Source organism: Lacinutrix jangbogonensis (assembly GCF_000797445.1).
GTDB lineage: Bacteria > Bacteroidota > Bacteroidia > Flavobacteriales > Flavobacteriaceae > Lacinutrix > Lacinutrix jangbogonensis.
Map to the genome: position 1 here is coordinate 1 of NZ_JSWF01000028.1, position 57,671 is coordinate 57,671.

General features: G+C 33.1%; 54 protein-coding genes and 1 pseudogene (1 of these 55 running past the window's edge). 33 read left to right on the plus strand and 22 right to left on the minus strand.

Annotated features, from left to right (window positions below; translation table 11 throughout):
• Positions 1–117: 117 nt before the first annotated feature.
• Positions 118–1,008: pseudogene (locus RH82_RS09000) on the minus strand (IS256 family transposase, variant Zn-binding type); the annotation flags it as partial.
• 84 nt (positions 1,009–1,092) lie between these two features.
• Here RH82_RS09000 and RH82_RS09005 point away from each other — a divergent pair.
• The 22 genes from RH82_RS09005 (at position 1,093) to RH82_RS09110 (ending at position 22,362) form a co-directional block, all read left to right on the plus strand.
• Entirely contained in the window at positions 1,093–1,404 is a 312-nt protein-coding gene (locus RH82_RS09005; RefSeq protein ID WP_034060041.1) for a hypothetical protein, read from the plus strand.
• A gap of 82 nt (positions 1,405–1,486) precedes the next feature.
• Entirely contained in the window at positions 1,487–2,962 is a 1,476-nt protein-coding gene (locus RH82_RS09010; protein ID WP_034060042.1) for a DUF5687 family protein, read from the plus strand.
• Between the two features lie 6 nt (positions 2,963–2,968).
• Positions 2,969–3,676: an ABC transporter ATP-binding protein gene (locus RH82_RS09015; protein ID WP_034060043.1), complete on the plus strand. Its 708-nt coding sequence runs from the start codon at positions 2,969–2,971 to the stop codon at positions 3,674–3,676.
• Positions 3,677–3,905: 229 nt separating this feature from the next.
• Positions 3,906–6,458 (plus strand): type IX secretion system periplasmic lipoprotein PorW/SprE, encoded by a 2,553-nt coding sequence (porW, locus tag RH82_RS09020; protein ID WP_034060045.1) that lies wholly within the window; start codon positions 3,906–3,908, stop codon positions 6,456–6,458.
• Positions 6,459–6,485: 27 nt separating this feature from the next.
• The gene (locus tag RH82_RS09025) at positions 6,486–6,887 is read left to right on the plus strand and encodes a bactofilin family protein (protein WP_034060047.1); all 402 of its coding nucleotides are present in this window, start codon (positions 6,486–6,488) and stop codon (positions 6,885–6,887) included.
• Positions 6,859–7,080 (plus strand): AtpZ/AtpI family protein, encoded by a 222-nt coding sequence (locus RH82_RS09030; protein ID WP_034060049.1) that lies wholly within the window; start codon positions 6,859–6,861, stop codon positions 7,078–7,080. Before RH82_RS09025 ends, RH82_RS09030 begins: the two co-directional genes overlap by 29 nt.
• Positions 7,073–7,459 (plus strand): DUF6168 family protein, encoded by a 387-nt coding sequence (locus RH82_RS19245; RefSeq protein WP_034060050.1) that lies wholly within the window; start codon positions 7,073–7,075, stop codon positions 7,457–7,459. The genes RH82_RS09030 and RH82_RS19245 overlap by 8 nt, the downstream gene beginning before the upstream one ends.
• 95 nt (positions 7,460–7,554) lie before the next feature.
• Entirely contained in the window at positions 7,555–8,682 is a 1,128-nt protein-coding gene (atpB, locus tag RH82_RS09040) for a F0F1 ATP synthase subunit A (RefSeq protein WP_034060549.1), read from the plus strand.
• A 32-nt stretch (positions 8,683–8,714) separates the two neighbouring features.
• Positions 8,715–8,909 (plus strand): ATP synthase F0 subunit C, encoded by a 195-nt coding sequence (atpE, locus tag RH82_RS09045; RefSeq protein WP_034060051.1) that lies wholly within the window; start codon positions 8,715–8,717, stop codon positions 8,907–8,909.
• 93 nt (positions 8,910–9,002) lie between these two features.
• Complete coding sequence (locus RH82_RS09050; protein ID WP_034060052.1) at positions 9,003–9,503, plus strand: F0F1 ATP synthase subunit B; 501 nt, start codon at positions 9,003–9,005, stop codon at positions 9,501–9,503.
• Between the two features lie 8 nt (positions 9,504–9,511).
• The gene (gene atpH / locus RH82_RS09055) at positions 9,512–10,042 is read left to right on the plus strand and encodes an ATP synthase F1 subunit delta (protein ID WP_034060054.1); all 531 of its coding nucleotides are present in this window, start codon (positions 9,512–9,514) and stop codon (positions 10,040–10,042) included.
• Positions 10,043–10,099: 57 nt separating this feature from the next.
• Positions 10,100–11,680, plus strand: a complete 1,581-nt coding sequence (gene atpA, locus RH82_RS09060; RefSeq protein ID WP_034060056.1) for a F0F1 ATP synthase subunit alpha — start codon at positions 10,100–10,102, stop codon at positions 11,678–11,680.
• A 105-nt stretch (positions 11,681–11,785) separates the two neighbouring features.
• Complete coding sequence (atpG, locus tag RH82_RS09065) at positions 11,786–12,646, plus strand: ATP synthase F1 subunit gamma (RefSeq protein ID WP_034060057.1); 861 nt, start codon at positions 11,786–11,788, stop codon at positions 12,644–12,646.
• Positions 12,647–12,874: 228 nt separating this feature from the next.
• Positions 12,875–13,408, plus strand: coding sequence for a hypothetical protein (locus RH82_RS09070; protein ID WP_034060058.1), 534 nt, complete (start codon positions 12,875–12,877; stop codon positions 13,406–13,408).
• A gap of 183 nt (positions 13,409–13,591) precedes the next feature.
• Entirely contained in the window at positions 13,592–14,086 is a 495-nt protein-coding gene (locus RH82_RS09075) for a hypothetical protein (RefSeq protein ID WP_034060059.1), read from the plus strand.
• 170 nt (positions 14,087–14,256) lie between these two features.
• Positions 14,257–15,717 (plus strand): oligosaccharide flippase family protein, encoded by a 1,461-nt coding sequence (locus RH82_RS09080; RefSeq protein WP_034060062.1) that lies wholly within the window; start codon positions 14,257–14,259, stop codon positions 15,715–15,717.
• Between the two features lie 35 nt (positions 15,718–15,752).
• Entirely contained in the window at positions 15,753–16,187 is a 435-nt protein-coding gene (gene dut / locus RH82_RS09085) for a dUTP diphosphatase (protein WP_034060064.1), read from the plus strand.
• A gap of 83 nt (positions 16,188–16,270) precedes the next feature.
• Positions 16,271–17,290, plus strand: coding sequence for a sugar phosphate nucleotidyltransferase (locus tag RH82_RS09090; RefSeq protein ID WP_034060066.1), 1,020 nt, complete (start codon positions 16,271–16,273; stop codon positions 17,288–17,290).
• Between the two features lie 111 nt (positions 17,291–17,401).
• Positions 17,402–18,766 carry a tetratricopeptide repeat protein gene (locus tag RH82_RS09095; RefSeq protein WP_034060069.1) on the plus strand — a complete coding sequence of 455 codons (1,365 nt, stop codon included), beginning with the start codon at positions 17,402–17,404 and terminating at the stop codon, positions 18,764–18,766.
• On the plus strand, positions 18,767–19,549 hold the full coding sequence (locus tag RH82_RS09100) for a DUF4292 domain-containing protein (protein WP_034060072.1): 783 nt from the start codon (positions 18,767–18,769) through the stop codon (positions 19,547–19,549). It abuts the gene before it with no gap.
• Positions 19,549–20,781 carry a murein hydrolase activator EnvC family protein gene (locus RH82_RS09105; protein ID WP_034060074.1) on the plus strand — a complete coding sequence of 411 codons (1,233 nt, stop codon included), beginning with the start codon at positions 19,549–19,551 and terminating at the stop codon, positions 20,779–20,781. Before RH82_RS09100 ends, RH82_RS09105 begins: the two co-directional genes overlap by 1 nt.
• Before the next feature lie 105 nt (positions 20,782–20,886).
• On the plus strand, positions 20,887–22,362 hold the full coding sequence (locus RH82_RS09110; RefSeq protein ID WP_034060077.1) for a DUF5011 domain-containing protein: 1,476 nt from the start codon (positions 20,887–20,889) through the stop codon (positions 22,360–22,362).
• A gap of 16 nt (positions 22,363–22,378) precedes the next feature.
• On the opposite strand, the gene RH82_RS09115 is transcribed toward RH82_RS09110, so the two are convergent.
• Positions 22,379–22,888, minus strand: coding sequence for an acyl-CoA thioesterase (locus RH82_RS09115; RefSeq protein WP_034060080.1), 510 nt, complete (start codon positions 22,886–22,888; stop codon positions 22,379–22,381).
• Between the two features lie 159 nt (positions 22,889–23,047).
• Entirely contained in the window at positions 23,048–23,986 is a 939-nt protein-coding gene (locus tag RH82_RS09120) for an HU domain-containing protein (RefSeq protein WP_034060081.1), read from the minus strand.
• Between the two features lie 104 nt (positions 23,987–24,090).
• On the opposite strand from RH82_RS09120, the gene dprA reads away from it, so the two are divergent.
• The gene (gene dprA, locus RH82_RS09125; RefSeq protein WP_034060082.1) at positions 24,091–25,194 is read left to right on the plus strand and encodes a DNA-processing protein DprA; all 1,104 of its coding nucleotides are present in this window, start codon (positions 24,091–24,093) and stop codon (positions 25,192–25,194) included.
• Positions 25,195–25,221: 27 nt separating this feature from the next.
• Here the strand turns inward: dprA and trpS are convergent, their stop codons facing one another.
• On the minus strand, positions 25,222–26,190 hold the full coding sequence (trpS, locus tag RH82_RS09130) for a tryptophan--tRNA ligase (RefSeq protein WP_034060084.1): 969 nt from the start codon (positions 26,188–26,190) through the stop codon (positions 25,222–25,224).
• A 171-nt stretch (positions 26,191–26,361) separates the two neighbouring features.
• Here trpS and RH82_RS09135 point away from each other — a divergent pair, with 171 nt between their 5' ends.
• Entirely contained in the window at positions 26,362–27,102 is a 741-nt protein-coding gene (locus RH82_RS09135; protein WP_034060551.1) for a lysophospholipid acyltransferase family protein, read from the plus strand.
• A gap of 153 nt (positions 27,103–27,255) precedes the next feature.
• Here RH82_RS09135 and RH82_RS09140 read toward each other — a convergent pair whose 3' ends face one another.
• The 4 genes from RH82_RS09140 to recA all read right to left on the minus strand — a co-directional run bounded on the left by RH82_RS09140 (position 27,256) and on the right by recA (position 31,174).
• Complete coding sequence (locus tag RH82_RS09140; RefSeq protein ID WP_034060086.1) at positions 27,256–29,073, minus strand: outer membrane beta-barrel protein; 1,818 nt, start codon at positions 29,071–29,073, stop codon at positions 27,256–27,258.
• The gene (locus tag RH82_RS09145; RefSeq protein ID WP_034060089.1) at positions 29,074–29,619 is read right to left on the minus strand and encodes an RNA polymerase sigma factor; all 546 of its coding nucleotides are present in this window, start codon (positions 29,617–29,619) and stop codon (positions 29,074–29,076) included.
• A gap of 25 nt (positions 29,620–29,644) precedes the next feature.
• The gene (locus RH82_RS09150; RefSeq protein ID WP_034060091.1) at positions 29,645–30,052 is read right to left on the minus strand and encodes a hypothetical protein; all 408 of its coding nucleotides are present in this window, start codon (positions 30,050–30,052) and stop codon (positions 29,645–29,647) included.
• A gap of 117 nt (positions 30,053–30,169) precedes the next feature.
• Complete coding sequence (gene recA, locus RH82_RS09155; RefSeq protein WP_034060094.1) at positions 30,170–31,174, minus strand: recombinase RecA; 1,005 nt, start codon at positions 31,172–31,174, stop codon at positions 30,170–30,172.
• Positions 31,175–31,745: 571 nt separating this feature from the next.
• On the opposite strand from recA, the gene trhO reads away from it, so the two are divergent.
• The 6 genes from trhO to RH82_RS09185 all read left to right on the plus strand — a co-directional run bounded on the left by trhO (position 31,746) and on the right by RH82_RS09185 (position 38,818).
• Positions 31,746–32,810 carry an oxygen-dependent tRNA uridine(34) hydroxylase TrhO gene (gene trhO, locus RH82_RS09160; RefSeq protein WP_034060097.1) on the plus strand — a complete coding sequence of 355 codons (1,065 nt, stop codon included), beginning with the start codon at positions 31,746–31,748 and terminating at the stop codon, positions 32,808–32,810.
• Positions 32,811–33,026: 216 nt separating this feature from the next.
• A complete protein-coding gene (locus RH82_RS09165; protein ID WP_034060099.1) occupies positions 33,027–34,331 on the plus strand; it encodes a PSP1 domain-containing protein in 1,305 nt (434 codons plus the stop codon).
• A complete protein-coding gene (locus tag RH82_RS09170; RefSeq protein WP_034060552.1) occupies positions 34,321–34,806 on the plus strand; it encodes a gliding motility lipoprotein GldH in 486 nt (161 codons plus the stop codon). Before RH82_RS09165 ends, RH82_RS09170 begins: the two co-directional genes overlap by 11 nt.
• A 59-nt stretch (positions 34,807–34,865) precedes the next feature.
• Positions 34,866–37,223 carry a penicillin-binding protein 1A gene (locus RH82_RS09175; protein ID WP_034060102.1) on the plus strand — a complete coding sequence of 786 codons (2,358 nt, stop codon included), beginning with the start codon at positions 34,866–34,868 and terminating at the stop codon, positions 37,221–37,223.
• Between the two features lie 144 nt (positions 37,224–37,367).
• Positions 37,368–38,069, plus strand: coding sequence for a CoA transferase subunit A (locus tag RH82_RS09180; RefSeq protein WP_034060554.1), 702 nt, complete (start codon positions 37,368–37,370; stop codon positions 38,067–38,069).
• 95 nt (positions 38,070–38,164) lie between these two features.
• Complete coding sequence (locus tag RH82_RS09185) at positions 38,165–38,818, plus strand: CoA transferase subunit B (RefSeq protein ID WP_034060105.1); 654 nt, start codon at positions 38,165–38,167, stop codon at positions 38,816–38,818.
• 120 nt (positions 38,819–38,938) lie between these two features.
• On the opposite strand, the gene RH82_RS09190 is transcribed toward RH82_RS09185, so the two are convergent.
• Positions 38,939–40,624 (minus strand): ABC transporter ATP-binding protein, encoded by a 1,686-nt coding sequence (locus tag RH82_RS09190; RefSeq protein ID WP_034060108.1) that lies wholly within the window; start codon positions 40,622–40,624, stop codon positions 38,939–38,941.
• A gap of 180 nt (positions 40,625–40,804) precedes the next feature.
• Here RH82_RS09190 and RH82_RS18175 point away from each other — a divergent pair, with 180 nt between their 5' ends.
• Entirely contained in the window at positions 40,805–43,684 is a 2,880-nt protein-coding gene (locus RH82_RS18175; RefSeq protein WP_081979230.1) for a M43 family zinc metalloprotease, read from the plus strand.
• Between the two features lie 327 nt (positions 43,685–44,011).
• Here RH82_RS18175 and RH82_RS09205 read toward each other — a convergent pair whose 3' ends face one another.
• The 3 genes from RH82_RS09205 to RH82_RS18570 form a co-directional block, all read right to left on the minus strand.
• The gene (locus tag RH82_RS09205) at positions 44,012–44,695 is read right to left on the minus strand and encodes a DUF4386 domain-containing protein (RefSeq protein ID WP_034060110.1); all 684 of its coding nucleotides are present in this window, start codon (positions 44,693–44,695) and stop codon (positions 44,012–44,014) included.
• A 208-nt stretch (positions 44,696–44,903) separates the two neighbouring features.
• Positions 44,904–45,617 (minus strand): 3'-5' exonuclease, encoded by a 714-nt coding sequence (locus RH82_RS09210; RefSeq protein WP_034060111.1) that lies wholly within the window; start codon positions 45,615–45,617, stop codon positions 44,904–44,906.
• Entirely contained in the window at positions 45,601–45,753 is a 153-nt protein-coding gene (locus RH82_RS18570) for a hypothetical protein (protein ID WP_162182454.1), read from the minus strand. Before RH82_RS18570 ends, RH82_RS09210 begins: the two co-directional genes overlap by 17 nt.
• Before the next feature lie 181 nt (positions 45,754–45,934).
• Between RH82_RS18570 and RH82_RS09215 the strand changes: the two genes are divergently transcribed.
• Positions 45,935–47,032, plus strand: a complete 1,098-nt coding sequence (locus RH82_RS09215) for a hypothetical protein (protein ID WP_034060112.1) — start codon at positions 45,935–45,937, stop codon at positions 47,030–47,032.
• A 57-nt stretch (positions 47,033–47,089) separates the two neighbouring features.
• Complete coding sequence (locus tag RH82_RS17825; protein ID WP_052158284.1) at positions 47,090–50,128, plus strand: FG-GAP-like repeat-containing protein; 3,039 nt, start codon at positions 47,090–47,092, stop codon at positions 50,126–50,128.
• Between the two features lie 183 nt (positions 50,129–50,311).
• Here RH82_RS17825 and RH82_RS09225 read toward each other — a convergent pair whose 3' ends face one another.
• The 10 genes from RH82_RS09225 to hemE form a co-directional block, all read right to left on the minus strand.
• The gene (locus RH82_RS09225; RefSeq protein WP_034060115.1) at positions 50,312–51,457 is read right to left on the minus strand and encodes a serine hydrolase domain-containing protein; all 1,146 of its coding nucleotides are present in this window, start codon (positions 51,455–51,457) and stop codon (positions 50,312–50,314) included.
• A gap of 75 nt (positions 51,458–51,532) precedes the next feature.
• Positions 51,533–52,009, minus strand: a complete 477-nt coding sequence (locus tag RH82_RS09230) for a methylated-DNA--[protein]-cysteine S-methyltransferase (RefSeq protein WP_034060116.1) — start codon at positions 52,007–52,009, stop codon at positions 51,533–51,535.
• Entirely contained in the window at positions 52,009–53,118 is a 1,110-nt protein-coding gene (locus RH82_RS09235; protein WP_034060117.1) for a CNNM domain-containing protein, read from the minus strand. Before RH82_RS09235 ends, RH82_RS09230 begins: the two co-directional genes overlap by 1 nt.
• A gap of 28 nt (positions 53,119–53,146) precedes the next feature.
• The gene (gene hemB, locus RH82_RS09240) at positions 53,147–54,136 is read right to left on the minus strand and encodes a porphobilinogen synthase (protein WP_034060120.1); all 990 of its coding nucleotides are present in this window, start codon (positions 54,134–54,136) and stop codon (positions 53,147–53,149) included.
• Between the two features lie 6 nt (positions 54,137–54,142).
• A complete protein-coding gene (locus tag RH82_RS09245; protein WP_034060123.1) occupies positions 54,143–54,532 on the minus strand; it encodes a YchJ family protein in 390 nt (129 codons plus the stop codon).
• Between the two features lies 1 nt (position 54,533).
• On the minus strand, positions 54,534–55,436 hold the full coding sequence (gene hemF, locus RH82_RS09250; protein ID WP_034060124.1) for an oxygen-dependent coproporphyrinogen oxidase: 903 nt from the start codon (positions 55,434–55,436) through the stop codon (positions 54,534–54,536).
• Between the two features lie 6 nt (positions 55,437–55,442).
• Positions 55,443–55,790 (minus strand): 5-carboxymethyl-2-hydroxymuconate Delta-isomerase, encoded by a 348-nt coding sequence (locus tag RH82_RS09255; protein WP_034060127.1) that lies wholly within the window; start codon positions 55,788–55,790, stop codon positions 55,443–55,445.
• A 6-nt stretch (positions 55,791–55,796) separates the two neighbouring features.
• A complete protein-coding gene (locus RH82_RS09260) occupies positions 55,797–56,330 on the minus strand; it encodes a GNAT family N-acetyltransferase (RefSeq protein WP_034060129.1) in 534 nt (177 codons plus the stop codon).
• A 12-nt stretch (positions 56,331–56,342) separates the two neighbouring features.
• A complete protein-coding gene (locus RH82_RS09265) occupies positions 56,343–57,098 on the minus strand; it encodes an EI24 domain-containing protein (protein ID WP_034060131.1) in 756 nt (251 codons plus the stop codon).
• Between the two features lie 85 nt (positions 57,099–57,183).
• Positions 57,184–57,671: the 3' portion of a uroporphyrinogen decarboxylase gene (gene hemE / locus RH82_RS09270; RefSeq protein WP_034060134.1), read on the minus strand. 544 nt of this gene lie beyond the right edge of the window; 488 of the gene's 1,032 nt are visible here — the last part of the coding sequence; its start codon lies off the right edge, out of view; it ends in the stop codon at positions 57,184–57,186.

The following is a 57,671-nucleotide window of genomic DNA, read 5'->3' on the forward strand; positions in this document are numbered from 1 at the left end:
TAAAACAGAATTAGATTCTAATAAAAACGAACACGTCTGACACCTATTTTAAGCTAGACAAAAACAACAAGTTATGAAGCCTTTTACTGCTTCTTTTTTATGTCGTTTTAAAGTGTATTATCCTTTTAAAAATTCATTTATAAATTTGATTTTCCTGTTTTTAGTCAAGCTATTATGATTCCTCAATTTGTTTTTTAAATCTGAAAAATGACCATCAATCATATTTGTTGTATTAGGTATATTTTGATCGAAATTATCATACCAAGTAAAGAGCCATTTTATATTTGTGTTTAGACTTCTATAAGCACTTCTGAGTCGTTTATGAGTATAGTAACTTTTTCCTGTTTCGAGGTTTGTAGTGCGCTCATTTAGGAAGCATTCCCATTTTGTAAACCATAATCCTAAGCCTCCAGCAAAAGATTCTTTATCGTTCTGTTTTAACAAGCTTACAAGTGCTTTAAGCTCAATTGAAGCAGGCATCTTAGGGTTTTTAGTTATGTATGGTCTTATGGTTGCAACCTGATGAAACTGACAAAGCTGTACAGGTAAATTCTTAAACAATCCTAGAAGTCCCTTTCTTCCATCACAGACAATTGCAACTATAATATAGCCTCTTGATATGAGGTGATTAACACCTTCTAAGTAAAGTGTATTAGTTTCTGAACGGACATAATACCAAAGTAGATTTTCTTTGGTGTAGGCGTCCTTAAATAACATCAAACCAAAGCTTCTACCCCAATAGGTTGTATCCATTAAAACTACAATTTTCCTCGGAATGCGCTCTGGAATTGTAACCTTGTATAAATCCATTTTTCGCTGGATAGTTCTCTTAGAACATCCGTGCTTTCTAGCAAGTTGCTGGTAAGTCTGTTTTCCTTTAGTATAGTCTTCCCAAATGATAGCAGGAATGACTTGTTTTCCTCCTGTAAAAAACGTGCCGCAGGATAAACATTTGTAGCGTTGTTTTTCATTTCTAATCCCATATTTTTTGGTTAGGGAACTCTTACAATAAACACATTTTTTTTATTCAAAGCCTTTGATTTACTACAAACCTAATCAATATAAGGGCTAACAAGATTATCAGCAACCATTTTGTCTATTACATCAACATTTTATACTTTAATAGCAGTTTGGTGTGGTTATAAAAGTTGGAAATTAAATAAGCTATTTAAAAGTAGAAAAGGAGAGTCAAACAAAAAATGGATGCTTGAAGATCTTATTTTTAAGCAAGCTGGAGGAACCACATTAATATTTTTGTCCCAATTACATATGGTGTTTGATATTTCAGAAGAATTCTCGAACAATACCTATGCTGTTTTAGCTTTAGCATCCGTTTTTACAATTTTAGTCTTAGTAAACTATATTAGCCTAGAATTACTTCCAAACAAATCCAAAAACTACTAAAAGAAACTTATCCAGAATTTTCTTTGTAACAAAGTGAAGACTTTAGACACTAACAAATAAACCAAACCAATAAACCAAGCTCATGCTCAAAAATTTTATAAGTCTTGAATGGAAATCATTTTTTAGATCAGCTTCTTTTAAAGTCAATATTGCGCTTAAAATACTCATGATTATTGGAGTGTTTTTTATGCTCTTATATGCATTAGCAATGGGTGTTGGGGCTTACTTTGTTATTGAAAAATATGTAGATCCAGATCCATTAAAAATTATTAACAAGTTTCTAATTTTCTATATTCTAGTAGATCTAGTCATGCGTTATTTTATCCAGAAAATGCCAATAGTAAATATTAAACCACTATTGTATTTACCATTAAAAAAAGATCAAATAGTAAGTTTTGGTATTAACAAAACAATGATTTCGTTTTTTAATATTATCCATGCTTTCTTTTTTATTCCGTTTTCTATTGTTTTAGTGGTTAAAGGTCAACACGACATTGTTAATGTGATAGGTTGGCATTTGGCTATGCTAGGTTTGTTTTATTCTAATAACTTTATAAATATTTTTGTAAATAGTAAAGACATCGTTTTTTACTCTATAATAGTTGTTTTAGCCACTTTTGGCGCACTAACTTATTTTGATATTTTCGACATTACTACATTTACTGCTCCAATTTTTGAAGCTTTTTATAATCAGCCTTATTTGGCAATTATTCCATTAGTTTTGGCATTTCTGTTATATAAAATGGCATTTAGTCATTTTAGAAAAAACTTTTATTTAGACGCAGGACTTGCAAAGAAAGTCGCCATTGCCGAAACAGATAATATGGCTTGGCTAGATCGTTTTGGTAGTGTTTCAATATTCCTTAAAAACGATATTAAGCTTATAAAAAGAAATAAACGCTCTAAAACAACAGTATTAATGAGTGTTCTTTTTATCTTTTATGGGTTACTATTTTTTACCGGATACATAGAGGCTTACGATGGTCCTTTTTGGCGCATTTTTGCCGGTGTTTTTGTCTCTGGTGGCTTTCTATTTAGTTTCGGACAATTTGTACCAAGTTGGGATAGCGCCTATTATCCTTTAATGATGAGCCAGAATATTCGCTATAAAGAATATCTAGAATCTAAATGGTACTTAATGGTTATTGCAACAATAATCTCTACTGTTTTAGCTTCGTTTTACCTTTATCTTGGTTGGCAAGCTTATGCCGCAGTGGTTGCTGGTGCTATTTATAATATTGGCGTAAATTCACACATGGTACTTTGGGGAGGTGCATATATTAAAACGCCTATAGATTTATCGTCTAATAAAAAGGCTTTTGGAGACAAAAAATCTTTCAATTTAAAGACTCTATTGTTAACCATTCCAAAATTAGTATTACCGGTGGGGATTTATGCTGCTGGTCATTTTGCCCATGGAGAAATACTAGGATTTATTTTAGTAGCTGTTGCAGGGTTTTTTGGATTTTTATTCAAAAATAAAGTCTTCAGTATAATAGAAAAAATTTATAAAGCAGAGAAGTATAAAACCTTAGCTGCATACAAACAAACCAACTAATAAGTTATGATAACAACATCAAACCTTTCGAAAACATACAACGGAGTTACTGTTTTAAATATAGAAAATTTAGACATTCCTAAAGGACAGAGTTTTGGATTAGTAGGAAATAATGGAGCAGGAAAAACAACCTATTTCAGTTTGCTATTAGATCTTATTCAACCAACAACTGGACATATTAAGAACAATAATGTAATGGTGAATGAAAGTGAAGACTGGAAACCATTTACTTCAGCTTTTATAGATGAAACATTCCTGATTGGTTATCTTACAGCCGAAGAATATTTTTATTTTATTGGCGAACTTCGTGGACAAAAGAAAGAAGAGGTTGATACACTTCTCGCTGAATTTCAAGATTTTTTCCACGGCGAAATTCTTAAACAAAAAAAATATTTAAGAGATTTAAGTAAAGGAAACCAAAAGAAAGTAGGTATTGTTGCCGCACTTATTGGAAACCCAGAAGTTATTATTCTCGACGAACCTTTTGCAAACTTAGATCCTACAACACAAATTAGATTAAAAGGTATTATTAAAGATTTAGCACAAAAGCAAGGTGTAACTGTTTTGGTATCTAGTCACGATTTACTGCACGTTACTGATGTTTGCGAACGTATTGTAGTGTTAGAAAAAGGTGAGGTTATTAAAGATTTAGAAACTAGTGCAGCGACTTTAAAAGAGTTAGAAGCGCATTTTTCTGGTGTGGCAGAGGTTTAATTTATAAGAATTCCTTTAGACTCTCTCCTTGAAGGTTTCTGTAGAAATTGGTGTTTCCGTGAAATAGAGAATCTAAAACATAGATTTTTTTAAAACCTTGTGTTTTTATGGTCAGATTATTGCTAATATTTAGTAAATCCAAAAAAGATGCTTATTTTTACGTGCTTATCTAATAGCTAACAATATCCGTTTAAGTTTAAAGTTATGTATTAGACTAAATACAACACCGTTGAAAAAAGTTAAAAAATCCATATTATTTATAGCCGTTTCTGCCCTAATAATTACAGGTTGTTCGCGTAAAAACGACAGTTTTATTAGCAGAAACTTCCATGCTGTAACTACAGAATATAACATATTGTATAATGGTTTTATTGCTTTAGAGAAAGGGCGTGAAACTTTAAACGAAGCTTATAAAGACAACTATTGGGATATTTTACCAGTAGAGCGTATGCAAATACTTGATGATATTATGCTGCCTGGTGAGTCTAAAAACTCAAATTTCAAAACTTCAGAAGAGAAAGCGGTAAAAGCCATACAAAAACATGGTATGAATATTCAAGGTAAAGAACACAATCCACAAATAGACGAAGCTTATATTCTTTTAGGAAAATCTCGTTATTTCGATCAGCGTTTTGTGCCAGCTTTAGAGGCTTTTAACTACATTTTATATAAATACCCAGCAAGTAGTAACATTAATCAAGCACGAATTTGGAGAGAAAAAACCAATATGCGTTTAGAGAATGATGTGTTGGCTATTAAAAACATAAAAACACTCTTAGAACAAGAAGAATTAGAAGGCCAAGATTTAGCAGATGCTTCTTCAACAATGGCGCAAGCATATATTAATACCAAATCTATTGATAGTGCTTTAACACAAATTGTAATTGCTGCAGAGTCTACTAAAAAACCTAGTGAAGAAGGTAGATACTACTTTATTCAAGGTCAGTTGTATAATGCCTTGCAAGACAAAGACAGTGCAAACATTGCTTTTGATAGAGTAATTGATTTAAATAGAAAAATTCCACGTAAATACTTAATTAGTGCTCACGTAGAAAAAGCTAAAAATTTCGATTATGAAAAAGGGAATAAACTAGAATTTATAACCTATTTAACAGATCTTGAGGAAGATAGAGAGAATAGACCCTTTTTAGATCAGATTTATCATCAAGTGGCTCAGTATCATTTAAAACAGAAGTCAGATTCTTTAGCGATTACTTACTACAACAAATCGATTCGCACCAATTCTCAGGATAAAATTTTAATGGCAAGAAATTACGAGATTCTTGGCGATATGAGTTTCGATGTTAATAACTACAAAGTAGCAGGCGCATATTATGATAGTACAATGACGAAAATGGTTAAAAACAGTAAGCCATATAGAATCATTAAGCGTAAAAGAGAAAATCTAGACGATGTTATTTATTATGAAGGTGTAGCAGAAGCGAACGATAGTATCATTCGTTTGGTGAAAATGAGTGAACCAGAAAGACAACGTTTTTTTGAGGATTATGTTGCTAATTTAAAGTTAGAAAAAGAAGCAGAGGCGGAGCGTTTAGCGATAGAAAAACAGAAAAAAGGTTTGGTTCAAAATAATTCGGGACAAAACGAAGGCAAGACCTTTAAATCAAAAGGAGGTCCTACTAAGCCTTCAAAGTTTTATTTCTATAACGACCAAACGGTTGCTTATGGAAAAAACCAGTTTCAGCGTATTTGGGGAGAAAGAGAAAATGCAGATAATTGGAGATGGTCAGACGGTGGCTCTAAGTCAAATAAACCTACAATTGTTTCTAAAGTTAATGATTCAATTGTAAAAGATGATGTGTTATTAGATCCAAAATTTTATTTAGCCAAGATTCCTTCAGATGCGAAAGTAATCGATAGCATTTCAAAGCAGCGTAATTTAGCTTACTTTCAATTAGGATTAATTTACAAGGAGAAATTTAAAGAATACGACCTGTCAAAATCAAAATTCACAGATTTATTAAATAACAATCCGGAAGAACGTTTAATATTACCATCGCAATACAATTTGTTTAAAATGTATGAAACTTTAGGAAACACTGCAGAAGCAGATATTCTTAAAAACAAAATTATTTCTAATTATCCAGACTCCCGTTACGCAAAAATTTTAAGCAATCCAGAGGTAGCTTTAGCAAAAGACAAAAGTAGTCCAGAAAGTATTTACGAGGACACTTACAAGCAATTTGAAGCACAAGAATTTCAAACAGTCATTACTACGTGCGAAAAATATATTATAACATTCGAAGGCGATGATATTGTGCCTAAATTTGAACTTTTAAAAGCCTTTGCAAAAGGAAGACTAGAGGGTTTTGTTGCTTATAAGAAAGCAATTAACGATGTTGTTGTAAATTATGCCAATACTCAAGAGGCTATTCAAGCTCAAGCTATTTTGAACACGTCTATAAAAGAATTGCAAAAAACAGAATTTGAAGACGATGCTAGCGCAACAAAATGTAAAGTTGTATATCAGTTTTTAAGTACTGATAAAATTGAAATTGATGATTTTAAGAAAGTTCTAGACGAAACACTTAATGCAGCGAAATACAATAATATGTCAACCTCTATAGATATTTATACTAAAGATCAAACATTTGTTGTTGTACATGGATTAAGAAGCATAGAAACCGCAAGAGAATTTACATCTTTATTTCCTACGAAACTAAAAGAAAAAATTGAACGTCCGTTTTTTGGGATTTCGACTAACAATTATAGAATACTTCAAATTCATAAAAATTTACAAGCTTATACTGCTAATCAATAAATTAGCAAAATCTTAAAATTAACAATCATGTTTTCTGATAATAAAAAAAGTAAACAACAAGAACATTGTTCAATTCAAAATGTAATTGCTAAAGGCACCAAAATATTTGGCACCTTTTCTAGTGAAGGTGATATAAGGATAGATGGTATAATAGAAGGAGATGTTAGAACACCTGGAAAAGTTGTTGTTGGTAAAACAGGAGAAATTCATGGTTCTTTACAAAGTGGTAATGCACACTTTGAGGGCAAATTCACTGGTAAATTAAAACTCACAGGAACACTAACTTTAAAAGCCTCTGCGCATATAGAAGGTGAAGTTGTTATAGAAAAATTAGCTATAGAACCTGGAGCAACATTTAACGTATCGTGCGTTATGAAATCTACAGTAAAAGATATTAAAGGTGAGCAAAAAGGAAAGAAAACGGCTTAGTCCTTATTTAAGATTTACCTCTGTTGCTTTCCAAATGGGAGGAACTATTTGGCTAGGAAACATGCTAGGCGCATGGTTAGATACTAAATACCAAACAAATTATTGGGAAAATATAATTACACTCTTTGCAGTTTTCGTAGCTATGTACTTAGTTATAAGTCAAGTTTTAAAAATTTCTAAAGACAATGATTAAAAAAATTAGTATCTATTTAGTGTCTTTTTTTGCTTTACTGGTAGTTGCTTTCAATCTTCATTGCTATACCTTAGTTGCTTACAAAACAAACTTAAGATTATCTTTATTAGAAGTTTATATTTTTCATTGTGTTATTTCATTTGTAATTAGTATTGGTTTTTTATTGCTTTCTAATTCTATAAAGTGGTCTTCGCAATTAGGGTTTATCTATGTTTTTACTTTTATAACCAAGCTTATGCTTTTTGTAGTAGCTTTTAAAGACAGTATTTTTTCAATTGAAAAATTAACTAAAACGGAAAGTTTAAACCTGCTAATTCCAGTCTTCCTTTTTCTTTTTTTAGAAGTCTATTTTATAACTAAGATTTTGAATAAGAAATAGCTGAAAAGTTATTAAAGAAAAATTAATTTTATTTTCAAATAATTACATACCTTTGCACGGAATTTAAAAACGCAGTTTTTTTGATTTTTTTAACAATGAAGGTAGCCAAACAAACGTTTAAATTTTTCGTCCTCATATCAATGCTTTTTGCAAGTACTTTTGCAATGGCTGATACTCCTATTAATAAAGATGGAGATGATGGAGGTCAAGTAGATACAAAAAAAGAGGTTGAAGATTACATTCTTCACCACATTCAAGATTCTCACGATTTTTCTTTATTCTCTTACACAAGTGATGCAGGAGAACGTAAGCACTTTGGTTTTCCATTGCCTGTAATAGTATGGTCTAGTAATGGACTGGTTTCATTTATGTCTTCAGAATTTCATCACAATGATGATGGAAGCGTAATTGTTGAGAAAAACGGAGTAAAACTTGTAAAAAGTCACTCTAAAATTCTTGAATTAGATGCAGGAGCTTCAGCAGTAAGCTATGATGCAGAGCATCATGCAACAAACGCACATAGAGTGTGGGATTTTTCAATCACAAAAAGTGTTTTTGGTGTTTTAGTTATTGGACTATTAATGTTATTCTGGTTTTCTGGTTTAGCAAGACAATATAAAAAGAAGCAAATACCAACAGGTTTTGGACGTGTATTAGAGCCTTTAGTTTTATACGTAAGAGACGAAATTGCAAGACCAAACATTGGAGAAAAACATTATAGAAGATTTACAGGTTATTTATTAACGGTATTTTTCTTCATTTGGATATTAAACCTATTAGGTTTAACACCATTTGGTTTTAATGTAACTGGGCAGTTAGCTGTAACAGCGTGTTTAGCAATATTTACATTAGTAATATATACAGTAAGTGGTAATAAAGACTATTGGATGCACATTTTATGGATGCCAGGAGTACCATATTTAATTCGTCCAGTTTTGGCTATTATAGAATTAGCTGGAGCTTTAGTAATCAAGCCATTTTCATTATTAGTACGTTTGTTCGCAAACATTTCAGCAGGTCATATTGTGGTAATGAGTTTAATAGCAATTATGTTTACACTAAAAGAATCACTAGGTGTGGTTGGTGCAACAGGATTGTCATTAGTATTATCATTTTTTATAACATTAATTGAGGTTTTAGTTGCTTTCTTACAAGCTTATATCTTTACAATGCTTTCTGCATTATTTATAGGTATGGCAGTAGCAGAGCACGAGCATCATTAATACATTTTGTTTAATTTAATAAATTTATTATTATGGTAACTTACAATTTAATTGGAGCAGGTTTAATCGTAATCGGAGCAGGAATAGGTCTTGGTCAAATTGGTGGAAAAGCAATGGAAGGTATTGCTCGTCAACCAGAGGCTTATGGAAAAATCCAAACAGCGATGATTATTATTGCAGCACTTTTAGAAGGTTTAGCATTCGGTGCTTTATTCTTAGGAAAGTAAGCAGCAATCAAACTTTTAAAACACAAATCTGCAACGGTTGGTTGCAGGTTGTGTTTTTCAAATTAAACAGAAAAATTTTAAATAAATTTAGAAATGGATAAGTTATTAAATGATTTTTCACCTGGATTATTTGTAGTTCAAACTATCTTACTTTTACTATTAATTTTATTAATGGTAAAATTCGCATGGAAGCCAATTATGAATTCTTTAAATGAAAGAGAAGAAGGAATTCAAGATGCATTAGACTCAGCTGAGAAAGCAAAGTTAGAGATGCAAAATCTTCAAGCAGATAACCAAAAGTTATTAAACGATGCACGTGCAGAACGTGAAGCAATGCTTAAAGAGGCACGTGAGATAAAAAACTCAATGATTGAAGGCGCTAAAGAAGAAGCACAAACGCAGGCAAACAAAATGATTGCTCAAGCGCAAGAAGCTATCGAAAGCGAAAAAAAATCAGCTATGGCAGAATTAAAGAGTCATGTTGCTGGTTTATCTGTAGATATTGCAGAAAAAGTAGTACGTCAAGAATTATCTAACAAAGACAAACAATTAGCATTAGTTGAGTCTTTATTAGGTGAAGCAAAACTTAACTAATAAGATAGATGGCAAGAGCAGCAATACGTTATGCAAAAGCAGTGTTAAGTTTAGCGCAAGATCAAAATGCAGCAGCTGCTGTAAATAACGATATGCATCTAATAGCAAATACTGTTGCGCAAAGCAAAGACTTAAGCGATGTGCTTAATAGTCCTGTAGTTAGCGATTCAATAAAAAAATCTGCTTTACTGGAAATTTTTAAAGGCATTAATCCTTTAACAGTAAACACTATTAATACATTAATTACCAATAAAAGAATTGCAATACTTCCTGAAGTAGCTAAGCAATTTTCGGTTTTATTCGATAAATTAAATGGAACTGAAGTTGCAACAGTAACAACAGCTTTACCATTAACAGACGATTTAAAAGTAAAGGTTTTAGCAAAAGTTAAAGAACTTACTGGAAAAGAAGTAGCTGTAGAAAATATTATAGATGAAACTATCCTTGGAGGTTTCATATTACGTGTAGGCGATTTACAATACGATGCAAGTATTACAAATCAACTAAACAAATTAAGAAGAGAATTTACATTAAACTAAAATTAATAAATCAGTAAAGAGTTTAAAACTTAATACTGAAATCTTAATACTATTAAAATGGCAGAAGTAAAACCAGCTGAAGTATCAGCAATCTTAAAACAACAACTTGCAGGATTTGAAGCTAGCGCTTCATTAGACGAAGTTGGAACAGTATTAACTGTAGGTGATGGTATCGTACGTGCTTACGGATTAGCTAACGCTCAGTATGGAGAATTAGTAGAATTCGATGGCGGATTAGAAGGTATTGTCTTGAACCTTGAAGAAGATAATGTAGGTATTGTATTATTAGGAACTTCAGTAGGCGTTAGAGAAGGTTCTACAGTAAAGCGTACCGAGCGTATCGCATCTATTCAAGTAGGTGAAGGTATTGTTGGTCGTGTTGTAGACACTTTAGGAAGTCCTATCGATGGAAAAGGACCTATTACAGGAACGACTTACGAGATGCCTTTAGAGCGTAAAGCGCCAGGTGTTATTTACAGAGAGCCAGTAACAGAGCCATTACAAACAGGAATTAAGGCAATTGATGCTATGATTCCAGTAGGTAGAGGACAACGTGAGCTAGTAATTGGTGACAGACAAACAGGTAAAACTGCAGTTTGTATTGATGCTATCTTAAATCAAAAAGAATTTTACGATGCAGGCGAGCCTGTATATTGTATATACGTTGCTGTAGGTCAAAAGGCCGCAACAGTAGCATTAATTGCTAAAACTTTAGAAGAAAAAGGAGCTTTAGCTTACACAACAATAGTTGCTGCAAACGCAAGTGATCCTGCAGCAATGCAAGTTTATGCACCGTTTACAGGAGCATCTATTGGAGAGTATTTTAGAGATACTGGTAGACCAGCATTAATTGTATTTGATGATTTATCAAAACAAGCCGTTGCTTATCGTGAGGTTTCTTTATTATTAAGACGTCCACCAGGACGTGAGGCATATCCTGGAGATGTATTTTACCTGCACTCAAGATTATTAGAGCGTTCTGCAAAAATTATTAATAATGATGCGATCGCTAGTGAAATGAATGATTTACCAGATTCGCTTAAGCCAATCGTAAAAGGTGGTGGTTCTCTTACAGCTTTACCAATTATAGAAACACAAGCAGGAGATGTTTCGGCATATATTCCAACAAATGTAATTTCAATTACAGATGGACAAATTTTCTTAGATGGAGATTTATTTAACTCTGGTGTTCGTCCAGCAATTAACGTAGGTATTTCTGTATCTCGTGTTGGTGGTAATGCACAGATTAAAGCCATGAAAAAAGTGTCTGGAACATTAAAACTAGATCAAGCACAGTATCGTGAATTAGAAGCGTTTGCTAAGTTTGGTTCAGATTTAGATGCTGTTACTTTAAATGTTATTAATAAAGGTAAACGTAACGTAGAGATTTTAAAGCAAGGTCAAAACGATCCATTTAAAGTAGAAGATCAAGTGGCAATTATTTATGCTGGATCCAAAAACTTATTAAAAGACGTTCCTGTCAATAAAATTAAAGAATTCGAAAGAGATTATCTTGAATTCTTAAACGCTAAACATAGAGGTGTTTTAGATACTTTAAAAACAGGAAAATTAACTGATGAGGTTACAGATACATTAATGAATGTATGTAAAGACCTTTCAGCTAAATATAGAGCATAATCTTATCCCAACTTTCTCAAAAAGAAGGCGTTTTAAGATGGATTTATGACATCAAGTTCAACTAATTAAAGTCCTTTCCTTAGGAAAGGATTTAGGATAGGAAAAATGGCAAACTTAAAAGAAATACGTAATAGAATAGCTTCAGTATCTTCAACGATGCAGATTACTAGTGCCATGAAAATGGTATCCGCTGCAAAGTTAAAGAAAGCACAAGATGCTATTACAGCAATGCGACCTTATGCAGATAAGTTAACAGAGCTTTTACAGAGTTTAAGCGCAACACTTGATGCCGATTCTGGTAGTCAATATTCTGAAGAGAGAGACGTTAAGAATGTACTTATTGTTTCAATTTCTTCAAATAGAGGTTTAGCAGGTGCTTTTAACTCTAACATTATCAAGCAAACAAAAAATTTAATTGATAATGTACATGCAGGAAAAAAGGTTTCTGTAATTGCAATAGGAAAGAAAAGTAACGATGCTTTTTCTAAATTAGGCCTTGTTATCGATAATAAAAGTGATGTTTTCGACGACTTAACTTTCGATAACGTTGCAAAAATAGCAGAAATGCTAATGGAGAAATTTGTTACTGGTGAGTTCGATAAAATTGAAATCGTTTACAACAAGTTTAAAAATGCTGCAACTCAAATTATAATGACAGAGCAGTTTTTACCAATTGTACCTATTGAAGGAGCTGTTGTTGTAAAAGCAGATTATATTTTTGAGCCTTCTAAATTAGAAATTGTAGAACAGTTAATACCTAAGTCGTTAAAAACACAATTATACAAAGGTATTAGAGATAGTTTTGCAAGTGAGCATGGCGCACGTATGACAGCAATGCATAAAGCGACAGATAATGCAACCGAACTTAGAGATCAGTTAAAATTAACATATAATAAAGCACGTCAAGCTTCTATTACTAACGAAATTTTAGAAATTGTTGGTGGTGCAGAAGCACTTAATAATTAGACGAAGCATATAATAACTAACGTTTGTTTCTGTACTTGTGCAGAATCTAAAAGACTAAAGCCTTATTCTAATTAGAATAAGGCTTTTTTATGTTTTAATTATAATTGTACTTCAAAAATTAAAGCCTGTAATCCCTAGTTTTAAAGATTTAAATCTCAAGAATACAAATTTTATGAATTAAACGGAATGAAAATTGTTTATTATATTTAGAATCAAATAACGAGAACTATGAAACTATATAAAACTTTAGCTTTTTTGTTGGTATTTGTTGTAATGCTAGCCAGTTTTACACATTGTAAAAGCTCAAATGAAGTTAGTAATTCAAAAAACAACAACCAAATTTTAAAATTAGAAGATAAAACATCTTTTATTTTAGGCAATGCCTATTTTCAAAGTTGGGTTGCAGGAGTACGAGGAGGAGGTTCTGGGATACATCTATATATTTCAGTATTAAGTAATAAAAATAGTGTCGCTTTTGATAGTGTATATTTTAGAGATATGAAGTCTAAGATGCAACTAGATAAAAAGAGTTATATAGCAAGTTTTAAAACTGCAGCAAACCAACAAGACAGTATTGTTTTTAGCAATAATATAAAAGCTGAAGATGTAAATCAGTTACTTAAGAGTAATTTTCCTTTCAATTTAAAAGATAACGAATGTGTTATAAGTTATATTGAGAATGGTACTGCTAAGTATTTGTTATTAGAAAATTTAACGGAGAAAAGGAGAATAGAATATCCAAGCGCTCGACCAAAGCATTAATATTATTTGCAGTTCAATTTTCTTAATTATAAAAAAAAACCCCTATTAAGATAAACTAATTTCTTGCGTTAAAGACGGTAATTTACTAGATAGTGCGCTAATTTTTTCAACAGAAACTTAGAAATTTACGATAAAACGTAATGAAAACTGTTTCACTATATTTATAATCAAATTAGGATTATTATGAAACTATTTAAAACACTATTATTTTTAACACTTTCTTTAGTAATGCTAATCAGTTTTTTTCAATGTAAGAGTTCAGTACAAAAGAAACCTAAAAGTGTAACAGAAAATTTAGACATAAAATTAGAACCCAAAGGAGATATAACAGCGGGAAAAGTTTACTATCAACAACAAGTTGTAGAACAGAAATCTGTTATAAGTATTTTCTTTCCAGAATTAGCAAATAAGTATAATTATGTAATAGACAAAGTCTATTTTAGAAATAGAGTTGGCAAGATTATAAATGGTAAAGCCTCTAGTTTTGCATTACTTATGGAACAGGAAAACGATATTAATATGAGTAATGAACCCAATGCAGAATATGGAAATACAATACCAAATGCAATAGAAAAAATTTCATTTAAATTAGAAGATAATCAATGTGTAGTAAGCTATATTAATGGTACAGAAATCAAATTTTATCAAATAGATAACGTTGTAGAAAAACCAAATTAATAGCTGTCAACTTGGCTGTCAAAGCAGACTAATTACTTTTTTTTTAATTTCTAAAAACGAACCTATAGCAGTTTCTTTGTAACCAGAGAATCAATAGGTAAAAAGCAAATAAAAATATTTTTATAGTTCTAATAGAATCAATATATTTAACCTAATTATTTTACACCAATTTGAGCGGATTTAAATCTCTTTTTAAACAAACATTTATTTATGGTTTAGCAACTGTGCTACCGCGTATGTTGAGTTTTATTTTAGTGCCACTCTATACAGATCCAAACGTGTTATCGACAGCAGAATATGGACGCGTATCTTTTATATTCGCTTATTTTGTTCTTTTTAATGTAGTTCTAGCTTACGGAATGGAAACGGCTTTTTTTAGATTTTTTAATACAAACGAGAATAAAGAAAAAGTAACAAGTACATCTGCAATTTCATTATTAGTAAGCTCATTTGCTTTATTAGGAGTTGCTTTTCTCTTTAGAAATCAAATTTCATCACTAATAAATATAGAACTTAAGTACCTCAATTTAATATTTATTATTCTTCTATTGGATGCTTTGGTAATTATTCCATTTGCATGGTTACGCGCAACAGCAAGACCAATGCGTTATGCTATTATTAAAATACTAAATGTTACTATTAATTTGGGACTCAATGTTTTTCTCTTATTGTATTTAAAAGGATTAGCTGAAGGTCATTCAATGTTTAATAGTATTTATTTAAATGATTTTGAAATTAGTTACGTCTTCATTTCCAACTTAATTGCAAGTGGAATTACATTACTATTATTGCTTCCATTTTATTCTAAAATCAAACTCAAATTTGATACTGTTTTGTGGAAAAAAATGATGCGTTACGCCATGCCAGTTTTAATTGCAGGTATTGCCTATTCTGTTAATGAAACTTTTGATCGTATTCTGTTAGAAAAATTATTACCGGCTAATATTGCAGACGAGCAAGTTGGCATGTATTCGGCATGTTATAAGCTAGCTTTGTTTATGACCTTGTTTGCAACCGCTTTCCGTTTAGGCATTGAACCTTACTTTTTTAGTCACTCTAAAACAGAAAACCCTCAAAAAAATTATGCAAGAATCTTAGAATACTTTGTGGCTTTTGGTTCTGTTATTCTATTAACTGTTGTTGTATTTGCAGATGTTCTAAAACCTTATATTATAAGAAGTGAAGCCTATTATGAAGCTATGTGGATTGTTCCTTTTATTCTTCTAGCTAACTTTTGTTTGGGAATTTACCATAACCTTTCGGTATGGTATAAAATTACAGATCGCACTAAGTTTGGCGCATACATTTCAATATTTGGAGCTATAATAACATTGGTTTTAAATTATGTTTTAATTCCTGAAATTGGTTTTAAAGGCTCAGCTATTGCTACACTTTCAGCATATGCAATAATGATGTTGTTATCTTTTTACTTCGGAAGAAAATACTACCCTATTCCATATAACCTGAAGAAGATAGGACTTTACTTTGGTCTTTCAACACTGCTTTCTATGTTGTATTTCTATCAATTTAGAGGCAATTATGTTGTTGGAATTGGAGCATTAATTGTATTTTTAGGCATCGTTTTTCAGCTTGAAAAAAAGGAGCTAAAACAAATATTAAAAAGTAGCTAATCTGTTATTTAGAGCTTAGTGAAGAATCTCATAAAATGAATATAAAAATAATAAATAAGTCCGCTCACGCTTTACCACATTACGAAACCATTGCTTCTGCTGGAATGGATTTAAGAGCTAATATTAAAGAAAGTATTATACTGGAACCAATGGAACGCGCAATAGTGCCAACAGGACTGTTTTTAGAGCTTCCAATTGGTATAGAAGCACAAGTAAGACCAAGAAGTGGTTTAGCGGCTAAAAAAGGCGTTACAGTGCTTAATGCTCCAGGAACTGTAGATGCGGATTATAGAGGTGAAGTTGGCGTTATATTAGTCAATTTATCTTCGGAAGCATTCCGCATCGAAAACGGAGAGCGTATTGCACAATTAGTCATTGCTAAACATGAAAGAGCAGAATGGCAAGAGGTTAAAATACTGTCTGAAACCGAAAGAGGAGACGGTGGTTTTGGTAGTACTGGAGTTTCTTAGGAAACCCATACAAGTATTAGTATTAATACAGTTATTAATTAATAAAATTTCCACCTTCGTGGAAATGAAAATAAAGAGTTTATATGAAAATAATAGTACCAATGGCAGGACGAGGTTCTCGTTTACGTCCACATAGTTTAACAGTACCAAAACCATTAATTCCTGTTGCAGGACAACCAATAGTACATCGTTTAGTAAAAGATATTGTAAAAGTATTAGACCAACCAATAGAAGAAATTGCCTTTGTTTTAGGTGATCCAGCTTGGTTTGGAGATGACGTTGTCGCTAGTTTAAAAGCATTGGCTGAAAGCTTAGGTGCTAAAGCATCTATTTATAGACAAGACCAACCGTTAGGAACAGGTCATGCTATTATGTGTGCTAAAGAGTCTCTTTCTGGCCCTGCAGTTATCGCTTATGCCGATACACTTATACGTGCTAATTTTGATTTAGATCCAGAAGCAGATGCTGTTATTTGGGTAAAACAAGTCGATAAACCAGAAGCTTATGGTGTTGTTAAATTAAACGATAATAAAGAAATTGTTGAGCTCGTAGAAAAGCCAGAGCAGTTTGTTAGCGATTTAGCAGTCATTGGTATTTATTACTTTAAAGAGGTTTCTGCTTTAAAAGCTGAACTTCAAAAAGTACTTGATAATAACATTATTAATGGTGGAGAATACCAAATTAACGATGGTATTAAAGGCATGATGGCAAACGGAAAAGTATTTAAAACTGGAGAAGTTAGCGAATGGATGGATTGCGGAAACAAAGCAGTAACTCTAGAAACCAACCAACGTATGTTGGGCTTTTTAAAAGCAGATGACGAAGAGCAATTAATTTCTGATTCCGTAAAAAATGAAAATTCAAACATTATCGAACCTTGTTATATTGGTAAGAATGTTATTTTGAAAAATGCTACAATAGGTCCAAATGTTTCTATTGGAAATAATTGTATAATTGAGAACAGTACAGTTAAAAACAGCCTAATTCAAAATGAAACCATAATAAAAAATGCTAATTTAGACGAAGCTATGATTGGAAACCACGTTAAGTACGATGGTAAATTCACCAAAATTAGTATTGGTGATTATTCTATATTGGAATAAAATTTCTGCCACTTGCGCTGAGCTTGTTGCAGTAATCTCATTAATCTATCTAATTTTTTTTTGGAATAACTTTTGAGCTGTCATCAAGAATGATGCGAAGAATCTAAATAAATGAACAAATTAAGCTACATATTACTTTTTATCTTCGGAATACTCCTATTTCCGCAAGCCGGTTCTGCGCAAGTAGATTTTAATGCAACATCAGATGACGATTTAGGGAATTTTGAAGATGAATTTCAAGAATTATTCTATGAAGCGCTTCAGCAAAAAGCGATTGAAAATTACGACAAGGCTATTGTTGCGTTGCAAAAATGCTTAGCACTCGACGATTCTGAATCTATTCTGTACTTCGAATTAGGTAAAAACTACAATAAGCTAAAAAACTTTGGTGCTGCCGAAGATGCTCTTAAAAAGGCAGTGAGCAAAGAACCAGATAATGAATGGTATTTAGACGCCCTTTACGAAAGCTATGCGCAACAAAAAGAGTATGATAAAGCCATTAAAACAATCAAGCAATTGGTGAAATACCATCCGGATTATAAGGAAGACTTAGCGGCGTTATATGTGAGAACAAAAAAATATAAAGATGCCCTAAAAGTACTGGACCAATTGGATGAAGAGTTGGGCGCCTCAGATCAAAGAGACCGCTTAAGAAACCATATATATAATGTTACAGGACAAAAAAAGAAGCAAATAAAAAAACTTGAAGAACGTGTTGACGACAATCCAGATACCGAAAAAAACTATTTGGCTTTAATTTTTAGGTATAGCGAAAATAACGACACGAAAAAAGCTTTTGAAACTGCAAAAAAACTGTTAGAGATTAATCCAGAATCGCAGTTAGTACACTTAGCATTGTACAAGTTTTATTTAGACGATAACGATGCTAAAATGGCTATAGAATCTATGAAAGTAGTTTTAAGTAGTAGGCAAATTAAGCCTGAAGCTAAACTTAAAGTTCTAGCAGATTTTGTTAAGTTTGTAGGCAAGAATCCGCAATACGAAACAGACTTAGTAGAAATTACAACTTTAGTGAGCGAAAAGGCCACAGATGCAAAGACCTTTATTGAAATCGCAGAATATTATTTAGCAAAAGATGATAAAATTAAAGCGATAGAATACTATACAAAAGCCCAAGCTATAGAACCGGAAAACTTCAGAATTTTAAGAAATATTATCTTATTACATATCGATTTAAGGGAGTTTGATATAGCAGAACAAAAAAGTACCGAAGGGTTAGAGAAATATCCAGCGCAACCAGTGCTTTATCTTATTAATGGTGTTGCATTAAATCAGTTAACGAAGTATAATGATGCTGTTGAAACTCTTGAAACTGGTTTAGATTATATTATAGAAGATAATAAAATGGAATCCGATTTTTACAAGCAATTAAGTAAAGCATATACTGGTTTAAACAATTTAGCGAAAGCAAAAACGTTTAGTGATAAAGCTAAAAATTTAGAAATCTCAAATTAAATGACACTTAAACCTCAAATAGTTTCGCTAATACTTGTGCTTTGTATTGGTTTGGTTAGTTGTAAATCTGCTAAAACAATAGCAGATAATGGAACGTTGAATGCTAAGCTTTCGGCCCGACAAATTATAAAAAAGAGCGACAAAAGCGAGTTACAGTTCAATACGCTAAGTGCAAGAGTTAAGATAAACATGATTGAAGGAGATAAGTCTAAAAGCTATTCTTTAAAATTAAGAATGCAAAAGGATAGTACAATCTTACTTATATCTTCACCTATAACTGTTGTTAAGGCCATAATAACACCAACAAGAGTAGCGTTTTATAATAAATTAGATGGTACTTATTTCGATGGTGATTTTGCATATTTAAGCGACCTTTTAGGCACAGAATTAGACTTTAATAAAGTGCAAGCTTTGCTTTTAGGAGAGCCCGTTTTTAAGCCAAATACAAATGAGTATGAAGCTTCAGTTTTTGAGAAGTCTTATATGTTAAACCCAATAAATCAAAATGATTTGTTCGAAGTGTTTTTACTTTTCAATCCAACACATTTTAAAATGGATTCTCAACAAATTGCGCAATCTAAAGAAAAACGTTTACTTGAAATAGACTATTTAGCATACCAAGACGTAGAGAAAGAGGTCCTTCCACAGCGCATAAAAATTACTGCTCTGGAAAATGACGAGCAACTAAAAATAGACCTTGAATATAAAGGTGTTCAATTAAACCAAAACCTTAGGTTTCCTTTTACTATTCCTTCAGGTTACGAACAAATAATACTTAATTAATGCACAAGTTTCAGCATAAAATATTAGTTTTTGCCCTACTGTTTTTTTGTAGTGCTTTTGTTTTTTCACAAAGTGGAAAACAAAAAGAATTAGAAGCAAGACGTTTGGAGTTGTCTCGTGAAATTCAGCAAATAAATGCACTATTGACTTCAAATCAATCTAAAGAAAAATCTCAAATTTCTCAAATCGAAGACTTAAACCATAAGGTTCGTGTGCGTGAGAACCTTATAAAGGTTACCAATCAACAGGCTAATTTATTAACGCGAGAAATTAATAGTAATCAAAAGCAAATTACCACAAATCGTAATGAGTTAACGCTCCTAAAAGAAAGCTATTCTAAAATGCTTCAAAAAGCATATAAAAACAAAAATAAGCAGAGTCGTGTTATGTTTTTATTGTCTGCAACAAATTTCAAGCAAGCTTATAAACGTGTTCAGTATTTAAATCAATATGCCGATTACCAAAAAGATCAAGCCGATAAAATAAAAGTAAAAACAATAGCATTACAAGAAGCTAATACAAATTTATTGGTGCAAAAAGAAGCAAAAAGTAAGCTTGTTGCAGAAAACAAAAAAGAGCAAATTATTTTAGAAATAGAGCGTAAGCAACAAGAAACGATTATGAAGTCTATTAAAAAAGACTTAGATAAATACACTGCTCAAATTAAAAACAAACAAAAAGAAGCTAGATTAATCGATAATCAAATAGATAAGTTAATTAGAGAGGCTATTGCTGCATCTAATAAAAAGGCAAATACTAAAACTACAACTAAGAAATCTAAAAGTTTTGCTTTAACAGCAGAAGCTAAAGCGTTAGCTGCAGATTTTCTAGGCAGCAAGGGAAAACTACCTTGGCCAGTAGAAAAAGGTGTGGTAAAACTGCGTTATGGAAAACAACCATCTCCAGTAGATCGTAATTTAACTATTAATAGTAATGGTGTAAGAATTTCTACAGAAAAAGGAGCTAAAGTACGTGCCGTTTTTAACGGTGAAGTTATGAGTATTTTAAAACCTAGACGTAGTAATCCTATTGTTATGATTAAGCATGGTAACTATATTACCACCTACCAAAACTTAGGTAAAATTTATGTAAAAACAGGCGATAAAGTAACCACAAAACAAGATATAGGAGAAGTGTTTACAAACCCAACTACTGGAGAAACTATATTAAAATTTAGAATTGATAAGGATGATAAAACGCAGAATCCTTCGAGCTGGATTTATAAGATGTGATACTAGAGCGTCAACCTGAACTTGTTTCTTAATCATATAAAACCTTTAGGATAAGAAAAAAGAATTTATTATCTTAAAAAAACCATTTATATCAACCGTTTAATCATGAAAAAACTTTGCTACTTATTTCTCTTCCTTGCTTTTGCTTGTAGCGATGATGATAACCAAACACTTGAACCAGATACAATTGCTCCAGAAATTACAATTTTGGGTGAAAATCCTCAAACCCTTAATCAATTCACAGATTATGTTGAATTAGGCGCTACAGCTTTAGATAATATTGATGGAGATGTTAGTGCAGCCATTCAAATAACATCGACAGTAAATATGGATGTTGCAGGCGCTTATGAGGCAACCTATAGCGTCTCGGATATAGCAGGAAATGAAGTAAGTGTAATAAGAGAAGTGATTGTTGAAGAAGATACAGCACCAGAAATTACAATTTTAGGAGATAATCCTCAATTACTTATGCAAAACACAGATTATGTTGAACTTGGCGCAACTGCATTAGATGTGATTGATGGAGATATTACTGACGCTATTGTAATTACCTCAACAGTAGATATGGATTTATTAGGTACATACGAAGTCACTTATAGTGTTTTAGATTCTGCAGGAAATGAAGTAAGCGCAATTAGAGAAGTGATAGTTGAAGAAAACCCAAACAGTGCAATTAATGCTAGATTTAGTAAAAATTTTATTAGTGAGACATTAGATTATTGTGAACAATCATACTGTGGTACTAGGCAGTTAGTCTTTTCTAATCAAAACGAAGGCTTTGTTGTTTCTGGTGTTGATCTTTATAAAACAATTGATTCTGGAGAGAATTGGGAACATTTATTAAATCAAGATATTGTAGGAGATTTAATTGTAATATCTAACGATATAATGTTTCTAAACATCTACGATGGAGTAATAAAAACTATAAATGGAGGTGCAACCTGGACTACGTTTAATAAACCAGGTCCATTTACTTGCCCTACTACTAGTTTTCTAAATACTGGTATAGTCTATTTTGCAGACGAACAAAACGGTTTTTTTCAAGACCACTGTGATAAAGAGAAGTTGTATAAAACCAATGATTCTGGATTAACATGGCAACTAATACACAATTTTACTAGTGAAATTCAACAGTATAGTTTTATTGATGCTAATAATGGATTTGTTTATGCAGATGATATTCTCTATTTAACTTCGGATGGTGGAGTAAATTTTAATGTTGTAACAATCTTACCTTCAGCGTTTTCAAGTGTTATTGAGAAAGATGACCATTTTTTATTTCCTTCAGGAACAGAAAATGTTCCAAAACCTTCTATTGTAGATTCAAATAACACTTTAGAAGCTTATGATACAAACGATAATGGAGATATTGTTGTAACTATAAATCATCAAAATAATCCAATAAACAAATGGAGCTTATATTTGTATGAAAGCGCATCTTCATCTTGGATTTTTGTAGATTACTTACCCGATTTTGATCAAGCATATAGTTCATATAAATCATTACAAATAGTTAATGATTATACTATGTTTGTAGGTAGATCGTCTTCAAGAGATTTATTAAAATATTACGAGGAATAATAGTTTCTTTATTAAACTACTCAAAAAGCGCCTTCAGCTCTGTAGCATCGTTAGGTTTTATTTTACCAGCTAAAAGTAGACTTAATTGCTTGCGTCTTAAAGCACCATCAAAGCGTTTAATTTCTTCTTCGGTTTCAGGAATTAAATCGGGCACACGCACAGGTCTTCCAGTTTCGTCTACAGCTACAAAAGTATAAATAGCTTCATTAGCTTTTGCTTTTACACCAGATTCTCTGTCTTCTATCCAAACGTCTATATAAATTTCCATAGAGCTTTTAAAAGCACGAGATACTTTAGCATCTACAGTTACAACACTTCCTAATGGAATAGCACGATTAAAAGCCACATGATTTACTGAGGCCGTTACCACAATACGTCTAGAATGACGACGCGCACTAATACCTGCAGCGCGATCCATTCTAGCCAATAATTCACCACCAAATAGGTTGTTAATTGGATTGGTTTCACCAGGTAAAACCATATCTGTCATTATTGTTCTTGAGTCTTTTGCTGTTCTTGCTTTCATAATATTTCCTGCGAAAGCAGGAATCGGTTTAAATAAATTTTCCCGACTTGAACTTCACTACGTACAGAGTGATATTTAGGGAGATTTTAGGTTTTAAAATGCAAAGGTAAGCCGATTTGAATATTCAGCCTTAGAATTCAGGAAATATTAAGAGAAAATTTAGTCTAAGTTTTTAACTAAAAGCCAAGCCGCTTCATTATCATTTTGGCGTATAGATTTTAACTCACGAAGTGCTTCATTTCTGTCACTAAAACTTGCATAAGCTACTTGGTGTAAGCCGTATTTATTAGCGCCAATTTTTCTAGCTTTAAAACCAAGTTCTTGTAGTTGTGACACCTTTTTATCACAGTTAACTTCTACTCTAAAAGCACCGGCAACTATATGGTAATTTCCAGATTGCTTACTTACATTTAATGTTGCAGCAGGCAATGGATTGCTAATAACAAAAGTGGCTTCTTGTATTTTTTTTTCTAATTGTGTGTTAGCTTCTTCTTGCGCAATTTGGTTTTGAGATTCAATATCGTTCGCATAATATTTACCAGAAAACAAACCACCAACTGTTAAAAAAACTAATGCTACAGCTGCGTATTTAAGATACGGTTTTGCGTTTCTTTTTTCTGGAGTAATTAATAATGGAATAACATTTTCTATTACCTCAACTTCTTCCTTATAAACTTCGCGCGTTACCGCAGGAGAAACAAATTGAGACAACCCAAAAGCGTTAGTTAAATAGTTTAAGTGATAACTAGGATTAAATTCTATTTTACCTTCGTTATTAAACTTTAACTCACCAATATTTTCAAAAGAGACTATTTCACCTTCAGTTAAATTAGACTTTAAAGATTTTACACGCTTTGCAATTTTTTCGGTAGCAGTTTCAAACGGAATTTTTTCTACATCAGCAATATAACGCGCTAATAAGCCATCGTTAGATTGTATTTGCTCGTTAAACGATAAACGTTTTTTTGGCGGATAAAAGGCATTTGTAGTTTCGTGAACTGTTGCCGATACACGTTGTGATAAAAAAGCACCAAACTCAGGCACAGTAACACATTCGTATCGGTATAATAAATCGCTTATGTAAGTCTCTAATTGCATATAAACAAAGTTAATAATTTTTGTTAGGGAATAAAATGTAGACTCTATTAGTTATTAACACCGTTAAAATTCTTTTATTGTAGTCTCAAAATCAATTAGATAAAATGACAGAAAATGAATTGCTTTACGTTTTGGCACTACAAGATGTTATTAAAATTGGTGATGTTACAGCAAAAAAACTCATTGCACATTGTGGTTCTGCGGAAGCTGTGCTTAAAGAAAAGAAACAAAATTTATTAAAAATTGATGGGATTGGAAGTATTACTATTTCTGATTTATTTAGCCGAAACCACCTTGAAGCAGCAGAAGCAGAGCTTCAATTTATTAAGGACGAAGGGATAAAAACACACTATTTTAATTCTGAAACGTATCCTGAAAGACTAAAACATTGCATCGATAGCCCAATTTTACTGTTTGAAGCTGGAAATATAAACCTCAATAAAAAGCATATTATTAGTATAGTAGGCGCACGAAAAATAACAACTTCTGGTATTGTCTTCTGCGAAAAATTAGTTGAAGAACTTGCTATTTATGATCCGGTTATCGTTTCTGGTTTCGCTTATGGCACAGATATTACGGCACAAAAGGCAGCGATAAAACACAACTTGCAAACCATTGGTTGCTTGGCGCATGGTTTAAACCAAATCTACCCAAAAACGCATAAAAAATATATGGCTGCCGTAGAAAATAATGGTGGTTTTTATACCGATTTTTGGAGTACTGCCAATTTTGATCGTAATAATTTTTTAAAACGTAATCGCATTATTGCAGGTATTAGCGAAGCGACAATAGTTATAGAATCTGCCGAAAAAGGAGGTAGTTTGGTAACTGCAGATATTGCAAATTCTTATAATCGCGATGTGTTTGCAGTTCCTGGTCGCACTACAGATTCTCAAAGTGTTGGTTGTAATAATTTAATTAAGCAGCAAAAAGCGCATTTATTGTCTACACCTCTTGATATTCCATACATGCTCAATTGGCAATTAGAAGACGACAAAAAACCTGTAATACAAAAACAATTATTTGTGGAGTTAGATGCTAACGAAAAAGTAATTTACAATTACTTAAAAGACAATGATAAGGTAATGCTAGATATTATTGCCTTAAACTGTAATATGCCAACGTTTAAAATTGCTGGTTTGTTGTTAAATATGGAATTGAAAGGTGTTGTTAGGCCTTTGCCTGGGAAATTGTTTGAGGTTATTTAAATTCCTGCCTTCGCAGGAATGACAAAACTAATACCCAACCTTCTCTCTAACTCTTTCCAAAACAGCATTAGCTACAACCTTAGCTTTTTCGGCACCTTTGGTAAGTGCTTCGTCTATTTTGTCAAGGTTATTCATGTAAAAATCGTAACGCTCACGTTGCGTTTCAAATGTTTCTAAAATCAATTCAAACAAGGCTTGTTTGGCGTGACCATAACCATAGTTGCCATTTTCGTAATTAGCTTTCATGGTTGCTATGTCGCCTTCAGAAGCTAATAAACTATAAATAGCAAAACAGTTACAAGTAGCCCAGTCTTTAGGGTCTTCAAGAGCAGTGCTGTCGGTTTCAATACTCATTATTTGCTTACGTAGTTTCTTTTCAGGTAAAAATATATTAATAATATTACCTTTACTCTTACTCATTTTAGCACCATCGGTTCCAGGAATAAGCATTGTGTTTTCTTGTATTTTAGCTTCAGGTAATACAAAGGTTTCACCTAATTTGGCATGAAAACGAGAAGCCACATCACGTGTCATCTCTATATGTTGTAATTGGTCTTTTCCAACAGGAATAATTTCGGCATCGTACAATAAAATATCTGCAGCCATAAGCATTGGATAGCTAAATAAACCAGAGTTTACATCTTCTAATCTATCTGCTTTATCTTTAAAACTATGCGCTAATGTTAGGCGTTGGTACGGAAAAAAACAGCTTAAATACCAAGATAACTCTGTTACTTGAGGCACATCGCTTTGTCTATAAAACACTGTTTTTTCTATATCTAGTCCAAAAGCTAACCAGGTTGCAGCAGTAGAATACGTATTGTTACGTAAAGTGTCTCCATCTTTAATTTGGGTCAACGAATGCATATCTGCAATAAACAAAAAGGATTCGTTTGCCGCCTCGTTGGATAATGCAATTGCTGGCATTAATGCGCCTAAAATGTTTCCTAAATGTGGTGTTCCTGTACTCTGTATTCCTGTTAGTATTCTTGCCATAATAATGCCTGCAAAAGCAGGTATCTCAATTTTAGTAATGCAAATTAAAATTGCATTTAAGAGTTACAGGTAAATAATGTTTCTGCAGAGACTCTTTTTTGTTATACGAAAAAACAAAGGTATTTTTTTTCAATTAAAATAGCTCAAAACAATTATGTATTTTTGGCGCTTATGATTGTATTTAAATACATTTTTTGGTTGCTTTATCGCATTTGGTTCTATATTATGGTTGCTTTGCCAATTATTATTATGTTTCCTTTGCTTTTATTATCAACTTTAAAAGAGTCTTGGTACCCCTATTTTTTTAAATTAGCCCGTATTTGGGCTAGAGTTATATTAATTGGGATGGGTTTTAATACTAAAATAATAAGAGAAGAGGAGCCAAATATAAATAAGAGCTACATGTTTATTGCTAACCATACATCGATGGCAGATATTATGCTCATGCTGGTAACCGTTAAAAACCCATTTGTATTTGTTGGTAAGGCAGAATTAGCAAAGATTCCCTTGTTTGGCTTTTTTTATAAACGTACTTGTATTTTGGTGGATAGAAAAAGTGTTAAAAGCAGGCAAGCTGTTTTTTTAAGAGCCCAAAGACGCTTAAAACAAGGCTTAAGTATTTGTATTTTTCCAGAAGGCCTAGTACCAGAAGAAGATGTGTTACTTGCAGAGTTTAAAGATGGAGCTTTTCGTTTGGCAATTAACCATCAAATACCAATTGTGCCAATCACTTTTGCAGATAATAAAAAACGGTTTTCTTATACTTTTTTTAGTGGAAGCCCAGGAAGAATGAGGGCTAAAATCCACAAATTCATTGAAACAAAAAATTTAAAATCCCAAGATTCCCGCGCTATTAACGATGAGTCTAAAGCTGTAATTTTTAATCAGCTATCAGAATTTGCTTCAAAATAAATAATAACACAGCATTTTATTTTACAATAATTTTTATGTAAAAAAGGAATAATAAAAAAGCTACTCTAAGTATAGAGCAGCTTTTAAAAATCATTGGGTTCTCAATCTAATGAGATACTTAGTAAAAGTTTAACCAACTAAATAACCTAAAACTTAAAATTTATAACTGATACCAGTATAAACACCAATGATATAAGGTCTAAAATCTCCAGACGTTTCGCTGTAAGCATTTATTTGATACTTGAAAGTTGGTTCTAAATTAAATTTAAGTGATTTGTTAAATTTATAATCTATACCTATCCCTGCATTTGCACTAAAGCTCACAGTATTAATATTATTGGCTTCGCCAATTTTTGTTTTTCTATTATCGACCTCTGTAACAACTTCGTTGTCGCTTAGCACAAACGTACTAAAACCACCTATTAGGTTTATTCCAAAACGCTTTTTCACAACGGCATATTCTAATTCTAATGGCACTTCCAAATAACTTAATCTCTGACTTAAGGCAGCATTAAGGTCGTCGTTAATAAAACCATCTATTTGTTGTACAGATAAACTATTGCTACTTAATACAGATATATTTTGACCTTGACTAGTTGGCACAAAATCTATATTACGTAAAGGAGAACCGCTAGGTGTGCTGGTAACATTTTCGTAAACAATTACATTTGCCGTATCGTAACTTAAGTTTAATTTATTTATTCCAGTGCGCACTTTTAATCTGTCGTTTAGCGCATATCCAACATTAATACCATAACTGGTGTTAATTTCACCATTTTTAGGATTGTCTATAAATTGATCGTGAATGTGAGAACCTTTGCCAAGAGTATTATAGTAAACAGGTCCAGCGTTTGCGTTTACCGACCACCTGTTTACGTTTTCTTCTTCTTCATCAAGATCGTTAGTCTTGGCAAGAGCCTCTTCGATGGTGTTAGACGAGTTTGCGCTGTCTGGTTCCATCATTTTTACTTCTTCTTTTTCCTTTTCACTATCAGTTGTTGCAACAATTGTATTAGAAGTTGCACTATTGTTATCTAAAACACCTGTTGCTTTAGTATTTGGTTTATTTAAAGTAGTGTTGCTATTACCAGTAGTACTAGTATTGGAGTCATTATTAGTTGTAGAATTGTTTATTGTACTATTAGCGTTAGCAGCAGTATTCTTAGTAGTATTACTATTTGAAAGTACTAAATTGTTGGGCACGTTATTATTGTTAGTAACAGCTGTATCAGAATTATTACTATTTGAAACAGTAGTATTTAATTTTGCTACGGAATTACTTTGCGCATATAATGGTGAGTTGTTTGCTGTATTTAAAACATTTTCCTTTTCTGAATTTACAGTAACACCATTAATCTTGCTATTAGGAATATTATTTCGATTTACTACAGAAGCATTAGCATTTACATTATCCTTTTCTGAAGCATCTTTAGTATTTGAAACCTGAGAACTTAAAGGGTTAACTTTATTCTGAAGCGTTTTAGAAACAGTAGTATTACTTTTTGAATTATTTTCATTGGAGACTATAGCTGTATTTTCTATGGATTCGTTTTTGTTGTTTACACTGTAGTTATTCTCTTTTGAAGTGTCTTTATCTTCAGTAAAAACAACACCTGTTGTATTAGCATCGTCTGTGTTAGAAATTGTACTAGAGTTTTTGTTTTCAGCATTACTATTAGTGTCTACAGCATCGGTGTCGCTACTTTCAGTATTATTATTTGTATCTGCAACAGTAGTAGTGTTACTTTCTGTGTTCTCGTTATTAAAAGCAATATTTCCAACTGCAAATAGTAAAACTAATGCTGCGGCAATACCAACCAAACGTAATCCAAAAGGGAAAATTGTTTTGGTTTTTTCTTGAGGTTTTTCCATTTTACTTTGAATTCCAGCCCAAACATTAGCGCTTGGCTTGGCTTCAAAATCTTTTAGCTTTTCCTGAAAGAGTCTATCTATATGTTTTTTTTCACTCATTTATAAAGTTTGGGAATGTAATCCCGTTTTATAGTCTGTTATTTTATCTTTTAAAATCTGCCTAGCCCTTGCCAAATTAGACTTTGATGTTCCTGTTGTTATTTTTAGCATTTCTGCTATATCTTTATGCGAATAACCATCCATAACATAAAGGTTAAAAACCAAACGATAACGGTCTGATAGCTCTTGAATAATTTGCAATAGATACTCTATTGAAATATCATCTTCATCATCAATCGTAATCGCTTCATCTTCAATTAAATGATCATTTACAATATCAAAAACGCCTTGTGTTCTATAACACTGTAATGCAGTATTTATAGTAATTCGTTTTAACCAACCTTCAAAAGAACCTTTATTTTTATACTGTTCTATTTTTTTAAAAATAGTAACAAATGCGTCTTGCAAATTATCTTCTGCTTCGGCATAGTTTCTTGAATACTTTAAACATACAGAAAACAGTTTACTCGAAAAGAGTTTGTATAGTTCGCCTTGTGCTTTAGTATCATTAATCTTACATTTATTTATGAGTAGGTCTAAACTCAAATTTAATCCACGTATTAATTAGTAATTATTCGACTACAGTAATCTCTTCTGTTAGGTAAATATCCTCTCCATTATCATCCTTTCCTTGCCAAAATTTTAAAATATAAGTACCAGCAACAGTTTCTTTGAAATTAAAGCTAGCCTCCAATTCGGTGTTTAGTTCTGTGCAATTACCATTATTTATAAAAACAGTACCAATAACATGTACAACCCTTTGGTCATTATGTTTTAGGTATACAATGTCATTAAAAGCATGGCACGTTGTAGGTCTTAAATAAGTCACAGTGATTTCGTATGTCTCATCTGTCATAAAATCGGTAGGTAATATTACTGATTCTATTGCTATTGCTTCTTGATAGTTCTCTAGACTTTCATCACTTGAACTACAGGAAAACAGTACCAAACCAACTAATAAGAATATGAGTTTTTTCATTTTTAATTTTGTGTTCTAAATACGTATGTTTATAGGTAGATGCAGAAATGTCCAAAAGGTTGCGTCTAAAAACAAAAAAATCCCGAAAAGATCGGGATTTTAATTATTTACACACTATTACATATCGTCTTTAATGGCTTGTTTTATTTTTTGTTCAAGCTCATCAAAAAGTTCTGGGTTGTCTTTTATAATTGCTTTTACAGCATCTCTACCTTGCCCAAGTTTAGTGTCTTGGTAGCTAAACCAAGAGCCAGCTTTTTTAACAATTTCTTTTTCTACTGCTACATCTAGAATTTCACCCACCTTACTAATACCTTCTCCATACATAATGTCGAATTCTGCTAGTTTAAATGGAGGCGCAACTTTGTTTTTTACAACTTTTACTCTGGTTTTGTTACCTAGAACAGCACCATCTGTACTTTTTATTTGAGTAGAACGTCTAATATCTAAACGAACAGAAGCATAAAATTTTAAAGCATTACCACCAGTTGTTGTTTCTGGGTTTCCAAACATAACACCAATTTTTTCACGTAATTGGTTAATAAATATTACAGTACAATTAGTTTTACTAATAGAACCGGTTAGTTTTCTTAATGCTTGAGACATTAAACGTGCATGAAGTCCCATTTTACTGTCTCCCATTTCACCTTCAATTTCACTTTTTGGTGTCAATGCGGCAACCGAATCAATTACCACAATATCAATAGCACCAGAACGAATTAAATTATCTGTAATCTCTAAAGCTTGTTCACCATTATCGGGTTGAGAAATAATTAAATTATCTATATCTACACCAAGTTTTTCAGCATAAAAACGATCGAAAGCGTGCTCTGCATCAATAAATGCAGCTATACCACCTGCTTTTTGTGCTTCGGCAATGGCATGTAACGTTAATGTTGTTTTACCAGAAGATTCTGGGCCATAGATTTCTACTACTCTCCCTCTTGGATAACCACCAACGCCTAAAGCAATATCTAAACCTAATGAGCCAGAAGGTATCGTTTCGATATCTACAATTGCAGCGTCACTCATTTTCATTACTGTTCCTTTTCCGTAAGCTTTGTCTAATTTATCTAACGTAAGCTTTAATGCCTTTAATTTTGCGTCTTTTTCACTGCTCATAGTATCTATTTTTTCTATTATTAATGCTAAAATACCACTTTTTTAATCTTTTTTTAATTTCTCACGCAACCTTTTAAACATTTTTGCATCTACTAATAAAGGTGGGAAAGTTTTTGCTATGAAAAAGAAAAATTAACTACACTTTTAAAGGTCATGTTTAATTTATAAGTGTAATAACATGAAATATTTAAAAAAGGTATTAACATCAAAAACATTAGGTGTTTCAGTCTCTGTTATAGTTAACAGCAGCTGTAAAGCCGATGGAGGTTAGCTCGTTTGTTTTTTTAGAAATAAAAAAAATTAATAACGAGTTAGTCTATTAAAAGTCCGTTGCGCAAACAACGGACTTTTTTTTGCTTAAAATTCTGATAATTTTAAGCAATTTATATTTTATAATAGTACTTCATTCATTACAATTATGGTAATAATTGAGGTTTTCATCATTCTTATTTCACCTCTTCAAAAACTTGCTAGATTCATATAAATCAATACCTTTGTAGCTTAAACTCATAAATACTTCCTTTTTCGAAGTGAGATGGGAATTCTTTTAACCTTAAAAACTTAGTATAGCATGCAACTGTACAACAAATTAAGCGCCAAAGAAAGAGCAGAGCTTATTGAAAAAGCCGGAAAAGACCGTTTAACACTATCGTTTTACGCTTACGCTCTAATTGGCAATCCATTACAATTACGAGATAATTTATTTATTAAATGGGACAGTTTAGACGTTTTAGGACGCATTTACGTAGCTCATGAAGGCATAAATGCACAACTCTCTTTACCAGCAGATAATTTTGAAGCTTTTAAAATACATTTAGATAGCATAGACTTTTTAAATGGTATTCGTTTAAATATAGCTGTAGAACAAGATAATATGTCTTTTCTAAAGCTAAAAGTAAAAGTAAGAGATAAGATTGTGGCTGATGGTTTAAACGATGATTCGTTTGATGTCACTAATAAAGGAGTACATCTTTCGGCTAAAGATTTTAACGCCATGCTTGCAAACCCAAATACAGTTTGTGTAGATATGCGAAATCATTACGAAAGTGAAATCGGCCATTTTGATGGTGCGGTTACACCAGATGTAGACACCTTTCGTGAAAGTTTGGACATTATTGAAGCCGATTTAAGTGAGTATAAAGAAGAAAAAAACCTTTTAATGTATTGCACAGGAGGGATCCGTTGCGAAAAAGCAAGTGCTTATTACAAACACAAAGGCTTTAAAAATGTATATCAGCTAGAAGGAGGAATTATAGAATACACTAGACAAATAAATGCTGAAGGCATAGAAAATAAATTTATTGGTAAAAATTTCGTTTTCGACGATAGGCGTGCCGAAAAAATTAGTGAAGATGTAATCGCAAAATGCCACCAGTGTGGAGATCCTTTCGATATTCATACTAATTGCGCAAACGACGCTTGCCATCTGCTATTTTTACAATGTGACGCTTGTAAAGAAGAAATGAATAATTGTTGCTCAACCACTTGCCAAGAAATACATGCTTTACCTTTTGAAGCTCAAAAAGAACTAAGAAAAGGGCAGGGTAATAGTAACGATATCTTTAAAAAAGGAAGAGCAGATCATTTACCTTATAAAAAAGATTTGCGTAATATTTTTGAGACATTTAAGAAGTAATAACACATTAATTTTTATTCTAAAAACCTGAGATTAGTTTCTCAGGTTTTTTTATATTTTATAGTCATAATAATAATCATATCTTTACGGTTAGATTTTATTATAATCTGAAAGCAGAATCTTTCAGTATAAAATAAAATATTATTAATCGTCTTCTGATGCTTAAACTAGTTGTCTCACGCATCTAAAGCATTCAGAATCAATATATCTACACATATGGCTTGCGCAAGTTGCACAACTAAAGACGGCTCACCAAAAGGCTGCAAAAACAATGGTACTTGTGGTACTGACAGTTGTAATAAACTAACCGTTTTCGATTGGTTAGCAAATATGTCTGTTCCTAACGGAGAAAAACCTTTCGATTTTGTCGAGGTTCGATTTAAAAACGGAAGAAAACACTATTATAAAAACACAGAAAATTTATCCTTATCTATTGGTGATATTGTCGCTACACAGGCGCAATCCGGTCACGATATTGGAATGGTAACTTTAACAGGTGAATTGGTTCGCGTACAAATGAAACGCAAAAAAATCAATGAAAAACCAGAAGATGTTTTAAAAATTTATAGAAAAGCGTCACAAAAAGATATTGATATTTGGAGCGAAGCGCGCGATAAAGAAGATCCCATGAAGGTTCGCGCAAGACAATTTGCTATAGATTTAAAACTTAAAATGAAGATTTCTGACATCGAATTTCAAGGCGATGCTAGTAAAGCAACATTTTATTACACAGCCGAAGAACGCGTAGATTTTAGAGATCTTATTAAAGTTTTTGCTCGCGAATTTAGAACGCGAATAGAAATGAAACAGGTAGGCTTTAGACAAGAAGCATCTAGACTTGGTGGTATTGGCTCTTGTGGTCGCGAATTATGTTGTTCTACTTGGTTAACAGATTTTAGATCTGTAAGTACTAGTGCTGCACGTTACCAGCAACTGTCATTAAATCCGCAAAAACTAGCAGGCCAATGTGGTAAGTTAAAATGCTGTTTAAATTACGAACTAGATTCGTACCAAGATGCCTTAAAAGCATTTCCAAAAACAGATACTAAATTATTCACAAAAAAAGGAACTGCAGTTTGCCAGAAAACAGATATTTTCCAAGGTCATATGTGGTATGCTTATGAAGGAGAATGGATGAACTGGCACAAAATAACTACAGATCAAGCCAGAGAAATTATTGAATTAAATAAGAATAATGAAAAAATTGCAAGCCTAGAAGAATACGCACTAGAGCTAGTAGAAGAGGTCGCTGTAGAATTCGAAAATGTTGTTGGTCAAGATAGTTTAACACGTTTCGATAGTCCAAAAGGTAATAAAAAACGTAGAAACAATAAGAACAATAATCGTAAAAAGAATACCAGTTCAAATAATACATCCAATAATTCAAAGAATAACACGAACAAAAACACAAATAATAAGCCTCAAAGCAGTCAACCAAACAAACCGAGGCCAAAACCGAGACCAAAGCCTCAAAATAGTTCTAAAAATAAGCCTCAAGGCAAAGCGAATGATGCAAAGTAAATTATTTTATTGTTTTTTATTATTGTGTTTATTTGTAATGTCTTGCGACTCTAAAAGCGTTTTCGATGATTACCAAACAGTGCCAGAAGTTTGGAATAAAGATAAAACAATAAGCTTTAAAGTAAGTCCTCCAGACTCTACTAAAGCCTATGATTTGTTTGTTAACTTGCGCAATACCACTGCTTACAAATACAGTAATTTGTTTTTAATTGTTGAGATGAATTTTCCTCACGGTAAAAGTATTGTAGATACCCTAGAATATAAAATGGCAAAACCAACTGGTGAATTTTTAGGCACAGGATTATCTAGTGTAAAAGACAACAAATTGTGGTATAAGGAAGGTGTCGTATTTGGTGAAACAGGAGAATATACAGTAAATATAAAACACGCCATGCGTGAGAATGGTGAAGTTAATGGTATCGCTAATTTGGAAGGCATAACAGATATTGGCTTTCGAATTGAAAAAACAGAATAAAATTAAATTGTATTTCCTGCAAGGTTCTTAAAATGGCGTAGGTTTATTTAAAAAATATATTGGTCAATGGCAAAGACAAAAAAACAAATAAGAAAGTACAGCAAGGCTTCGATAAATACGTTCGTTGGTTTTGGATGTTATTTTTAGGTGGCATAGGCGCAATTGCATTATTATTTCTATTAGCTTCTTGGAGTGTATTTGGGGATTTACCAGACCACACACAACTAGAAAATCCGGATACTAATTTAGCAACGGAAATTATTTCATCTGATGGAAAAACACTTGCTAAATTTTATTTTAATGATAATCGAACACCGGTTGGTTATGATGACTTACCAAAAAACTTAATAGATGCTTTAATAGCAACTGAAGATGCTCGTTTTCACGAGCACTCTGGTATAGATGGTAGAGGAACTTTAAGAGCTATTGTTTACCTTGGGTCTAAAGGTGGAGCCAGTACTATTTCGCAACAATTATCAAGGCAGTTATTTGTAGGTGTCGCCTCAACAAATATTATTGAAAGAATTATTCAGAAAGCTCAAGAGTGGGTAATAACTACAAAATTAGAACGCCAGTATACGAAAGAAGAGATTATCACTCAATATTTTAATATATACGATTTTGGTAATAATGGAGATGGTATTCGTTCAGCTTCAAATATTTATTTTGATAAAGAACCAAAAGACTTGAATGTTAAGGAATCTGCTATGCTCGTTGGGATGTTTAAAAATTCATCTTTATACAACCCTAGACGGAACCCTGTTGGTGTTAAAAACAGAAGAAATGTTGTGTTGTACCAAATGCATAAATACGGTTACATTTCTAAAGAAGAAAAAGATTCGCTTCAAAAAACAGCCTTAGATTTAAAATATTCGCCACAATCACATAGGGATGGAACTGCTACATATTTTAGAGAGTATTTAAGATCTTGGATGAAAAACTGGACTAACAATAAAGCGAATAGAAAGCCAGATGATACAAAATACAATATAAATAGTGATGGTTTAAAAGTCTATGTCACTTTAGATTCTCGTATGCAAAAATATGCAGAGTTGGCAGTCAGTAGACACATGCCAAGATTACAAGCAGAATTTTTTAACCAAAACACACCAAAAAGAAATCCTACTGCACCATTTTTAGATTTAGATATGTCTGAAATTGAAAAGTTAATGAAAAATGGTATGAGACGCGGAGAACGTTGGAGAATACTTAAAAAACAAGGAAAAAGCAATAAAGAAATTGAAGCTTCTTTTCAAGTGCCAACTAAAATGACCGTTTTTAAGTGGGTTGAAGGTAAAGCCAGTGAAGTAGACACTATAATGAAACCTATAGATTCTATGCGCTATTATAAGTCTTTCTTGCGCACAGGTATGATGAGTATGGATCCACAAACAGGACATGTAAAAGCTTGGGTTGGTGGTGTGAATTTTAGACATTTTCAGTACGATATGGTAAAACAAGGTAAACGACAAGTGGGTTCTACTTTTAAGCCTTTTGTTTACGCAACAGCAATAGACCAATTACATATGTCTCCGTGTGATAAATTACCACTATCTCAAATAACAATTGAAGCTAATAAATACGGTAATCCAGAACCATGGTCTCCAGGAAATGATGATGGCAATTATGGTGGAGACAAAACTCTTAAGGAAGCTTTAGCGGGATCAATAAACACAGTTACTGCACGTTTAATGGACAAAGTTGGGCCTCAACCTGTGGCAGATTTAGCAAGACGATTAGGGATTACTTCAAAAATACCAGAAGTGCCTTCAATAGCATTAGGAACACCAGATATTAGCGTGTATGAAATGGTTGGTGCGTATTCTGCCTTTGCAAATCAAGGTGTTTACACCAAACCAGTAATGATCGAGCGCATTGAAGACAAGAACGGAACCGTTTTATTTCAGTTCACACCAGAAACTAAAGACGTTTTGAGTGCAGAATCTGCGTACGTAACAGTTAAATTAATGGAAGGAGTTGTAGAATACGGTTCTGGCGCACGTTTACGTAGAACTTGGATGCCAAAAACAGGTGTTTATCCAGAAATTATAACAGGTTATCCTTACGAGTTTAAAAATCCAATAGCAGGAAAAACAGGAACTACACAAAATCAAAGTGACGGTTGGTTTATGGGAATGGTACCAAATTTAGTAACAGGCGTTTGGGTTGGTGCAGAAGACAGAGCATCTCATTTTAAAAGTGTCACTTATGGTCAAGGTGCTGCAATGGCTCTACCAATTTGGGGAATGTACATGAAGAGTTGTTACGAAGATGAAACATTAAAAGTATCTAAAGAAGATTTTCAGGAGCCCGAAAATTTATCTATAGAAGTAGATTGCGATAAATACCAAGCAGATAATCCAGATGGAGATGTCGATACACCAACGCAAGAAATTTCGGATGGTTTGGAATTGTAGCCTAAAGTTGTTACTTGTCATTCTGAGCGCAGCGAAGAATCTCATAAAGTTTAGTTTAAATAAACTTTAAAATATTTAGAAGCCATTCTTTAAAGAATGGCTTTTTTATTTCATAAATTTAAACCACAAATAAAAAATACAACAATGATTAACAAAAAAGTAAACTCGGTTAGCGAAGCTACAAAAGGCATAAGAGATAACATGACGTTTATGTTAGGTGGTTTTGGGCTTTCTGGAATTCCTGAAAATGCGATCGCTGCTTTGGTTAAAAGTGGAATAACAGGCCTAACTTGTATTTCTAATAATGCAGGAGTAGACGATTTTGGCTTAGGTTTATTATTACACCAAAAGCAAATTAAAAAAATGGTATCGTCTTACGTTGGTGAGAACGATGAGTTCGAAAGACAAATGCTTTCTGGAGAATTAGATGTCGAGTTGATACCTCAAGGTACTTTAGCCGAACGCTGTCGTGCTGCACAAGCAGGATTTCCAGCAATTTTCACACCAGCAGGTTATGGAACCGAAGTTGCCGAAGGTAAAGAAACAAGAGAATTCGATGGTAAAATGTATGTTTTAGAACATGCTTTTAAAGCCGATTTTGCCTTTGTAAAAGCTTGGAAAGGAGACGCAGCAGGAAACTTAGTATTTAAAGGAACAGCGAGAAATTTTAATCCGTGTATGGCTGGAGCAGCGAAAGTTACAGTTGCTGAGGTTGAAGAATTAGTGCCTGTTGGCGCATTAGACCCTAATCAAATTCATATTCCAGGTATTTTTGTACAACGTATTTTTCAAGGCGAAAAATATGAGAAGAGAATTGAACAGAGAACGGTTAGAACAAGAGAATAAAATTAGTACTGTCATTCCTGTAGAAGCAGGAATCCACAAATACTATTAATTTAAATAGATTCCTGCTTTCGTAGGAATGACAAAAAGAAAATATTATGCTTGACAAAACAGGAATAGCAAAACGCATTGCAAAAGAAGTACAAGATGGTTACTACGTAAACTTAGGAATTGGTATTCCAACATTAGTCGCAAATTATGTGCGCGATGATATTGAAGTAGAATTTCAAAGTGAAAATGGTGTCCTTGGTATGGGACCATTTCCTTTTGAAGGAGAAGAAGATGCAGATATAATAAATGCAGGAAAACAAACCATTACCACATTACCTGGAGCCAGTTTTTTTGATAGCGCAACCAGTTTCGCAATGATTCGAGGACAGCATGTAGATTTAACCATTTTGGGAGCTATGGAAGTATCAGAAAACGGAGACATTGCCAACTGGAAAATACCAGGAAAAATGGTAAAAGGAATGGGTGGAGCAATGGATTTAGTAGCAAGTGCAGAAAATATTATTGTTGCCATGATGCACACTAATAAAAGAGGTGAATCTAAAATACTTAAAAAATGCTCATTACCATTAACAGGAGTTGGCTGTGTTAAAAAAGTAGTTACCAATTTAGCTGTTTTAGAAGTGACAGATAAAGGTTTTAAACTTTTAGAACGTGCACCAGGAGTTTCGGTTGAAGAGATCCAAAAAGCAACGGAAGGCACTTTAATTATTGATGGTGATATTCCTGAAATGAGTCTATAAGTTATGGTAACTATCACTGCGTTTAAGAGCGATTTCAATTTCACTTTTACTTAAAATATAGAAACGAAATTAAAATAAACTTGTAAAATCAGGATGTAGTTAATCCTAAAAGTGTTCTTGCTACAATCCTTTTGGTATAGCATCTATTAATTTCTTTGTATACTCTTTCTTTGGTGAATTGTAAATAGCATCAGCATCATCTAATTCCTCTATTTTTCCTTTATGCATTACAAGTAATTGATCGCTCATGTATTTTACTACAGCAAGATCGTGTGAAATAAAGATGTAGGTAAAGCCAAAATTTTCTTTCAATTCATTTAGTAAATTCAATACTTGTGCTTGTACTGAGATATCTAGAGCAGAGACCGATTCGTCGCAAACAATTAATTTGGGTTGTAAAGCAATAGTTCTTGCAATACCTATACGTTGGCGTTGTCCTCCAGAAAACTCGTGCGGATACCTATTAAAATGTAAAGCCTCTAAACCTACGCGTTCTAAAATTTCGATAGCCTTTTCTTGTCTTTCAGAATCACTCGAAAATAGATTATGAACCTTCATAGGTTCTATTATTGCTTGTCCAACTGTTAATCTAGGGTTTAATGAAGAATAAGGATCTTGAAATATTATTTGTATGTCTTTTCTAAGAGCTTTTACTTCAGAAGAATTAAGTTTTGTAATGTCATTCCCTTTAAATAAGATAGTTCCAGCTGTTGGCCTATCTAAAAGCAAGATAGCGTTTCCAAGAGTAGATTTCCCACAGCCAGATTCTCCAACCAAACCTAAAGTTTCACCTTCATAGAGTTTAAAACTTACATTGTTAACTGCTTTGAAGTTTTCTGCTTTAGAAAATAATCCAGATTTAGAAATATATTCTTTTTCTAGATTAATAACTTCTAATAAAGGGGGCTTACTGTATATCTTTTTATGCTGAATCGCTCTCATTTTAGAAGTAATAATAGTGTCTTCAACGGCATCATTCATAACATCACTAATAGTTGGTAATCGTTTAAGCCTAGACGTTAACGATGGTCTAGAATTTATAAGGGCTTTAGTATAATCGTGTTTTGGAGCTTTAAAAATGGCTTCAACTGTATTTTGCTCCACAATATTACCTTTATACATAACCAGTACACGGTTTGCAATTTGCGAAATCAGCGATAAATCATGAGTAATAAAAATAACACTCATCTTAGTTTCTGTTTGCAACGCTTTTAATAAGTCAATAATATCGTTTTGTACAGTAACATCTAATGCAGTTGTTGGCTCGTCTGCAATTAAAATTTGAGGTTTACAAGCAATAGCCATGGCAATCATGACCCGTTGTTTTTGTCCACCAGAAATTTCATGAGGATAAGAGGAATACACACGCTGAGGTTCTGGTAGTTTTACTTTTTCAAAAAGTAAAAGTGTTTCAGCCTTAACTTCCTTTCTAGATAATTTAGTATGCTGAAACAGTATTTCTTCCACTTGCTTGCCGCAAATGGTAGATGGATTTAAAGAACTCATAGGTTCTTGAAAAACCATAGCTATTTTCTGTCCTCTTATATTTTGAAAGGCTTTAGAAGATAATTTAGTTAAATCATCGTTTTCAAAAATAATACTACCCGATGTTATTTTTGATATTTTTTTAGGAAGCAAGCCTAAAATTGCTAATGATGATACCGATTTTCCAGAACCAGATTCTCCAACAATACCAAGTATTTCATTGGTGTTTAAATGATAGGAAATATTATGAATGATTTCGTTATCCTTTCCGTTGGAAGAAAAAGAAATGGAAAGCTCTTCTATTGCTAATAAATGACACATGTTTGTAAATGTAGGAATTATAGTCGAAAAAATTACGGTAAATACCGTACTCTAAATTGAAAATCGAAAATTAAATTGTATTTCATCGAATAAAGGAAACGCTTAATGGGTTTTTGGCAAAAATTTAATACTTTTACTGTTGATTTAATAAAACAACCATTAACATTTTAAACAATTAATATGAAAAGAATCATTACACTATCAATTTTATGTTTTCTACTTTCTTTTAATCTTTTTGCACAAAAGGAAAGAGATTGTGCCTCTATGGAAAACTTAGAGTACCGAAAACTACAAGATCCAGGCTTAATGCAAAGAATGCAGCAAATAGAAACGCAAACAGCAAATGCAATTCAGCAAATGCAGTTCAACAAAATAGAAGGTAGCATAATTACTATTCCAGTTGTAGTGCATGTTATTTATAGCAATTCTAATGAAAACATTAGCGATGCTCAAATTTTATCGCAAATACAAGTTTTAAATGATGACTTTAGAAGGTTAAATTCTGATGCAGATAATGCTTGGTCTCAAGCTGCAGATACAGAAATTCAATTTTGTATGTCAACAGTAGATCCTAGTGGAAATGGAACTAATGGTATTACAAGAAAATCTTCTACAAGAACATCTTGGGGAACTAACGATGATATGAAGAAAGCCTCACAAGGAGGAGTAAATCCTTGGGATGCTTCTCAATACCTTAATATGTGGGTTTGTAATATTGGAGGCGGAATTCTTGGATATGCACAATTTCCGGGAGGAAGTGCTTCCACAGATGGTGTTGTAATGGGACCAAATTATTTTGGAAGTAAGAATCTTGGTTCTGGCTTTTATCTGTCTTCACCTTTCGATGAAGGTAGAACAACAACACATGAAGTAGGACACTTTTTAAACCTTCGTCATATTTGGGGAGATTCTAATTGTGGGAATGATTTTGTTAGTGACACACCAACACATCAAACATCTAATGGAGGTTGTCCAATAGGACAAGTTTCTTGCAGTTCTACAGATATGGTTCAAAATTATATGGATTATACAAACGATTCGTGTATGAATTTATTCACGCAAGGACAAACAGATAGAATGAGAGCTGTGCTTAATGCTGGTGGAGTAAGAAGAGATTTAGCATTATCTGATAAATGTGGTGGCGGAAACCCTCCAACTCCAACATGTTCAGATGGTATTCAAAATGGAGACGAAACAGGAGTAGATTGTGGAGGTTCATCTTGTGCACCTTGTCAAACAGCTTGTTCCGAAAATCAAATAAATGTATCTGTCACATTTGATAACTACCCAGAAGAAACGGCTTGGACACTTACAAATGCAAGTGGAACTGCAGTGGCTTCAGGAACTTATTCTACTGCAAATGCAGATGGTTCTACTGTAATTGAAACACTTTGTGTTCCTGATGGCTGTTACGACTTTGTAATTACTGATGTTTATGGAGATGGTATTTGCTGTTCTTATGGTAACGGTTCTTATACTGTAACTGGTACTTCTGGCACCTTAGTTTCTGGAGGGACATTTACAAATTCAGATACTACTAACTTTTGCTTAGGAAGTCCAGTACCAACATGTACAGATGGTATTCAAAACGGAGATGAGACAGGAGTAGATTGTGGAGGTTCAACTTGCGCACCTTGTGTAATACCACCAACATGTACAGATGGTATTCAAAACGGAGATGAGACAGGAGTAGATTGTGGAGGTTCAACTTGCGCACCTTGTGTAATACCGCCAACATGTACAGATGGTATTCAAAACGGAGATGAGACAGGAGTGGATTGTGGAGGTTCATTTTGTGTACCTTGTCAAACAGGATGCTCAGATAACGAAATAAATGTATCTGTTACATTTGACAACTACCCAGAAGAAACGGCTTGGACACTTACAAATACAAGTGGAGCAACAGTAGCTTCAGGAACTTATTCTACTGCGAATGCAGATGGTTCTACAGTAACTGAAACACTTTGTGTTCCCGATGACTGTTACAACTTTGTAATTACTGATGTTTATGGAGATGGTATTTGCTGTTCTTATGGAAACGGTTCTTTTACAGTAACTGGCACTTCGGGTATACTAGCTTCTGGAGGGACATTTACAAGTTCGGATACTACTAATTTCTGCTTAGGAGGAAGTCCAGCACCAACCTGTACAGATGGTATCCAAAACGGAGATGAAACAGGAGTAGATTGTGGAGGTTCAACTTGTGCACCATGTGTAATACCACCAACATGTGCAGATGGTATTCAAAATGGAGATGAGACAGGAGTAGATTGTGGAGGTTCTTCTTGTGCACCATGTGAAACAGGCGGATCTACAGTTTTAAATGAAGGGTATTTTGAAACAGGTCTTGATGGATGGACCGATGGTGGAAGCGATTGTTTCCGTTACTCTGGAACGAGATCTTACGAAGGAACACGTTCTATGAGATTAAGAGACAACTCTGGAACAGGTTCCTCTATGACATCACCTGTATTGAATTTAACAGGATTTGATCAAGTAGAGATGACATTCTATTTCTATGCCTATAGTATGGAAAACGGAGAAGATTTCTGGGTGCGTTTCTACAATGGATCTTCTTACACTACTGTTGAAACTTATGCTAGAGGTACCAATTTTGATAATAACACCTTCTATTCTGCTACAGTTACATTAAGCGCTGCAGATTATAACTTTGCTTCAAATTCAAGAATTAGAATTCAATGTGATGCTAGTGGTAATAATGATCATGTTTATGTAGATCAAGTAATAATCACTGGATTAAATGGAACAACAGCAAGTGCAATAGATAATGCTATTAGAACATTAGATACTCTTGATACAGGAAACGGTTTGGATGAACAGTTTACTATCTATCCAAACCCAGTAAAAGGAAATACACTATTTGTTAAACCTTTAGAATTAGAAGGTAACGAGTATAGAATCATTAATATAATTGGTCAAACCGTTATTAAAGGTAATCTTACTAAACAAATTAATGTAAGTGAGCTTAAATCTGGTATGTACTTTATAGAAGTTAATGAAGGTGAAGAGACAATCACCAAGAAATTTATTAAAGAATAATATCTACAGGTTTTTAAACTAACAACCGTTATTTTTAAAAGTCCCAGCGCAAGTTGGGACTTTTTTCTGTTTTATTTTCGGCAAATTTTTGCCAGTAAAAGGCAAAAAACAGGCTATCACTACTCAATCTTTTTGTACCAAAAAGGATTTCAAACATGCCGTTCTATCCTTTTCGCGAGAGGTGAGTTCTTAAAACGGGATCAATACTTTTATTAGGTAGGCAATTAGTGTGATTAGTAATCCAATGTAAAAGATGTGTTTTGTAATGAAGAAATCAAGATATTATATGTACGAGGAGCTTCTAAATCAATTAATTATAAACGATAGTTATTGTTTTTCTGCTTTTACTCCTTTTATCAAAAGCCATAAAATCGTTGAGAATTCTCCTATGGCTAAAGGGATCATTATAATTGCAGAAATAGATTCTTTATATTCGGGGAAAAGAATTGAACTAAAACTATCTATGAGATAAGCAAAACAACCAATAGTTAAGAATATACCAATGATTTTCGGAATGAATTTAGATTTGATAATAAGCATTCCAAATGGGAACAGCCAAAGTCCCCAAAAGATTCCAACAACAGCAATTCCGAATTCGTACAAATTAAGAAAGACTAAAGCCAAAGAGTTCAGTTGGCTCGTTTCGAAAACTTCTAAAAATTCAGCCCCACCAACAAACATTTGAGCAGCAACAAGATTGAGTATATTAAGGAAAGATATTGGCACCCCAACCAAAACAAAAGTCACCATGTACTTTGTTAATTTTAGATTTATATCTTTGAATAATCGACTTAAAGTTAAGACTAAAAAGATTGTTAAAGCCTGACTTATTAAGTTGCTTATAATACTTAAACTATAAATAAATTCCGAATTTATTAAATTGCTAGCAGTAGCTGTAGCATCCCTAGAAACAATTATACTTGGAGCATACATAATTCCAAATCCTCCAGTTATAGCAATAATTAAATATAAAATACCTGCTATTCTAGCGTTTTTCTTTTTTGAATTCATTTTTAGAGTTTATTTAAAACACGATTGAAAGGATGATTTGTTACAATTCTTGATAATTTTATTTTCAAATAACTGTAGCTAAAGTGTTCTTTTATATTTTGTAATGAAGAGCTAAAAATAGCGTTAAAGAGGATACAGAAACCTAGTAAGCAAAATTCAATTTTTAATAGCTTTATAGATTCGTTAGCTTTTGTTCCTCCTTTAAAGATTAAATATGTATAATCTCATCATTTTCCAAAATAGATTCACCACGTAACCTCAAGAAAATTTGAGCCACAGCAATCGTGTCTTTTTCACAATAGGTGATTATTCGGTCTATGTCGTTGTCTTTATAATACGTTTTGTAAACTTCGCTACCATCGATATCGTCTTTTGGAGATGGAATACCTAAAACGTTAGTCATCAATTTTAAAGAGGTATAAGTTTTATAATCTCCAAATTTCCACAATTCTAAAGTGTCAAGGTGCGCTACTTCCCAGGGTTTTTTGCCGAAGAGATTCAGTTTGTATGGTAATTCTATGTTATGAATAATCATACGTCTCGCTATGTATGGAAAATCGAATTCTTTCCCATTATGTGCGCATAGCAAATGTTTGGTTTGACTAAAATGAGAAATCAATAAGTTTTTAAAATCTCTTAAAAGCGTTGGTTCTTCGCCAGAAAATGATGTGGTGCGAAACAAACGCGTGTCGCCTTGATTAGTAAAATACCCAACCGAAATACAGATGATTTTACCAAATTCTGCCCAAATACCAGCACGATCATAAAACGCCTCAGCAGAAAACTCTTCCTTTCTTTGGTAGCGCGATTTCGCTTCCCAAAGTTCTTGTTTGGTTTTATCTAGTTCATTAAAATGTTCTGTTTCCGGAACAGTCTCTATATCTAAAAATAATATATTTTCTAAGTTAATTTTTGAAATCATAACGCATGTAATGGTATTTAACTTGAAGTCTGTTTTTGAGCTCTAATTGGTTCTTTTTCTCAAATTCTTTAGACTTTTCTATGGTGTCTAATTTGTTCCTTTTGTCATTTGTTTTTTCATTTGAAATTATTGTCAATGTTTTAAAGATAGAAAATGAAAAAGAGAGTTCAAAACTTATTCTTAAATAATACAATTTCAAAACAAATCAAATGGTAGGTAAAAATGATGCTGAGTTGTTTTATATAAACAGGAACTCATTAAAAATCAATTGTAACACCTATTTATTTGTTATATTAGGGACTTAAGTAAATTAAAACATGATTAAAAACCTACTAAAAACTGCTAGTGTAGTGCTACTTTCTGCTATACTTTTTTCTTGTTCTGATGATAATAATCCAGTGACTGATGACGACTACGTTCCAATTTTAGTTTCACCTGTTGTATTAGATGTAGATGCTTTTCCGTTTAATACACTTTCTGAATACAACTTTTTTGAAGGTGAAATGAAAGCACAAGAACCTGTATTAGGCGTTATTCCCTATGAACCAATTTCTATCTTATTTACAGACTACGCTAAAAAGAAACGTTTCGTTTGGATGCCAAGCGATATGCAAGCAACTTTTGCTGCAGATAATGAACTTATTGATTTTCCTGTAGGAACAATTCTAATCAAAACATTTTATTACAACAATGTACAGCCAGATAACAAGACTCGTATTATTGAAACACGCTTGATGTTAAAGAAAGTAGACGATTGGAAATTTGCAGATTATGTTTGGAATGACGATCAAACAGAGGCTACCTTTAGTTTGGAAGGTTCATTTACCAATGTAAACTTTCTAGAAAATGGAGTTCCCAAAAGTACGAACTACAGAATCCCATCAGATGTAGAATGTTTTACTTGTCATAAAAGCCAAACCAATTCAATTCCTATTGGTGTAAAACCACAAAACTTGAATAGCACATACACGTATGCAGATGGTTCTCAAAATCAATTACAAAAACTTATTAATGAAGGTTATTTAGAAGATAATTTACCAACAACAATTAACACAGTCGTAAATTGGAGTGACGAAACACAACCGATCGACTTACGAGTGCGTTCGTATATTGACATTAATTGTGCACATTGTCATTCGGAACTATCACATTGTGATTATAGACCTGTTCGCTTTGCGTTTAGTGAATCTGCAGACGAAACAAACTTAGGTATTTGTGTTGAGCCAGATACTGCAATTACTGGGATGACAAATATTGTAACACCTTCTTTAAAAGAACGCTCAGTCATGTATTATCGATTGAATACAGCTGCTGAAGAATTTAGAATGCCCTTACTTGGTAGAAGTATTATCCATGAAGAAGCTGTTGCGCTTATTGGCCAATGGATTGATGGATTAACGACTGAATGCGAATAACTAAACTAACACTATGAATTCGTTTTGTATTTATAGAATAAAACTAAAAACCAACCTATGAAAAATATTACCTTACTAATAAGTTTAATTGCTTCTTGCTTTTTTGCAGCTGCGCAAACTACGGTTGACTGTTCTGTTGGACTTGTAAATACCACGTATTGTTATGTAAACGACGATACTACTAGTTTTGTTTTTGTAAGTTCGGATGGATCAGATTTACAAGTGACGTTCAACGCTGGACAAGTAGAAAACACATGGGATGAACTCATTGTTTTAGATACTAATGGAAGCGAATTATACAACGGATACGGAAATAGTGGAGACTTAACAGGCCTTACCTTTCAGTCTAATGGAGATACAATTACGGTTTCTATCAGTTCAGATGTAACCATTAATTGTAATTCTAATAATTATACGCAATGGGATTTTGATGTAAACTGTTCAACCTGCACCAATGCCACAGCAACTTATGCTGTAGTAAATGATTGTGATGCCAGTGGCGGTTTCTTATTGAATGTAGATGTTTCTAATATTGGTTCAGCTACATCACTAACAATTTCTGACAATCAATCAAGTCCTACACAAGCTTTAAATGCTACCGGAATACTTCAATTTGGACCGTATACAAATGCTACAGACGTTGTTATTTCTATCCAAAATGATCAAGATGTAAACTGTAATATAAACAGTAGTGCCCTTACGCAAAGTAATTGTCCACCGCCAGGACCAGTTGGTGTAACATGTGGTTCGGGATCATCTACGTTTATCTTTACAGAAGAGTTTGGCACTGTTTCTGGATGGACAGGAGATATAAACGATGGCAACGGTAGTTGGGAAATTCCTAACGCTTCTGGATCAGCAGATACTGGCCCAGATACGGCATTTAGTGGTGCAAATTTTATGAATTTTGAAGCTTCTGGAGATACAACAGCTACTGGTTCTGCAGTAAGTCCGGCAATAGACTTATCAACAGCAACAGATGGTGCTGAACTTTCGTTCTATATGCACGCATATGGAGCCGATATGGGAACTTTAAATGTAAAAGTTGGAACGTCTGCTTCAGGGCCTTTTACAACAGTGTTTTCACAAACAGGAGAATTACAAACAAGCGGAGCAGAAGCTTGGATTCCTGTTGGTGTCAATTTAGATGCGTATGTGGGACAAGTAATTTACTTAGAATTTAGCCATACAGGAACAGGAACAGGTTTTGAAGGCGATATGTCTATTGATTATCTGCGTATAGAAACCTGCGGATCGTTTTGTATTGCGCCTTCAAGTATAGCTACTTCTGCAATCACACAAAGCTCAGCAACCATTTCTTGGACAGCAAATAATGGAGAAACTGCTTGGGAATATGTCTTACAACCTACAGGAACAGGAATTCCAACAGGTACAGGAACTGCTGCAAGCTCAACAAACATAAATGTAAATACACTAAACCCAGGAACAAGTTACGAAGTATACATATTAGCACTTTGTGGAATGGATTCTAGTATTTGGGGCGGACCATTAACATTTACAACATTAGCGCCTCCAGCTCCAGCAGTCTTTACAACATCAACTGTTTCTACTGCGGGAACGCAAAGAGCTTCAGTTGATATGAATGGCGATTTTTTAGATGACGTAGTTTCTATTGGAAGTACAAATGTAAATATTTTCTATCAGCAAACAGTTGGCGGTTTGAGTGCAACAGCAACAAATATTACAACAACGAATGCAGACAATTCGCCTTCATGGAGTTTGGCTGCTGCCGATTTTGATAGAAATGGATTTACCGATTTATTATACGGTGGAGGAAACGGTGTTACGTTCATGAGAGCGAACGCAACAGGAACAGGATTTACTGAAATTTCAGGATCAGAATATGTATTCTCGCAACGTTCAAACTTTGTTGATTTAAACCAAGATGGACACTTAGATGCTTTTGTATGTCATGATGTAGACCCGAATGTATATTACTTGAATGATGGCAGTGGAAACCTTGTATTTAACCAAGGTGGACTTGGAGATATTGCTGGTGGTGGAAATTATGGCTCTATCTGGATTGATTATGATAACGATAGAGATATGGATATGTTTATTGCGAAATGTCGTGGAGGTTCTAGTACAATTAATATCAATGAGCTACACGAAAATGATGGTACTGGAACTTTTACAGACGTGTCTACTGCTTCAGGTTTAGCCGACCCATTACAAACGTGGTCTTCTGCTTGGGGAGATTTTGATAATGATGGCAATATGGACGTTTTTGTAGGTGCAAGTTCTACGGCTGACGGAACGCACAAACTTATGCGAAATAATGGAAACAGTACATTTACAGATGTAACTACTGCATCTGGAATTTTACCAAACTTAACAAACTTAGGAATTGAAAACGCAACGTACGATTTTGATAATGATGGGAATTTGGACATTGCTTCTAACGGAAGTATTTTATTTGGAAATGGTGACTTAACTTTTACAGTATATGACAATGTATTAGCTGGTAATAATGGTTCTTTTGGTGATCTAAATAATGATGGATTCATAGATGCGATTTCAGGAACTACATTATACACAAACACAACCAATAGTAACAATTGGGTAAAAATTACCACCACAGGAGTTGCGAGTAATATCAACGGAATTGGTGCTAGAGTAGAAGTGCATACAGCTTCTGGAATTCAAATTCGTGATGTACGTAGTGGAGAAGGATTTCGCTTTATGAGTACATTAAATTCACATTTTGGAATAGGCACTGATACTGCAATAACAAATATTATTATTTACTGGCCCTCTGGAAATATGGATAATATTCCAAACCCATCAATCAATACACATCATGTAATTATTGAAGGACAAAGTTTAGGAGTTACAGATGAAACCTTGGAAAGTATTGCTATTCATCCAAATCCTGTTGGAAAAGTGATACATATTAACAGCCCTATAAATTTGGTTGGTAAAATTGCTACAATCTTCAATATTGAAGGCAAACGCGTGTTGAATCTAAAATTAGAAGAACATGCGATTGACGTTACAACTTTAGGACAAGGAAATTATATTTTGCGTATAGAATCTAACGGAAAAGTGCACACACAGAAATTTATCAAACGATAAAAGAAAAATGCTTAAAAAAACAGAAAACTCCAATACTTAAAAAGTATTGGAGTTTTTCACACAATAGAAGTGGACTCTTTTATTCTCAGGAAGGACAATAAAACTTCTTAATTATTAAATCCTTTAAGCTTAAAATCAATGTCTAAGTAAGGTGCTTCTAGTTTGATTTTAGAGGTCTTAGTCTTATTTATTCATCATCTTATAAGCCTCATCAATATAAATTGAAATATCATTTGTATAGCTGCCAATCCCAGAATCTGGTGATTTTTGATGACCTAAACGTACAATAATTACATTGTCTTCTGGCTGTACAATTACGTATTGACCTAAGTGACCACGCATCATTTTGAAATCTTTACCATTATGCTTTTTTAACCACCAGCCATAACCATAAACAGGATCGAATTTTGGCGTTAATGACTTAGCAACAAAAGCAGAATCTAATAATTGCTTTCCATTCCATTTTCCGTTGTCTTTGTATAGCTTTCCAAAACGTGCAAAGTCTTTTGCATTACTAGCAATACAGCAATAGGCTTTTACCAAATCGTGGTCGTCACTATCGACTTGCCAAAGTGTTTGGTTTTCGCTACCAAGAGGTTTCCAGAAGCTTTCTTCAAAATAGTCGTATAGTTTTTTACCTGTTGCTTTTTCAATAACCATAGCCAACATTTGTGTGTCTCCACTGGCGTATTTAAATGCTTTTCCTGGCTCGTCAACCACTTTTAAGCCATTCATTACCTTTGCTAAATCGTCATCGAAATAAGCACGTGTGGTAATTGATAATGGTGAATAATAAGCTTCGTCCCAATTGGTCCCAGAACTCATTGTCGATAAATCTCCAACTGTCATTTTTGCTGCTAATCCATCACAAAAGGCAGGTAAAAAGTTGCAAACAGGTTGGTCTAAATTTTTAATATAACCGTCCATTATTGCTTTTCCTAATAATCCAGACACATAACTTTTTGCCATAGAAAATGAGTTCGATTTAGAATTAGCATTATAGCCATCATAATAATTTTCGAACCAAATACTATCGTTTTTAATAATTACGTAAGCAACGGTTCCATAGTCTTTATTAGCTTTGTTTAAAGCTTCGGTTTCTTTAGCCGAATTATAGTTTTTATGGTTTTCCCAAGGTTGAGGTGAGCCAATGTCTATCGTTTGGTTATCGAACTTTTTATAATCGTCTAAAAACGCAGTGGTGTAACCTTGAGCATAAATGGTACGAACGGCTTTTATTAAGTAATCTGTATCTGTAATGTAAAGGGTTGCAATAAGTAAAGCAAAGAGTACAACCAGTACTTTGAGGCATTTTTTTAAGAATTTCATTGAGTAATTTGATTAGAAATTAAATATAGGAAAATAAAATGATGTGAGGATAAGATTCTTTTTTTTCAAAAGAATTTAAAATAGCGATTGTTGTTTATACGGACTTTCATGTTCCAACAACCATTGTTTTCTATACAATCCTCCTGCGTAACCAGTTAAACTCCCATCGCTACCAATAACGCGATGGCAAGGCACAATAATCCAAAGCGGGTTTTTACCATTGGCATTAGCAACTGCACGAATTGCTTTTTCGTCTCCTAATTGTCTAGATAATTTTAAGTAAGAAGTTGTTTTGCCGTAAGGAATGGTTAGCAAGGCATCCCAAACACGTTCTTGAAAAACAGTGCCTTTAGGATTTAATTTTAAACTGAATTGCTTTCGATCGCCTTGAAAATATTCGTTGAGTTGAAGCACACACTCTTCTAGAACTTCAGGAACAATATCCGAAGGTTTTTCATCTGAATTTAAAACCGAAATGGAAGCAATACCATCTTGGTCACCAACAATTTTGGTGATACCTAAAGGCGAATTGATATAGCAGATTTCTTCCATTACTGATTTTCTATAATACCTAGTTTTTTAGCGCGAGTTTCCCAATTTTTTCTAGCCTGTTGTTGTAAATCGCTAACGTTATCGCTTTCGTCCATAATCTCCAGACCAAGTAAAGTTTCTATAACATCTTCCATTGTTACTAAACCACTTACGGTTCCATATTCATCAACAACTAATGCCATATGGTTTCTGGTTTCTATTAATTGTTCAAATAACTTTGGAATAGCCATATCACGATTAATAATAATAATATCTCGCTTTAAGTCTGATAACTTTTTAGAGCCATTTCCTAAAGCCATTTCTTTAAATATTTCGTCTTTTAAAACAAGACCTTTTATATTGTCTTCAGTATCTGTGTAAATAGGAATTCGAGAAAAACGTAAGTTTAGATTTTTATTAAAAAAGTCTTCTACAGTAGTGGTGTCGCTTTCCGATTTCATGACTGGTCTAGGCGTCATAATGCTTTTAGCCATGATATCTTTAAACGTTAAAAGGTTTTTTATAACCTTACTTTCGCTTTCTATAAAAACACCTTCTTCATGAGCCATATCTGTCATTACATGAAAATCTTCACGGCTTAAAACACTGCCATGGTGACCTTTTCCACCAATAAGTTTAGTGGTTAATTGTAATAACCATAGAATGCCTGTCCATTTTAGTGGAAAAATTAAAACCTTTAGCGCTTTAGTTGTAAAATTAGCTAAGCCTTTCCAGTAGGTTGCTCCAATGGTTTTAGGTATAATTTCTGAAGCAACTAAAATAAAAATAGTCATTATAGAAGACACAACACCAACCATAATATCTTCTGTAAACTGAATCCCTAAAAAAGTTTTTATTTCGCTACCATAGATTTCGGTATAAGCCACTTTAGCTTGAACACCAACTAAAATAGCACCAACGGTATGCGCGATTGTATTTAAAGTTAGGATTGCAATTAGTGGTCTATCGACATCCTTTTTTAAAGCTTCTAAAGCAATTGCAAAAGCTTTACCTTCTTTCTTTTTAACGTTTATAAATGTTGGTGTAACACTTAGTAAAACAGCTTCTAAGATGGAGCATATAAAAGAAAAGAATATTGAAATAATACCGTAGAATAAAAGTAATCCCATTAATTTTTATAGTTTGTTGTTTGCTAATTTACGATATTAATTTTACTACATCTTTAGCAAAATAACTTGCAATTACATCTGCTCCAGCACGTTTAATGGCTGTAATTTGTTCCATCATAACGGCGTCGTGATCTAGCCAACCTTTTTGGGCTGCAGCTTTTAACATTGAATATTCTCCAGAGACTTGATATACAGCAACAGGAACATCGACTTCGTTTTTAATTTCGCGAACAATATCTAAATAACATAAACCAGGTTTTACCATAACAATATCTGCACCTTCGTCGATATCCATTTCTGTTTCACGAATGGCTTCAAAACGATTTGCATAATCCATTTGGTATGTTTTTTTATCTTTCGGAACATCTTTTACTGCAGCAGGAGCAGAGTCTAAAGCATCTCGAAAAGGCCCATAAAAAGCAGAGGCATATTTAGCAGAATAACTCATTATTCCAGTATCTGTAAAACCTTCATCTTCTAAAGCTTCTCTAATGGCCAAAATACGTCCATCCATCATATCGCTTGGAGCAACAAAATTGGCTCCTGCTTCAGCATGAGATAAACTCATTTCGGCTAAAATTTCAACAGTATCATCGTTTACTACCTGACCGTTTTCAATAATACCATCGTGACCAAAAGACGAATATGGATCTAATGCAACATCCGTCATCACTAGCATTCCTGGACACACATTTTTTACTGTTTTAATTGCACGTTGCATTAACCCATTTGGATTTAGTGCTTCGGTTCCTTTATTATCTTTTAAATTATCTGGTACTTTTACAAATAATAAAACCGATTTTAAGCCTAGTGTCCAAAGTGCTTTTATTTCAGCTTCTAATAAGTCTAAGCTAAAGCGATAGTAATTTGGCATCGAAGCGATTTCATCTTTTATACCTTTACCTTCAACCACAAATAATGGCACTAAAAAGTCGTTTGGTGAAATGATTGTTTCGCGTACTAAACTTCTTATAGCTTCGTTGGTTCTTAATCTTCGGTTTCTTTTTATTGGATACATATTATTTTATTTTTTAGCATTACCTAAGTAGTACCATTTCCCTTCTTCTTTTATAAAAGCTGATTTTTCATGAATAATAGCAACGTTTCCGTTTTCATAAAAATAAGCATTAAATGTTACTGTTCCTTCCTTATCTTTTTCTAAACCTTTAGTGGTTTCTAGAACTTCTAGTTTTATCCATTCTACAGATTTCGCCCATTTTACAATCGCTTTTTTTTCTGTTATCGGTCTCGTAGTGCTATGGTGCGTCTGCATTAAATAGTCACCTTTTGCTAATACAAATGCACAATATCTAGAACGCATAAGTTGTTGTGCTGTTTCTGTTTTTCCATTGTTTAGGTGAAACACTTCACAGCAATCCTTGTAGGTTTTATTATTTCCGCAGTAGCAATTCATATTAAATCCAATCTACTGGATTTTTTAATACTTCAATCAAGCGCTCTTCTTCACTTCCTACTTCTGGATGATGGTCGTAAACCCATTGTACATGTGGTGGTAGACTCATTAAAATACTTTCTATTCTACCATTTGTTTTTAAACCGAAAAGCGTGCCTTTATCATGTACTAAATTGAACTCTACATAACGACCACGACGTATTTCTTGCCATTTACGTTGCGCTTCAGTATAACTCAAATCTTTTCTTTTTTCCATTATTGGACCATATGCAGAAACAAAACTATCACCAACTTCGGTTACAAAATTGTACCAGTTTTCCATACTCATCTCCTCTGAAGCTTTGCAATAATCGAAGAATAATCCACCAATACCGCGACCTTCATTTCTATGCGAGTTATAAAAATAGTCGTCGCAACGTGCTTTGTATTTAGGATAAAATTCAGCATTATGTTTGTCGCAAGCCGTTTTACACGTTTGGTGAAAATGAGTTGCATCTTCATCGAACAAATAGTAAGGCGTAAGGTCTTGACCACCACCAAACCATTGGTCTACAATGTTTCCATCTTTATCATACATTTCAAAATAACGCCAATTGGCATGTACGGTTGGCACCATAGGATTTTTTGGATGAATAACTAAACTTAGTCCGCAGGCAAAAAAATCGGCATCTTCTACACCAAAATATTTTTGCATAGAATCTGGCAATTTGCCATGAACACCAGAAATATTCACGCCTCCTTTTTCGATTACATTGCCATTCTCGATAACTCGCGTTCGACCACCACCACCTTCCGGTCGTTTCCAGACATCTTCTTGAAATTTAGCTTGACCATCAATAGCTTCAAAAGCAGCCGTTATGGTGTCTTGTAATTCGTGTATATAGTTGAAAAATTTGTCTTTCATAAGTGTTTATACCATTGATTTGTTACAATATGTTGCCTTTTCAAAATCGCGTATATTTATAGCAATAAAAGGAATGCTAGGAAATAACGTTTTTAATGCAGATACAATTTCTTTAGATAGACTAGATTTTTGATTTGTAGTTCTGCCCTCCATAATGTTTGCAAAAACATGAATAAAAGGTTCTTTTTTTCCTCCAACTAAATAGTTTTCTTTAAAAGAGTTCAGACGTACTTTAATATCTGCTTCATCAAATAATGCACTGTTACTTGCTGTTTCATGAACTTGAATTAAAATTGATTTTGGATCAACTTCATTCAATATATCTTCTGAGCAATCTATTACAAAATGCGGCATAATTGTTTATTTATATAATTCATATAACTCCATATCTAAGGGCTGTTCGCCATTTGGAGTAAATTCTTTTAGTAAGGTTTTTTGCCAAGTAAAACCATTGTTTAACCCAACGTTTATACTTGGTAAATTGTCTTTATGTACTATAATTTGTAGTGTTTGTAACTTTAAAGTTGTAAACGCGTGTTTAGATAGTGCTTCTATGGCTTTTGCTATAAGACCATTTCCTTTAAAGTTATAATCTATACAGTAAGCGAACTCTCCTCTCTTAATAGACCAGTCTAATTCTTTAATGTAAACGATTGCTGCTAGTTTTCGAGTTTCAGTATGTTTTAAAGTGAATAAAAACACCTCTTTATTACTAAATTGTCTCAATTTAGTCTCCACAAATAACTGTGATAATGTTGGGTTTAAATTCTCTTTTAATGTGTTGGGGAAATAGCGTTTAAAGCGATCTGCATTTACAATCATAAAATCGCAAAGCTTCCAAGCATCACCTTGGTGAATTGGGTTTATTTCGAAACCATTAAACGCTTGTATCATTATATACTTATTTCACTCTTTTATTAATTCACTTTCAATTCTAATAAGTTCTACCGTTTTGGTAGTTGCAGCGGTTACCGACAGCGGTAACACAATTATAATTCCTATAATAGGAATTAATAAAAACAGCATAAATACAATACCATTTCCTATTGCGATACCTTTATTTTTTTTAACAAATTGAATGCTTTTACCATATTTAAAATGACGTTCTAAAGTGTAATCCATATTTCCAAATCCTGCATAAAATGCTTGTACTAAAAAGATAATTAGAGACGATATTAAACCAATAACAGGAATAAAACTAATTAGAATTAAAGGAATAGTAAGTAATAGTTCTTTAAACAGATTACGAACATTTATACGGATACCTCTCCAGAGTTGTGCTTTAAAAGATGTAATTCTGTGTTCTTGTTTGTGAGCTCCAGTAAGATGTGTTTCAATTTTTTCTGAAACTGGGCTCATAAAAGGAGCAGACAATGCCATAACAATATACTTGTACAACATGAAACCTAAAATAATGATCATTGCACCTCCAATATAACTTGAAATTGAGGTAAAAGTGTCTAAACCTTTTTTCCAAGGCCAAATTTTTGCTATAAACCTTCCAATATTATCTGATAATCCATAGGCTGAAAAACTTATAATACTCGCGGTAACAATACTAATGATAATTGGGATTAAGAAGTATTTCCAAAGTTTTAATTTTGAAATTAGTGCAAATGCTCCTATATAGGCTTTTATACCGTTTAGTATGTTTTTTATCATAATACTATCCGTAACCCTTTCTCAAGGAAAGGAAACTGAAATGTTTGAGTTTTGAAGCCTCAATAGCGTCTTCATTAAGTGAAGATTAAGATGGGCTTTTATACTCTTTAACGGCATCAATAAATGCTTTAGCATTTTCTAACGGTATGTTAGGTAAAATACCATGCCCTAAATTTACAATATATTTGTCTTTACCAAATTCATTAATCATTTGGTGTACCATTTTTTTGATTTCTGAAGGCGGTGAAAACAATCGAGTAGGATCAAAATTACCTTGTAAAGTTATATTTCCTCCTGATAAATAACGAGCGTTTCTTGCTGAGCATGTCCAATCGACACCTAATGCAGATGCTCCCGATTTTGCCATGTCCCCAAGAGCAAACCAACAGCCTTTACCAAATGCAATTACTGGTGTTTCCTCTTTTAAAGCATCAATAATTTGCTGAATATATTGCCATGAAAATTCTTGATAGTCGACTGGAGAAAGCATGCCTCCCCAAGAATCGAATACTTGCACAGCATTTACTCCTGCTTTTACTTTTTCTTTTAAATATGCAATAGTGGTATCTGTTA

What these genes read in the sequence shown, in the direction of transcription:
- RH82_RS09010 (WP_034060042.1), top strand. Translation starts at nt 1,487, where the DNA reads ATGCTCAAAAATTTTATAAGTCTTGAATGGAAATCATTTTTTAGATCA.
- RH82_RS09015 (WP_034060043.1), top strand. Translation starts at nt 2,969, where the DNA reads ATGATAACAACATCAAACCTTTCGAAAACATACAACGGAGTTACTGTT.
- RH82_RS09025 (WP_034060047.1), top strand. Translation starts at nt 6,486, where the DNA reads ATGTTTTCTGATAATAAAAAAAGTAAACAACAAGAACATTGTTCAATT.
- RH82_RS19245 (WP_034060050.1), top strand. Translation starts at nt 7,073, where the DNA reads ATGATTAAAAAAATTAGTATCTATTTAGTGTCTTTTTTTGCTTTACTG.
- atpB (WP_034060549.1), top strand. Translation starts at nt 7,555, where the DNA reads ATGAAGGTAGCCAAACAAACGTTTAAATTTTTCGTCCTCATATCAATG.
- atpE (WP_034060051.1), top strand. Translation starts at nt 8,715, where the DNA reads ATGGTAACTTACAATTTAATTGGAGCAGGTTTAATCGTAATCGGAGCA.
- RH82_RS09050 (WP_034060052.1), top strand. Translation starts at nt 9,003, where the DNA reads ATGGATAAGTTATTAAATGATTTTTCACCTGGATTATTTGTAGTTCAA.
- atpH (WP_034060054.1), top strand. Translation starts at nt 9,512, where the DNA reads ATGGCAAGAGCAGCAATACGTTATGCAAAAGCAGTGTTAAGTTTAGCG.
- atpA (WP_034060056.1), top strand. Translation starts at nt 10,100, where the DNA reads ATGGCAGAAGTAAAACCAGCTGAAGTATCAGCAATCTTAAAACAACAA.
- atpG (WP_034060057.1), top strand. Translation starts at nt 11,786, where the DNA reads ATGGCAAACTTAAAAGAAATACGTAATAGAATAGCTTCAGTATCTTCA.
- RH82_RS09070 (WP_034060058.1), top strand. Translation starts at nt 12,875, where the DNA reads ATGAAACTATATAAAACTTTAGCTTTTTTGTTGGTATTTGTTGTAATG.
- RH82_RS09075 (WP_034060059.1), top strand. Translation starts at nt 13,592, where the DNA reads ATGAAACTATTTAAAACACTATTATTTTTAACACTTTCTTTAGTAATG.
- dut (WP_034060064.1), top strand. Translation starts at nt 15,753, where the DNA reads ATGAATATAAAAATAATAAATAAGTCCGCTCACGCTTTACCACATTAC.
- RH82_RS09090 (WP_034060066.1), top strand. Translation starts at nt 16,271, where the DNA reads ATGAAAATAATAGTACCAATGGCAGGACGAGGTTCTCGTTTACGTCCA.
- RH82_RS09095 (WP_034060069.1), top strand. Translation starts at nt 17,402, where the DNA reads ATGAACAAATTAAGCTACATATTACTTTTTATCTTCGGAATACTCCTA.
- RH82_RS09100 (WP_034060072.1), top strand. Translation starts at nt 18,767, where the DNA reads ATGACACTTAAACCTCAAATAGTTTCGCTAATACTTGTGCTTTGTATT.
- RH82_RS09105 (WP_034060074.1), top strand. Translation starts at nt 19,549, where the DNA reads ATGCACAAGTTTCAGCATAAAATATTAGTTTTTGCCCTACTGTTTTTT.
- RH82_RS09110 (WP_034060077.1), top strand. Translation starts at nt 20,887, where the DNA reads ATGAAAAAACTTTGCTACTTATTTCTCTTCCTTGCTTTTGCTTGTAGC.
- RH82_RS09115 (WP_034060080.1), bottom strand. Translation starts at nt 22,888, where the DNA reads ATGAAAGCAAGAACAGCAAAAGACTCAAGAACAATAATGACAGATATG.
- RH82_RS09120 (WP_034060081.1), bottom strand. Translation starts at nt 23,986, where the DNA reads ATGCAATTAGAGACTTACATAAGCGATTTATTATACCGATACGAATGT.
- dprA (WP_034060082.1), top strand. Translation starts at nt 24,091, where the DNA reads ATGACAGAAAATGAATTGCTTTACGTTTTGGCACTACAAGATGTTATT.
- trpS (WP_034060084.1), bottom strand. Translation starts at nt 26,190, where the DNA reads ATGGCAAGAATACTAACAGGAATACAGAGTACAGGAACACCACATTTA.
- RH82_RS09135 (WP_034060551.1), top strand. Translation starts at nt 26,362, where the DNA reads ATGATTGTATTTAAATACATTTTTTGGTTGCTTTATCGCATTTGGTTC.
- RH82_RS09140 (WP_034060086.1), bottom strand. Translation starts at nt 29,073, where the DNA reads ATGAGTGAAAAAAAACATATAGATAGACTCTTTCAGGAAAAGCTAAAA.
- RH82_RS09150 (WP_034060091.1), bottom strand. Translation starts at nt 30,052, where the DNA reads ATGAAAAAACTCATATTCTTATTAGTTGGTTTGGTACTGTTTTCCTGT.
- recA (WP_034060094.1), bottom strand. Translation starts at nt 31,174, where the DNA reads ATGAGCAGTGAAAAAGACGCAAAATTAAAGGCATTAAAGCTTACGTTA.
- trhO (WP_034060097.1), top strand. Translation starts at nt 31,746, where the DNA reads ATGCAACTGTACAACAAATTAAGCGCCAAAGAAAGAGCAGAGCTTATT.
- RH82_RS09165 (WP_034060099.1), top strand. Translation starts at nt 33,027, where the DNA reads ATGGCTTGCGCAAGTTGCACAACTAAAGACGGCTCACCAAAAGGCTGC.
- RH82_RS09170 (WP_034060552.1), top strand. Translation starts at nt 34,321, where the DNA reads ATGCAAAGTAAATTATTTTATTGTTTTTTATTATTGTGTTTATTTGTA.
- RH82_RS09180 (WP_034060554.1), top strand. Translation starts at nt 37,368, where the DNA reads ATGATTAACAAAAAAGTAAACTCGGTTAGCGAAGCTACAAAAGGCATA.
- RH82_RS09185 (WP_034060105.1), top strand. Translation starts at nt 38,165, where the DNA reads ATGCTTGACAAAACAGGAATAGCAAAACGCATTGCAAAAGAAGTACAA.
- RH82_RS09190 (WP_034060108.1), bottom strand. Translation starts at nt 40,624, where the DNA reads ATGTGTCATTTATTAGCAATAGAAGAGCTTTCCATTTCTTTTTCTTCC.
- RH82_RS18175 (WP_081979230.1), top strand. Translation starts at nt 40,805, where the DNA reads ATGAAAAGAATCATTACACTATCAATTTTATGTTTTCTACTTTCTTTT.
- RH82_RS09205 (WP_034060110.1), bottom strand. Translation starts at nt 44,695, where the DNA reads ATGAATTCAAAAAAGAAAAACGCTAGAATAGCAGGTATTTTATATTTA.
- RH82_RS09210 (WP_034060111.1), bottom strand. Translation starts at nt 45,617, where the DNA reads ATGATTTCAAAAATTAACTTAGAAAATATATTATTTTTAGATATAGAG.
- RH82_RS09215 (WP_034060112.1), top strand. Translation starts at nt 45,935, where the DNA reads ATGATTAAAAACCTACTAAAAACTGCTAGTGTAGTGCTACTTTCTGCT.
- RH82_RS17825 (WP_052158284.1), top strand. Translation starts at nt 47,090, where the DNA reads ATGAAAAATATTACCTTACTAATAAGTTTAATTGCTTCTTGCTTTTTT.
- RH82_RS09225 (WP_034060115.1), bottom strand. Translation starts at nt 51,457, where the DNA reads ATGAAATTCTTAAAAAAATGCCTCAAAGTACTGGTTGTACTCTTTGCT.
- RH82_RS09230 (WP_034060116.1), bottom strand. Translation starts at nt 52,009, where the DNA reads ATGGAAGAAATCTGCTATATCAATTCGCCTTTAGGTATCACCAAAATT.
- RH82_RS09235 (WP_034060117.1), bottom strand. Translation starts at nt 53,118, where the DNA reads ATGGGATTACTTTTATTCTACGGTATTATTTCAATATTCTTTTCTTTT.
- hemB (WP_034060120.1), bottom strand. Translation starts at nt 54,136, where the DNA reads ATGTATCCAATAAAAAGAAACCGAAGATTAAGAACCAACGAAGCTATA.
- RH82_RS09245 (WP_034060123.1), bottom strand. Translation starts at nt 54,532, where the DNA reads ATGAATTGCTACTGCGGAAATAATAAAACCTACAAGGATTGCTGTGAA.
- hemF (WP_034060124.1), bottom strand. Translation starts at nt 55,436, where the DNA reads ATGAAAGACAAATTTTTCAACTATATACACGAATTACAAGACACCATA.
- RH82_RS09255 (WP_034060127.1), bottom strand. Translation starts at nt 55,790, where the DNA reads ATGCCGCATTTTGTAATAGATTGCTCAGAAGATATATTGAATGAAGTT.
- RH82_RS09260 (WP_034060129.1), bottom strand. Translation starts at nt 56,330, where the DNA reads ATGATACAAGCGTTTAATGGTTTCGAAATAAACCCAATTCACCAAGGT.
- RH82_RS09265 (WP_034060131.1), bottom strand. Translation starts at nt 57,098, where the DNA reads ATGATAAAAAACATACTAAACGGTATAAAAGCCTATATAGGAGCATTT.